Source organism: Sphingomonas sp., assembly GCF_039594485.1.
Classification (GTDB): Bacteria; Pseudomonadota; Alphaproteobacteria; order Sphingomonadales; family Sphingomonadaceae; genus Sphingomonas.
In genome coordinates this window covers 1-54,536 of sequence record NZ_JBCNNI010000028.1, presented here as the reverse complement: position 1 = coordinate 54,536, position 54,536 = coordinate 1, and the positions used below count along the sequence as shown (strand labels likewise).

Here is a 54,536-nt window from a genome sequence, read left to right as displayed (position 1 = left end):
TCAAGGGGGCCAAGACCGAATCGCGGCGGTCGCGTTGAGCGTTCTCGTCGCGCGCCCCGCCGGAACGCAGCGCACCGCCGGCCAGCGCCATGCGCTGGTCGCGACGACGCATATGCGGCTGATGATGCTGATGATGCTGTTCGCCGCGGCGGTGGTCGTGGTGATCGGGCGTCTGATGCTGCTGGCGATCTTCGCCGGGCCTGCCGATGCGGCGGCGCGGACCGCGACGCTGGCCGCGCGAGGCGATATCGTCGACCGCAACGGGGCACCGCTGGCCCGCACGATCGACAGCTGGACGATCGCGGTCCATCCCAAGAAGCTGCTGGGCGATCCGATGGAGATCGCCGCGCGGCTGGCGGCGCTGATGCCCGATCGTGGCGATCAGGCATGGTTCTACAACCAGCTCACCCGCAAAGCCAATTTCGTCTATCTGCAACGCCGCGCCAGCCCCGCGCTGGTCGAGCAGGTGAACGCGATCGGCGAACCCGGCCTGGTCTTCGACCGCGAGACGCAGCGGCTTTATCCGCAATCCAACCTGGCCGCGCATGCCCTGGGTTTCCTGTCGACCGACGGCCACGGCATGAGCGGGATGGAGCGCGTGCTCGACGAGCGGCTGCTCAACCCCACCCAGGCGGGCAAGCCGGTCGCGCTGTCGCTCGATACGCGGGTTCAGGCGGCGCTGGAGAGCGAGCTGGGCCGCGCGATGAACACCTTCTCGGCGCGTGGCGGCGGCGGAATCGTGCTGGACGTGGCGACCGGTGAGGTGATCGCGATGGTCTCGTTGCCCACCTTCAACCCCAACCGGGTCGGCATGGCGGGTACCGACGAACTGCGCAACATCACGACGCAGAGCGTGTTCGAGCTGGGGTCGACCTTCAAGCCGATCACCATGGCGACGGCGATGGAGAATGGCGTCGTCACCTCCATGGCACGGCGTTTCGACGCGACCCATCCGCTGAAGGTCGGCGGCTATACGATCCATGACGAGGCGGGCGACCCGAAGCGTTGGCTGAACATGGCCGAGACGCTGATCTATTCCTCCAACATCGCGACCGCCCGCATCGCCGACGAGATCGGGCCGCAGCGGATGCAGGCGATGTTCCGCAAGCTGGGCTTCGATACCAAGCCCGATATCGAACTGCGCGAAAAGGGCCGCCCGCTTCTGCCCACCTATTGGGCGCGGACCACAACGATGACGACGGCTTATGGCCATGGCATCGCGGTTACGCCGCTGCACCTGGCATCGGCCTATGCCGCGCTGGTCAATGGCGGCATCTGGCGGCCCGCCACGCTGCTGAAGGTCGAACCCGGCCATGCCGCCGCCGGACGGCGGGTGCTGAGCGAGGCGACGAGCGCGCGGATGCGCCAGATGCTGCGCCTGGTCGTGATGCGCGGTACGGGCCGCAAGGGCGATGCGCCGGGCTATCGCGTCGGCGGCAAGACTGGTACGGCCGAAGCGGCGGTGGCGGGCGGCTATGATCGGTCGCGCAACGTGGCGACCTTTGCGGCGGCCTTTCCGATGGACGCGCCGCGCTATGTCGTGCTGGCGATGCTGGACTCGCCAAAGGGGACGAAGGAGACGTTCGGGTGGAAAACCGCAGCCTGGAACGCCGCGCCGGTCGTCGGGCGGACGATCACGCGGGTCGGGGCGATGCTGGGCGTGGTGCCGGATGCGAACCGCGACGTCGACGTTTCGGACATCCTGCCGACGCTGTGGCAGGATCCGACCGCGCCGCCGGTGGACGGGCGATGAGGGCGGCGGCATGAAGCTGAACCAGTTGACGGCGGAACAGATCGACGAGGGCGGTGACGTCCTCGTCTCCGGTTTTGCGATCGACCATCGCAAGGTCGCGCCCGGCACTGTTTTCGGCGCATTCCAGGGCGCGCGGGTGAATGGCGAGGATTTCATCGCCGATGCGGTGCGCAGCGGGGCGGTGGCGGTGGTCGCACGGCCCGACGTCACGGTGGAGGGCGCGGTTCATATCGCCTCCGACGAACCGCGCGCCGCCTTTGCCCGGCTGGCGGCGGCGTTCTTCGCGCCCTTCCCGGAAACGGCGGTCGCGGTGACCGGCACCAACGGCAAAACCTCGACGGTCGAGATGACGCGCCAGTTGTGGCGTATGGCAGGCCAACACGCCGCCTCGATCGGGACGCTGGGCGTCACCACCGCCGATGAGCGCACCTATACCGGGCTGACCACGCCCGATGTCGTCACCTTCCTGTCGAATGTGGCGGGCCTGGCGCGCGAGGGCGTGACCCATCTGGCGTTCGAGGCGTCGAGCCACGGCCTGACCCAGTATCGGACCGAGGGGCTGAAGGTGTCGGCGGCGGCCTTCACCAACCTGTCGCGCGATCATCTCGACTATCATGGCGACATGGGCGCCTATCTGGCCGCCAAGATGCGGCTGTTCTCCGAGGTGCTGTCGCCCGAGGGCACGGCGGTCGTCTGGGCCGACGATATCGAGAGCGGCCGAGTGATCGATCTGGCGCGCGCGCGCGGCAACCGGCTGGTCACGGTCGGCACGCGCGGATCGACCTTGAAGCTCGTCGAGCGGCATCCGACCCTGTTGGGGCAAGGGCTGGTGATCGAGGACGAGCATGGCGTGGCCCACAGGGTCCAGTTGCCGTTGATCGGCGCCTATCAGGCGGCCAATGCGCTGGTCTCGGCCGGGCTGGTCATCGCGACCGGCGGGGACGTGGCGACGACGATCGCCAATCTGGGCCGGTTGCAGCCGGTGCGCGGGCGGCTGGAGCGCGCCGCGATCGCGAAGAGCGGCGCGCCCGTCTATGTCGATTACGCGCATACGCCCGATGCGGTCGAAGCGGCCATCGCGGCGCTCAAGCCCCATGCGGGCGGACGCCTGATCGTGGTGATCGGCGCGGGCGGCGACCGCGACCCGGGCAAGCGCGAGGTGATGGGACAGGTCGCCTCGATGCATGCCGACCGGGTGATCGTGACCGACGACAATCCCCGCACCGAAGACCCCGCCGCGATCCGCGCGCAGGTGATGCGCGGCGCGACCGGCGCGATCGAGATCGGCGACCGCCGCGCGGCCATCGCCGCCGCGATTGCCGAGGCGGGCGAGCAGGACATCGTGCTGATCGCGGGCAAGGGGCATGAACAGGGCCAGATTGTCGGCGACCTCGTCCTGCCCTTTGACGACGTGACGGTCGCGCGGGAGTGCGCGGCATGAGCTCACAGGCCCCCACCAAGACGCCACCGGTCGACAAGGCCGACACCGTGCCGCCGGCCGCCCCCGTTCGGACGCGGCCCAAGCTGTCGCTGCATTACGGTGCCAAGTCCCCCGAGGAACGCAAATGACCCTGTGGACCGCGCAGGAGATTGCGGCCGCGACCGGGGGCATTGCGTCCGCCGACTTCACGGTCTCGGGCGTCGCCTTTGACAGCCGCGAGGTAGGGCGGGGCGACCTGTTCGTCGCGATGGCGGGCGAGGCGACCGATGGGCACCGCTACCTCGACCAGGCTTTTGGGCAAGGGGCGACCGGCGCGCTGGTCAGCGCGGATACCGATCATCCCCATGTTCGCGTCGTCGACAGCTTCCGCGCGCTGGAGGACCTGGGCCGTGCGTCGCGGGCGCGCACCGATGCGACGATCATCGGTGTCACCGGCTCGGTCGGCAAGACCAGCGCCAAGGAGGCGCTTTACGCCGCGCTCGAACGTGGCTGGCGTGGGCGCGTGCATCGCTCGGTCAAGAGCTACAACAACCATACTGGCGTTCCGCTCAGTCTGGCGCGGATGCCGCGCGATGTCCGGGCCGGCGTGTTCGAGATGGGGATGAATCACGCGGGCGAGCTGTCGGCGCTGACCGCGATGGTGCGCCCGCATATCGCGATCGTGACGGCGATCGCCCCGGCGCATACCGAATTCTTCCCCGACGAATCCGCGATCGCCGACGCCAAGGGCGAGATCTTCCGGGGGCTGCAGCCCGGCGGCACCGCGATCATCCCCTATGACAGTCCGCACCGCGACCGCCTGATCGCGGCGGCCCGGCCCCATGCCGATCGGATCGTGACCTTCGGCTTCGATCCCGCGGCGGATGTCCGGGCGATCGAAGCGATGCGCGGGGCCCATGGCGGCAGCTTCGTCACCGCCCGGATCGGAGCGCGCGAACTGAACTTCACCCTGTCCCAGCCGGGGCAGCATTGGGTGTCCAATGCGCTGGCCGTGCTGGCGGCGGTCGATGCGGCGGGGGGCGATCTGGGGCTGGCGGGGCTGGCGCTCGCCGAACTGGGCGGGCTGGCCGGGCGGGGCGCGCGGTTCCGGGCCGGAAACGGCGCGCTCGTGATCGACGAAAGCTACAATGCCAATCCCGCCTCGATGCGCGCGACGCTGGCCGTGCTGGCCGAGGAGCCGGGGCGGCATGTCGCGGTGCTGGGCGAGATGCGCGAACTGGGCGAGGATTCGGCGGATTATCATGCCGGGCTGGCCGAACCGATCCTGGCCGCGCGCGTCGAAAAGGCGCTGCTCGTCGGTGAATCGATGGCGTCGCTGGCGGCCGCGCTTGAGGGGCGGGTGGATTTCGTCCATGTGGCCGATGCGAAGGCCGCGCGCGAGGCGCTGGCCACGATTGTCGCACCCGATGACGTGGTGCTGATCAAGGGATCGAACGGGGTGGGGTTGGCGCGTGTCGTCGCCGCACTGCGTGATGAAACCCGAACGGGCGGGGCGTGAGTTAGATGCTGTACTGGATCGCGGAGCATCTCGGATTTCCGGGACTCCTCAACCTCATCCGCTATCAGTCGTTCCGCACCGGCGCGACGGTGGCGACCGCCTTGTTCATCGGCCTGATCATCGGACCGCGCTTCATCGGCTGGCTGCGCGTCCGTCAGGGCAAGGGACAACCGATCCGCGCCGACGGGCCGCAGACCCATCTGGCCAAGCGCGGTACGCCGACCATGGGCGGGTTGATGATCCTGACCAGCATGGCGCTGTCCATCCTGATCTGGATGAACGTCTTCAATCCCTATGTCTGGGCATGCCTGTTCGTGACGCTGGGTTTTGGCGCGATCGGATTTCTCGACGATTATGACAAGGTGCGGAAGGCCTCGACGGCGGGCGTGTCAGGGCGGACCCGGTTGCTGCTGGAATTCGCGATCGCGGGGATCGCGGCGTGGATCATCATGGGGCAGAATGGCCCGCATCTGTATCTGCCCTTCACCTCGCGCATGTATATCGATCTGGGCTATTTCTACCCGCTGTTCGCCGCCTTCACGATCGTCGCATTCGGCAATGCGGTGAACCTGACCGATGGGCTCGACGGCCTGGCGACCATGCCGGTCATCATCGCCAGCGTCGCGTTCATGGTCATCGTCTATCTCGCTGGTAACGCCAAGTTCGCGGACTATCTGGGCATTCCGCATGTGCCGGGCGCGGGGGAACTGGCGATCTTCTGCGGCGCGGTGGTCGGCGCGGGGCTGGCCTTCCTGTGGTTCAACGCGCCCCCGGCGGCGGTGTTCATGGGCGACACGGGCAGCCTGGCGCTGGGCGGTGCGCTGGGCACCATCGCGGTGGTCGCGCATCATGAAATCGTGCTGGGGATCATCGGCGGCCTGTTCGTGGTCGAGGCGATGTCGGTCATCATCCAGGTCTTCTTCTACAAGCGCACCGGTCGCCGGGTGTTCCGCATGGCCCCGATTCACCATCATTTCGAACAGCTCGGCTGGTCGGAGCCGACGGTGGTGATCCGCTTCTGGATCATCGCCTTCGTGCTGGCGTTGGCGGGCCTTTCGACGTTGAAGCTGCGATGATCGTCGCAAGCAACTGGGTAGGCAAGACTTTCGCGGTGCTGGGGCTGGCGCGCTCCGGCGCCGCGACCGTTTCGGCGCTGCTGGAAGGCGGGGCGAGCGTGATGGCGTGGGACAGCGATCCCGCCAAGTGCGAGGCCTTTGCCGCCCATGACCGGCTGCGGATTTCGCCGCTCGACGACCTGTCGGGCATGGACGCGCTGATCGTGTCGCCGGGCGTGCCGCTCAACACCCATCCGCTGGCCGCCGCCGCGCGCGCGCTGGGGGTGCCGGTGATCGGCGACATCGAACTCTTCGCACAGGCGCGGCACGACCTGCCGCCGCACAAGGTCGTCGGCATCACCGGCACCAACGGCAAGTCGACCACCACCGCACTGGTCCATCACATCCTGAAGACGGCGGGCGTGCCGACGCTGATGGGCGGCAATATCGGCCTGCCGATCCTGGGGCAGGCGCCTTTGCCCGAGGGCGGGGTCTATGTGCTGGAGCTGTCCAGCTATCAGATCGACCTGACGGAAAGCCTGGATTGCGACGTCGCGGTGCTGCTCAACCTCACGCCGGATCATCTCGACCGCTATGACGGTTTCGCGGGCTATGCCGCCTCGAAGGCGCGGCTGTTCGCGATGCAGTCTGCGGGGCATGTCGCGGTTGTCGGCATGGGCGATGAGGCGTCCGCCAATATTGCGCAAGGACTGGCGGGGCGGGCCGACGATCTGGCCACGATCATGCCCGATGCGACGCTCGACCAGAGCCGCTGGCCGGCGCTGCAAGGTCCGCACAATGCACAGAACGCCCAGGCCGCGATCGCCGTCGCGCGCGCGCTGGGTATCGGTGAGGACGCGATCTCGGCGGGCCTCGCCAGCTATGCCAGCCTGCCGCACCGGATGCAGCATGTCGCCACCCGGAACGGCGTGGCGTTCGTCAACGATAGCAAGGCAACCAATCCCGAATCCACCGCGCCCGCGCTGGCGGCGTTCCCGCGCGTCCACTGGATCGTCGGCGGCAAGCGCAAGGGCGACGATCTCGACGCCTGCGCCGCGCATCTGGATCATGTCGTCGCGGCCTATACGATCGGAGAGGCGGCACCGCTCTTCTTCAACTTGTTGAAGGACAAGGTGCCGGTGGTCGAGCAGTCGGGCACGCTGGCGGCGGCGGTCGCCCATGCGGCGGCGGCGGCTTTGCCGGGGGATACCGTGCTGCTGTCCCCGGCATGTGCCAGCTTCGACCAGTTTCGCGATTACGAAGCGCGGGGCGACGCCTTTCGCGCGGCGGTGGAGGCTCTGGCGTGAAGGACCGCACTCCCAAGGCCGCCCCACGCCCCGGCCTGATCGGATCGATCAAGGGACGCGGCGGGCGCGGCGACCGATCGCCGCTCGGAACCTGGTTCTGGGATATCGACCGTGTTCTCCTGCTGCTCACGCTGTTCCTGATCGCGATCGGGCTGGTCGCGGTCGCGGCGGCGAGTCCGGCCACCGCAATGCGCTATTCGGGCGAGCACCGGAAATTCGCCCCGCTCTATTATTTCTGGCGGCAGGTGATGTGGGTCGGCGTTTCGCTGCCCGTGCTGTTCGGCGTCTCGATGCTGCCGGTCGTCACGGCGCGGCGGATGGCGGTGCTTGGGACGGCTATCCTGATCGTCATCCTGGCCGTCACCCCCTTTATCGGGGTCGAGATCAACGGCGCACGACGCTGGATCGGCTTCGGCATCGCCCAGTTCCAGCCATCGGAATTCCTGAAGCCGATGTTCATCGTGACGACGGCCTGGCTGTTGTCGCTGAAGGCCAAGGAGCGCGATCTGCCCGCTACGCTGATCACCATGGGCATGACCGGGCTCGTCGCGGGGCTGCTGATGATGCAGCCCGATTTCGGCCAGACCATCGTCTTCTGTCTGGTCTGGGCGGCGCTCCTGATGATCTCGGGCACGCCGATGCGGGTGCTGCTGGGGCTGGCGGCGATGGTCCCGGTGGGGCTGACCGCCGCCTATATGTTCTACGGCGTCGCGCGCAGCCGTATCAATGCCTTCCTGTTTCCCGATGTCGATGGCGAGGGGGCGGCCGACCATTTCCAGGTCAACGCGGCGCACAACACGCTGACCGCGGGCGGCTGGACCGGGACCGGGCCGGGCGGCGGCACCGCCAAGTTCGGCCTGCCAGAGGCGCATACCGACTATATCTTCTCGGTGATCGGCGAGGAGTTCGGACTGATCGCCTGCTCGATCATCGCACTGGTCTTTCTGGCGATCGTCGTGCGGGTGTTCGTGAAGCTGCTTGACGAGCAGGACGAGTTCAAGCTCTACGCGGCCTCCGGGCTGGCGGTGCAGTTCGGTGCGCAGGCGCTGATCTCGATGGCGGTAAATACGGGGCTGGCCCCGTCCAAGGGCATGACCCTGCCGTTCATCAGCTATGGCGGCTCGTCGATGATCGCGCTGTCGATCGGGATGGGGTTGTTGCTGGCGTTCACGCGGCGCAACCCGTTCCTGACGCGCAGCCCCTATGTAGTCAGGTGGAGCGGGCAATGAGCCGTCACTTCGTCCTCGCCGCCGGGGGTACCGGCGGCCATATGGTCCCCGCCGCGGCGCTCGCGGCCGAACTGACCCGGCGCGGGCACCGCGTCGCGCTGGTGTCGGATGCGCGTGGGGTGCGCTTTCCGGGGCTGTTCGACGATATCCAGACGCATGTCCTGCCCGCCGGGCGTTTTGCCGGCGGGCCCGTCGGCTGGGCCAAGGCGATGCGCGAGATGTGGCGCGGCCGGCAGATGGCGCGCGACCTCTACTCGACCTTCCGTCCCGCCGCCGTGATCGGTTTCGGCGGCTATCCGGCGATGCCCGCGCTGCTGGCGGCGTTCGCGGAGCGGATTCCCACCGCCATCCACGAACAGAATGCGGTGCTGGGTCGGGTCAATCGACTGGTCGCGGGGAAAGTCGATGCGATCGCGCTATCCTATCAGGATACCCAGCGGTTGAACGCCAAATATGCGGGCAAGACCCGGCTGATCGGCAATCCGGTGCGCGATCAGGTGCTGGCGCTGCGGTCGCGTCCCTATCCGCTGCTGGAGGAAGACGGTATCTTCCGCGTCCTCGTGACGGGGGGCAGCCAGGGGGCGAGCATCCTGTCCAAGGTGGTGCCCGATGGCCTCGCCATGCTGCCCGTCACCTTCCGGCGGCGGTTGCAGGTGACGCATCAGGCGCGGATCGAGGATATCGACGAAGTCCGCGCCAAATATGCCGAGCATGAGATTCCGGCCGAACTCGCCACCTATCTGCCCGACCTGCCCGAGCAGCTCGCCTGGGCGCATCTGGTCATTGCACGGGCCGGGGCGTCGACGCTGGCCGAGCTGACGGTGGCGGGGCGGCCCGCGATCCTGGTGCCGCTTCCCTCCGCGACCGACGATCACCAGACGGTGAACGCGCGCGAGATGACCAGGGCGGGCGGCGCGCGGACGATCGCGCAGAAGGATTTCACGCCGGTCGAACTGGCCAAGCAGATGCAGAAGCTGGGCCTCGACCCGGCGGCGCTGGAGAATGCGGCGGGTCGGGCACGCGGTTGCGGACGGCCCGAGGCGGCGAGCGATCTCGCCGATCTGGTCGAGAGCCTGGATGCACCGCGCATGGTCTTGCCGGTGGGCAAGGCGCAAGGAACAAGGAATTTGGCGGGGATGGGCGCATGAAGGGCGTCGCGACGGATATCGGCACGATCCATTTCGTCGGGATTGGCGGCATCGGCATGTCGGGCATTGCCGAGGTGATGAAGAATCTCGGCTACCGGGTGCAAGGCTCCGACGTGGCCGAGGGTTATGTCGTGCAGGGGCTGCGGGACAAGGGCATTCCGGTCGCGATCGGCCATGCCGCCGACAATCTGGGCGATGCGGCAGTGGTGGTCACCTCGACCGCGATCACCCGTTCCAACCCCGAGGTCGAAGCCGCGCTGGAACGCCGCATCCCCGTGGTGCGCCGCGCCGAGATGCTGGCCGAGCTGATGCGCCTGAAGTCCACCGTCGCGGTGGCGGGCACGCACGGCAAGACCACGACCACCTCGATGGTCGCGGCGCTGCTCGATGCCGGGGGCGTGGACCCGACCGTGATCAATGGCGGCATCATCAACAGCTATGGCTCGAATGCGCGTCTCGGTGCGAGCGACTGGATGGTCGTCGAGGCGGACGAGAGCGACGGCAGCTTCCTGCGGCTCGACGGGACGATCGCGGTCGTCACCAATATCGATCCTGAGCATCTCGACCATTATGGCTCGTTCGAGCGGGTCAAGGATGCGTTCGTCGAGTTTGTCGAGAATGTGCCCTTCTATGGCGCCGCGCTGCTCTGCCTCGACCATCCCGAGGTGCAGAACATCCTGCCGCGCGTCCGCGACCGCCGCGTCGTGACCTATGGCTTTTCCGCCCAGGCGGACGTGCGCGGCGTCAATGTCACGCCCATCCCCGGCGGAAACAGGTTCGAGGCGATCATCCGCAATCGCGACGGTTCCAGCCGTTCGATCGAGGGGATCGAACTGCCCATGCCCGGCCGCCACAATGTCCAGAACGCGCTGGCCGCGATCGGCGTGGCGCTGGAACTGGGCATCGACGACGCGACGATCCAGCAGGGCTTCGGCCAGTTTGGCGGCGTCAAGCGGCGCTTCACCAAGGTCGGCGAGATCGCGGTCGATGGCGGCGTGGCGACCGTGATCGACGATTATGGCCACCATCCGGTCGAGATCCGCGCGGTGCTGGCCGCCGCTCGCGAAGGCGCGCGCGGCCGGGTGATCGCGGTGGTGCAGCCGCACCGCTTCTCGCGCCTCGGTAATCTGATGGAGGAGTTCCAGACCGCCTTCAATGATGCCGACCGCGTGCTGGTGACGCCGGTCTTCGCGGCGGGCGAGCAACCGATCGAGGGCGTCGATGCCGATGCGCTGGTCGAGGGGCTGAAACGGCGCGGACATCGCTCGACCGCGACCGTGGCGGATGCGGATGCGCTGGCCCAGGACCTGGCGGGGTCGATCCGGGCGGACGACATGATCGTGTGCCTGGGTGCGGGCGACATCACCAAATGGGCGGCCGGATTGGCGGCGGCGGTCGAGGCGCGCCGATGACCCTGCCCGACACCGCCGGTCGATTGACCCAAGGCGCGCCACTGGCGCCGCTCGTGTGGTTCAAGGCGGGCGGGCCGGCCGAATATCTGCTGGAGCCCAGGGACGTCGATGACCTGTCGGCCTTCCTGAAAGCGCTCGGGGCCGAGGTGCCGGTCATGGCGCTGGGACTTGGTTCAAACCTGATCGTGCGCGACGGCGGCGTACCGGGCGTCGTCATAAGGCTGGGCAAGCCCTTTTCCTACGCTCGGGCGGGGGAGGGGCATCTCGTCACCTGCGGCGGCGGGACGTCGGGCATATTGGTTTCGTCCAATGCGCGTGATGCCGGGATCGGCGGACTGGAGTTCCTGCGCTCGATCCCCGGCACGGTCGGCGGATTCGTGCGGATGAATGGTGGGGCCTATGGCCGCGAGGTGGCCGACGTCCTGGTGTCCGCTACGGTCGTTCGGCGGGACGGCAGGGTTGAGACGCTGGACCCGGCCGATCTCGACTATAGCTATCGTCACTCGAACCTGACCGACGGGACCGTGGTGGTCGAGGCGACCTTCCGCGGTCACGCCGCCGAACCCGCCGATATTCAGGCGGAGATGGACCGCATCGCCGCCGCGCGCGAGGCGTCGCAGCCGCTACGCTCCAAGACGGGCGGCTCCACCTTCAAGAATCCCGAGGGGCACAAGGCCTGGGCGCTGGTCGATGCGGCGGGGTGTCGCGGGCTGACGCTGGGCGATGCGCAGGTGTCGGAGAAGCATTGCAACTTCCTCCTCAACCTCGGCAGCGCGACCGCCGCGGAGATCGAGGCGCTGGGCGAGGACGTGCGGGCGAGGGTGAAGTCACAATCGGGCGTCACGCTCGAATGGGAAATACAACGAGTGGGAATCGCGAAGTGACCAATATTCTGCATATCGCGGTTCTGATGGGCGGCTGGTCGGCGGAGCGGCCGATCTCGCTGATGTCGGGCGCGGGCGTCGCCGATGCGCTGGAACGGAACGGCCACCGCGTCACCCGGATCGACATGGACCGTGACGTGGCGGCGAAGCTGGTCGCGGCCAGGCCCGACCTCGTCTTCAACGCACTGCACGGTTCACCCGGAGAGGACGGGACGGTGCAGGGCATGCTCGACCTGATGGGTTTGCCCTATACCCATTCGGGGCTCGCCACCTCGGTCATCGCGATCGACAAGGTGCTGACCAAGCAGGCGCTGGTCCCGCACGGCATCCCCATGCCCGGCGGCCGGATCGTCAAGTCGGAGGAGCTGTTTGCCGGTGATCCGCTGCCGCGCCCCTATGTGGTGAAGCCGGTCAACGAGGGCTCGTCGGTCGGGGTCGCGATCGTCACCGATACCAGCAACCATGGCAGCCCGATCGCGCGCGACGTGGCAGGGCCCTGGGGCGAGTTCGAGGAACTGCTGGCCGAGCCCTATATCCGTGGTCGCGAACTGACGACCGCCGTGCTGGGTGGCCGTGCGCTCGGTGTGACCGAACTCAAGCCCAAGAACGGCTGGTACGACTTCGACGCCAAATATACCGACGGCCTGACCGAGCATGTCTGCCCCGCCCATATCCCCGACGAGATCGCCGAGGCGTGCAAGTCGCTCGCGCTCGAAGCGCACCGGATCCTCGGGTGCCGGGGCGCGTCGCGCTCCGACTTCCGCTGGGACGACGAGCGTGGCGTCGACGGCCTGTTCCTGCTGGAGGTCAACACCCAGCCGGGCATGACCCCGCTCAGCCTGGTGCCCGAACAGGGCCGCCATGTCGGCCTGGATTACGACATGCTGGTCCAGGCGATCGTCGACGAGGCGATGGCCTGGTATGGGGCCAACCCGATCGAACGGGAACGCGCGGGATGAGCCGCACGATCAAGCGCGGGCCGTCACCCCGCCGCCCCGTGCCGCGTCGCCGCCAGCCGGTGCGTCGCGAGACGCTGGCGCAGCGATTGCTCGCCCGCCTGCCGGTCAGCGAAGAGACGGTTCGGAAGGCGGTCACCTGGACGATCCTGGGTGGTGCTGGGGCGGCGGCGCTGGCGGTCGCCACCTATGTCGGCGTGCCCGGCATGATCGGCACCGCCATCGCGGAACAGGCGGGCCATGCCGGTTTCCGCGTCCAGCAGATCGAGGTGACCGGCCTGAAGCGGATGGACCGGATGACCGTCTATGCCGTTGCGCTCGACCAGCAGAGCCGCGCGATGCCGCTCGTCAATCTGGAGGATGTGCGCGCCAAGCTGCTCCGCTATGGCTGGATCAAGGACGCGCATGTTTCGCGTCGCCTGCCCGACACGTTGCTCGTCGATATCGAGGAGCGGACCCCGGCGGCAGTCTGGCAGGACAATGGCCAATTGACCCTGATCGACGCGGGCGGCGTCTTGCTGGAGCCGGTGCGGCCGGAGGCGATGCCCGACCTGCCGTTGATCATCGGGCCGGGCGCGAATTTGCAGGAGCCCGCCTATCAGGCGCTGCTGTCCGCGGCCCCCGCCCTGAAGCCGCGCGTGAAGGCGGCGACCTGGATCGGCAATCGCCGCTGGGACATCACCTTCGACAGCGGCGAGACGCTGGCCCTGCCCGAGGAGGGGGCGGGGGCGGCGCTGATGCGCTTTGCCGCCATGGATGGATCCAGGCCGCTGCTCGGCCGCGGCTGGTTGCGCTTCGACATGCGGGACCCGACAAAGCTGGTTGCGCGAAAGCCCGGTTTGAATCAGAATCATGCCCTGGCCGAACCCGCCAGTGCGGGGGGCGCGACGGGCAAGGGTGCCGCCGGTGACGGGGCGGACGCGGCGCCCGTCGACAAGACATCACAGGGGTAGCAAGACCATGGCGAAAATGGCACCCGAGGGGCTGATCACCGCGCTGGACATCGGATCGTCCAAGGTTTCCGCGCTGATCGCGCGCAAAGGCGACGGGGGCGAGTTGATCGTGCTGGGCACGGGCCAGCGCGAGAGCCGGGGGGTCAAGCGTGGCTATATCGCCGACATGGGCGCGACCGAGGCGGCGGTGCGCGAAGCGGTCGAACAGGCCGAGCGGATCGCGGGCCTGAACATCGAGAATGTCTGGGTCGGCTTCTCCGCCGGCGGGCTGGTGTCCGACGTGGCCGAGGTCGAGTTCGAACTGGGCGGCCATCAGGTCGAACAGGGCGATATCGACGCGCTGCTTGCCGCCGGGCGCAACTCGATCGACCCGCAAGGGCGGATGGTGCTGCACGCGCAGCCCGCCCTCTATACGCTCGACGGGCTGACCGGGGTGAAGAAGCCGCTGGGCCTCCATGCCGATCGGCTGGGCGTCCACATCCATGTCGTCGCCGCCGACGGGTCGCCGGTGCGCAACCTCGACCTGTGCGTCCGCTCGGCGCATCTGGAGGTGAAGTCGATCATCGCGGCCCCCGTGGCGACCGGCCTGGCCTGTCTGTCGGATGAGGAACGCGAACTGGGCGTCGCGCTGGTCGAAATGGGGGCGGGGATCACCAATGTCTCGCTGTTCGCGGGCGGGATGCTGGTCGGGCTGTGCTCGCTTCCCATGGGGGCGGCGGACATCACCGACGACGTGGCGTCCGCCTTCGGTACCCGGCGGCAGATGGCCGAGCGGATGAAGTGCTTCCACGGTTCGGCCAATGCCTCGCCGCGCGACAATCACGACATGATCCAGGTGACGCCGATCTCCGCCGAGGATGGCGGCGACACGATGCAGATCACCAAGGCGCAACTGATCGGCGTGATCCGCCAGCGGCTGGAGCATCAGATGGGCGAAATCCGCAAGGCGCTCCAGCATCTGAAGTTCGAGGGGCCGGTCGGGCGACAGGTCGTGCTGACCGGCGGCGGTGCGGAGTTGAAGGGCATTGCCGACTATGCCCAGCAGGCCTTGGGCCGCTCGGTTCGGATCGGTCGGCCGCGCGGGCTGTCCGGGCTGCCCGATGCGCATGGCGGACCGGCTTTCGCGACGCTGGCGGGACTGGCATTCTACGCCGCAACCGATCCCATCGACCTGCGAAGCATCGCACCGACGAACCAGACGGTGCACCGACCCAGCGGAATGGGGCTGTTTCGAAGGCTGATTCAGGCGGCGAAGGCGAATTATTAAGACAAAGCATCCGAAAATCGACGCTTTTGGGTTGGCACCAGGCCTTTGACTGGTGCACTACAGTTAATTCAGGGGCCCGATCTCAGCGTATCGATCGGGAACGGCGGAGTAGAATTGGGATGAGCATCGAATTCATCGCACCCGAGGTCGACGAACTGACGCCGCGTATCGCGGTGATCGGTGTTGGCGGTGCCGGCGGCAACGCGATCGCGAACATGATGCGCGCCGAGGTGCAGGGCGTGGATTTCCTTGTCGCCAACACCGACGCGCAGGCGCTGAAACAGTCGATCGCACCGCAGCGTATCCAGCTTGGCGCCAAGATCACGCAGGGTCTGGGTGCGGGCAGCCGTCCTGAAATCGGTCGCGCCGCGGCCGAGGAGACGATCGACGATCTGTCGAAGCTGCTCGAGGGAAGCCATATGTGCTTCATCGCGGCGGGCATGGGCGGCGGCACCGGCACCGGTGCGGCCCCGGTCATCGCCAAGGCGGCGCGTGACATGGGCATCCTGACCGTCGGCGTCGTGACCAAGCCCTTCGCGTTCGAGGGCAATCGTCGCGCCAAGTCGGCGGACGGCGGTATCGAGGAACTGCAGAAGTACGTCGATACGCTGATCGTCATCCCCAACCAGAATCTGTTCCTGATCGCCAACGCCAACACGACCTTCAAGGAAGCGTTCGCGATGGCGGACGAGGTGCTGCAACAGGGCGTGCGCGGCATCACCGACCTGATGGTCATGCCGGGCCTCATCAACCTCGACTTCGCCGACGTCCGCTCGGTGATGCAGGAGATGGGCAAGGCGATGATGGGCACCGGAGAGGCCACCGGCGACAATCGCGCGATCGAGGCGGCGCAGAAGGCGATCGCCAACCCGCTGCTCGACGGCGTGTCGATGCAGGGGGCGAAGGGCGTCATCATCTCGATCACCGGCGGCGACGACATGCGCCTGCTGGAGGTCGACGAGGCGGCGAACCATATTCGCGAACTGGTCGACCCGGAAGCGAACATCATCTGGGGCTCGGCGTTCAATCCCGAACTGGAAGGCCGTATCCGCGTATCGGTGGTCGCCACCGGGATCGACGCCGACGTCAAGGCCGCGCCGTCGCCTTCCGAGGCACAGCGCAGCAGCTTCAGCACCGGCGGCATGGCCCGCAGCAAGACCGAGGACACGCCCAGCTATCGCCCGAGCGAGCCTGCCGCCGCGACGCCGGTTCCGGCGGCTCCGGTCGAGCAGCCTGCGGCTACTGCGCCGCGCGTGACTCCGGGCGCGGCGGTGGCCGCTCCCGCGCCTGCGGTGACCACGACCTTCAACACCACTCCGGCCCCCGCTCCGGCGGCGAAACCCGCCGATGAGGACGAACTGGTCCTAGGCGCGGATACGATCGTCCCGGCACCTGCGCCGACCGCTCCGACCCAGGCGGCGGTCGAGCCCGCCCCCGGCAGCGAGGAAGCCCGCCGTCGCTGGCTGGCTCCCGGCAGCGAGGCGGGCGACGTGCCCGCACAGCCGGCTCCTCGGGTCAAGCTGGGCGGCACGCTGTTCGAGCGGATGTCGAATGCGGCCCGTGGCGCGCAGCGTGACGAAAACGCGCAGGGGGGAGGCGACTCGTCGCTGGACATCCCGCGTTTCCTGCATCGCCAGAACAACCAGTAATCGACGCCATCGGCCCGCAGCGGCGGGCCATGGTCGGGAAGGCCCGTGCGACCTGTCGCGCGGGCCTTTTTCGTGTCCGCTGCAAGAGAGGGAGGGTGGGGTCGCTGGTCCCTTCCCCACAAGCCGCGACGCCCCTCCGTCTGCCACCTTCCCTTCCAGTGGGACGGACGTGGCGCGCCGACAGCGTGTGGGAATGGGGGCGCGCACAGGATGCGGACGGGTGCAACGTCGCCATGGTCCGCCACCCGATTTGCGCGTCCCTTTGCCTCATCCCTGTTGGTCGACGGCAGGGAGCGATCGGCCGCGTGAGGGGTGCAATGCCCATTGCTGTTCGGGTCGAAACACGCTTTATGGGATAAAGTCCCATGACGTTCCCATTCCTTTCCCGCGCCAGGCTGGCGCTCGCACTGGCGCTGTCGACCGCGCCTGTTCCTCTCCTCGCACAGGAGGTCGTGCAGCCGCTGCCCGGCACGACCGACGCCGATCGGCTGGGCGACGTGATGCGTCGCGTCGCGCAGAATCCGCGCGATGTCGGTGCGCTGGTCGAAGCCGCCGAATTGTCGATCCGGCTCGATGACCTGTCGGGCGCGGCGTCGCTGCTGGCGCGCGCGGAAAAGGTCGACCCGCGCGATCCCCGGATCAAGGCGGGGATGGGGTCGATCCTGGTGCGTTCCGAACGGCCGGGTGAGGCGCTGCGCTATTTCGCGCAGGCCGAGAGCGCGGGGCTGTCGCCTGCGACATTCGCCGCCGACCGGGGGTTGGCCTATGACCTGACCGGGGACCAGCCGCGTGCGCAGCGCGACTATCGCCTGGCATTGTCGACCGCGCCTGACGACGAGGTCCTGCGGCGCTACGCGCTGTCGCTTGGTATTTCGGGACAGCGCGAGCGTGCGCTGGAACAGCTCGATCCGTTGTTGCGCAAGACCGATCGGGCGGCATGGCGCGCGCGCGCCTTCATCCTGGCGATGGGCGGTGACCTGGGCGAGGCCACGCGAATCGCCAATACGATGATGCCCGCGCAACTGGCGCAGGGGCTTCAGCCATTCTTGCAGCGCCTGCCGACCTTGCCCGCCGTCGACCGCGCCTTCGCGGTGCATTTCGGCGAGACGCGTGCGACGCCGGAGCGCCTGGCCGATGCACGGCTGGCCCCGACGCTCGCGCCGCTGGCCCCGGAAGCGCCGGTGGCGCTCGCCGCCGCATCGACCACGCCGGTGGCAGCAACCCCGGTCCGGGCGGGCGAGTCCCGTCGCGGCGGTCGCCGATCGGGGCGTGAGGCACGCGGTAGCACCTTGGCCGACGCGCGCACCGTCGCTCCGGTCGTGGCGGCGACGCCTGCATCGACGCAACTCGCCTCGACCGTGCCGCCACGCGCCGTCCAGCCGCAGCCGGGCTTCGCCACTGCGCTGCCCGCACCCACCACCGGGTCGAGCGCTCCGGTTGCGGTCGCCGCGACGACGGGCCCGATGATCCAGCCGCTGCCGGCTGCGCCGGTCGCCGCACCGCCGAGCCGGTTGGCGCAGACGACCGCGACGGTGCAGCCTTTGCCCGCCACCGCCACCGCCACCGCCACCGCCACCGCCATGCCGTCCCAGTCGCCGCCCGCTGCGGTCGCGCCGATGCAGATGGTGCAGGCGATTCCCGTCGAGCCCAAGCCTGCCCCCGTGGCCACCACCCCGGCCGAGCCGGTCAAGCCCGCACCTGTCGCCGTCGCGGCGGCACTTCCTGAGCCGCCCAAGCCCGAGCCGGTGACGCGTGCGAGCCGTGGCGGCGGGCGTCGGCCGTCGCTTGCGGCGGCGCGGGCCGTGCGGGAGGATTCGGTGCTGGCGCGGATCGTGGCGAACCTGTCCATCCCGGCGTCCGAACTCGGCGTCGAAGAGCCTGAGCGTCGGGCCGCGCTCGCCGCCAACGCCTCGATGGGCAGCGGATCGCAGCGTGTGCTGGCGGAGGCGCGCGCCAAGGTCGAGCGCGATCATGAGGCGCGCGAAAAGGCGGCCGAGGCGATCGAGCCCGCAGCGCGTCCATCGACCCGCGACGCCAAGACCGCCGCCGCCGACCGCAAGGCCCAACAGGCCAAGGCGCTCGCCGACAAGAAGGCCGCCGCCGCCAAGAAGGCGGAGGCCGAGAAAAAGGCCTTGGCCGACAAGGCCGAGCAGGAGGAAAAGCGGCGCGCCCGCGCCAATCCCGAACGCATCTGGGTCCAGGTGGCGGGCGGCGCGAACGAGGATGATCTGTCCAAGGCCTGGGCGGCGACCAAGGCCAAGGCACCCGCCGTTTTCGCCGGCAAACAGGGCTATAAGACCCCGTTGCGCGCGACCCACCGGGTGCTGACCGGCCCTTTCAAGACCGATGCGGAAGCCCGCGCCTTCGTCAACAAGCTCGCCAAACAGGGTGTCTCGGCCTTCCCGGTGACGAGCGAGGCGGGGCAGGCGGTGACGCGGCTCGACGCCAAGTGATCGGACGGCGGAGCGCCGCGTCATGACGGCTTTCGCGCCCTGGGCATCCTATCCCGACCGGAGCCGTGGCCGTCGCCATGACGAACCCGGTGGCCTGGAGCGGGGGCCGCGCGATGCGTTCCAGCGCGACCGCGATCGGATCATCCATTCGATCAGCTTCCGCCGGCTGCGCCACAAGACCCAGGTCTTCATGGCGCCCGATGGCGACCATTTCCGCGTCCGCCTGACCCATAGCCTGGAGGTGGCGCAGATCGGGCGCACCATCGCACGGACGCTGGGGCTGAACGAGGATCTGACCGAGGCCCTCTGCCTGGCGCATGATATCGGCCATCCGCCCTTTGGTCATGCGGGGGAGGATGCGCTCAAGGCCGCGCTCGCCGATCAGGGCGGGTTCGATCATAACGGCCATACGCTGCGCACCCTGACCAGGATCGAGCGACCCTATCCGCGCTGGGACGGCCTGAACCTCAGTTGGGAGACGCTGGAGGGACTGGCCAAGCATAACGGGCCGGTCCGTCATCCGGGTTGGGCGCTCGTTGAGGCGGATGAAGGCTTTCCGCTCGATCTTGGCAGCCACGCCTCGCTGGAGGCACAGGTCGCGGCGCTGGCGGACGATATCGCCTATGACAATCACGATATCGATGACGGCCTGCGCGCCGGGCTGCTGACGCTGGACCAGATGCTGGCGGTGCCGCTGGTCGCGCGGGGGTGGGAGGCGACCTGTGCGCGATTCCCCGATGTCGCCCCGAAGCGTCTGGCGAGCGAACTCATCCGTTCACAGATCGGCGTGATGGTGAACGATCTCGTCGCCGAAACGCGGGCGCGCATAGCCGAGAGTGGGGTGGGGGACGTCACCGATGTTCGCGCGGCGGGGCGTGCCCTGGTCGGTTTCTCCGAGTCGATGCGGACCGAGGAGCGCGACCTGAAGCGGTTCATGTACGCCAACCTCTATCATCACCCCCGGCAATTGGCGGCGGCCGATGCGGCGCACGGGATCGTCAAGGGGCTGTTCGCCGCGTATCGCGACGACCCGACGCAATTGCCCGCGGAGTGGCGCGAGCGCCTGCCAGAGGCCGAACCCGCGCGCAGTCGGCATATCGCGGATTTCATCGCGGGGATGACGGACCGTTATGCGGTGCGGCGCTACTGCGAGATCGTGGGCGAGATCGACCTGCCCGAAGGCTTTTGAGGCGGGTCGGTTCCATCGTTCGCCGGGCGGGATCGCGTCCGATGACCGATGCAGAACGGCCCGCCCTTCCGGTCGGAAGAGCGGGCCGCCAGCCCCGTCAGGGGAAAAGGGATTAGCGTGCGGTCGTGTCGACGCCCGCGCCCAGCGCGCCCTTGGCTTCATAGGTGCTGAACGACACCGGGGTCTGGCCGGTGAAGCCGGTCACCTGATGACCGCGCACGATGAAGCGGAACGTCTCGCCACCTGGATAGCGACGGCCCTGGATCACCGGATTGCCGTTCTCGACCGTCCGGGTGTAGACATAGGTGCTGCCCTCGTGGACGAAACGCTGTTCGCCCTCGGCGGCGACTGCGCCGATGGTGGGAATGGCGGCGATGGCGGCGGCCAGAATCAGAATGGTCTTGCGCATGATCGAAACTCCCGCGTTGTGCGTTGAGCCGGATCAGGTCCCCTCGTGTGCTTTCGTATACGGATTTATTGCGGTGCAGCAGGGGTCGCAACTGCAAAGGCATCCCTCAAAGATGCAGTCTGTGCAATCGTGCGGCGTGACCGGACAAGCAAGATTTGAAGCGGTCGCCCGATTTCGCTAGAGCGCAACGCTTTCTCACCCGATCGGACGATGTGATGACCCTCTACACCCGCTTTGCCGCGCATATCGATGCGGCGCTGGACACGCTGGTCGCCGCCGGCACGCTGCCCGGCGGGCTGGATCGCCGCAACGTGACGGTCGAGCCGCCGCGCGATGCCAGCCATGGCGACCTCGCCACCAACGCCGCGATGGTGCTGGCCAAGCCCGCCGCGACCAACCCGCGCGCGCTGGCGGAGGCGCTGGCGGCCGAGCTGGGCAAGCTGGACGAGGTGGAGAGCGTTTCGGTCGCCGGGCCGGGCTTCCTCAACATGCGGCTGACCGATGCGGCGTGGCGCGACGAACTGGCGGCGATCCCGGCGGCGGGGGGCGATTATGGTCGCTCGACGCGTGGGAATGGCGTGACGGTCAACATCGAATATGTCTCGGCCAATCCGACCGGGCCGATGCATATGGGCCATTGCCGGGGGGCGGTGGTCGGCGACGCGCTCGCCACCCTGTTGGAGTTTGCGGGTCATAAGGTCATCCGCGAATATTATGTCAACGATGCGGGCGGACAGGTCGATGTCCTCGCCCGTTCGGCGCATCTGCGTTATCGCGAGGCGCTGGGCGAGACGATCGAAATCCCCGAGGGCCTCTATCCGGGCGAGTATCTGAAGCCGGTGGGCGAGGCGCTCGCCGCCGAGTTCGGCGACCGCTATGTCGACGCGCCCGAAGGCGACTGGCTGATCCTGTTCCGCACCCGCGCGGTGGCGGCGATGATGGCGATGATCCGCGAGGATCTGGCGCTGCTCGGCATCCATCACGACCTCTTCTCCTCGGAGGCCGAGTTGCAGGCGGCTGGCAAGCCCGAAGCGGCCGAGGCCGAACTGCGCGCGCGCGGCCTGGTCTATGACGGCGTTCTCGAAGCGCCCAAGGGCGAGACGCCCGAAGACTGGGAGCCGGTCGAGCTGCCGCTGTTCCGTTCCAGCCAGTTCGGCGACGACCAGGATCGCCCGATCAAGAAGTCGAACGGCGCCTGGACCTATTTCGGCGCCGACCTCGCCTATCACTATCAGAAGGCGCAGACCGCCGACCAGTTGATCGACATCTGGGGCGCGGACCATGCGGGCACCGTCAAGCGCATCGTCGCGGCGGTCGAGGCGCTGACCGGCGGCAAGACCAAGTTCGACGTGAAGCTGGTCCAGATGGTCCGCCTGCTGCGTGGCGGCGAGCCGGTGAAGATGTCCAAGCGCGCGGGCAATTTCGTGACGCTGGCCGATGTCGTGCGCGAGGTCGGCAAGGATGTGGTGCGCTTCACCATGCTGACCCGTCGGGCCGATGCGCAGATGGATTTCGACTTCGCCAAGGTGGTCGAGGCGTCGAAGGACAATCCCGTCTTCTACGTGCAATACGCCCATGCCCGCATCGCCTCGCTGAAGCGTCGCGCGGCGGAGGCGGGAATTGAAGGCGGCACCGCCGACCTGTCGCTGCTCGACGCCGAGGATCTGGCACTGGTGAAGCTGGCCGCGCAGTTCCCCCGCATCGTCGAGACCGCCGCCGCCGCCCGCGAGCCGCACCGGATCGCCTTCTATCTCTATGACCTGGCGGCGGCGTTCCACGCGGCCTGGAATGTCGGCAACGACCGCGTCGATCGTCGCTTCCTGATCGCGGAGAACGCCGATGTCACGCGCGCGCGTCTTTTCCTCAGCGAGGGGATCGGGCAAATCATTCGTAACGGTTTGGCGCTCATGGGTGTCGAAGCGGTGTCGGAGATGAAGTGATGGCGAACGAGATGGACCTGCGGGGATACGACCAACAGGAAGAGGATCGTCTTCCCTGGTTGGAAACCGTCGAGGCCGATGAGCCGGAAGGCGTGAGCATCGGCAAGGTGGTGGCGCTGGTTATCCTGGGCCTCGCCATCCTCGCTGCGGTCGGCTTCGGTCTCTACAAGTGGCAGGCGCGAACCGCTGCGGCGGACGGTGACGGTGCGCTGATCGCCGCGCCCGAGGGGGATTACAAGGTCCGCCCGGCCGATCCGGGCGGCCTGAAGGTGAAGGGTGAGGGCAATACGGCCATCGCGACCAGCGCGGGCAAGCCGGGTGGCAGCGGCGCGATCGATCTGCGCGCGGTGCCCGAGGCGCCGATGAACGGCACCCGCGTCGTCCAGAAGCCTGCCGAGCCCAATGGCGGCCGCAATGCCGTGGCGCAGGTGCCCGAATCGGGCGGCAAGCTGGTCGCGCCCGCCCCCGTCACCGCGCAACGTCCCGCCAATGCCGGGTCGATCGGCAGCGGATCGATGGTCCAGCTTGGCGCCTATCCCAGCGAGTCCTCGGCCAATACCGCCTGGGATCGCTTCTCCAAGCGCTTCTCCTATGTCGCGGCGCTGGGCAAGGTGGTTCAGCCGGTCGCGTCGAATGGCAAGACCCTGTATCGCCTGCGCGTGAATGCCGGGTCCGCCAACCAGGCCGCCGATATCTGCGGCCGCCTGCGTGTGGCGGGCGAGAGCTGCTTCGTCGCAAGCTGATCGATCACGCCCCCTGGCCATGCGTGTCACCGCGCATGGCGGCACGGGGCCGGAGCGCATGTCATGATCCCCGTCATTTTTGGCCTGTCCGGCCCGGTTCTGACCCCCGACGAACGAGCCTTCTTCGCCTCGGTCGAGCCGGCCGGCTATATCCTTTTCAGGCGCAATATCGTCGATCGGGTACAGCTTCGCGCGCTGACCGATGACTTGCGCGCACTGGCGGGGCGGGACGATCTGGCGATCCTGATCGATCAGGAAGGGGGGCGGGTCGCCCGCATGGGGCCGCCCGAATGGCCCGCTTTCCCCGCCGGGCCGGTGTTCGCCGCGCTGTATGACAAGGCGCCGATGTCGGCGATCCAGGCGATGCACGCCAATGGACAGGCGCTGGGTGTGATGCTGCGCGAGGTGGGAATCACCGTCGACTGCGCGCCGCTGCTCGACGTGGCGCAACCCGATACCACCGAGGCGGTCGCCTGCCGCGCCTATGGCTCGGCGCCGATGCAGGTCGCCGCCCTGGGCCGTGCGATGCTCGACGGGCTGGCGGCGGCCGGGGTGGTCGGGGTGGTCAAGCATATGCCGGGCCATGGCCGGGCGCTGGTCGATTCGCACCACCTGCTGCCCACCGTCACCGCCGACGAAGCAGCGCTGGAGGTCGATCTCGAACCCTTCCGCACCCTCGCCGCCGCGCCGATGGGCATGACCAGCCATATCGTGTTCGAGGCCTGGGACGCCGAACGCCCGGCAACCCTGTCGCCCGTTGTGATCGAACGGATCATCCGGGGGCGGATCGGGTTCGATGGTCTGTTGATGACCGACGATATCGACATGAAGGCCCTGAGCGGCACGGCGGGCGAAAAGGCGGTCGGCGCGCTGTCGGCGGGATGCGATCTTGTTCTCGATTGCTGGGCGCGCATGGACGAGATGGTCGAGATTGCGGGCCGCGTTCCCCCCATCACGGATGCTGCCCGCGCGCGGCTGGACCGGGCGATGGCCAGTGTCGGGCCGGGGCAGGGCGACTTCGCCGAACTGATCGCACGCCGCGACGCGCTGCTGGCATTGGCCTGACCCGCCCATCATCCTCCCCATCCCGGATGGGGGATCGTGCGCGCGTCAAGGGCATCTCGCCATCGTTCGGCATCGCCGCTAGGGTCTTTCCCGATGACGGGGGAGCAGCTTACACTGGATCTGGACGGGTGGGAGGGACCGCTCGACCTGTTGCTGTCGCTGGCCCGGTCGCAGAAGGTCGATCTGCGCCAGATTTCGATCCTCGCGCTCGTCGAGCAATATCTGCGCTTCGTCGACCGGGCGGGGCGGATGCAGTTGGAGCTGGCGGCCGATTATCTCGTGATGGCGGCGTGGCTAGCCTATCTCAAATCCGCGCTGTTGCTGCCCCGCCAGCCCGAGGAGGAGCCCGATCCCGAGGACATGGCGCTGCGCCTGCAACTCCGGCTGGAACGACTGGCCGCGATGCGCGAGGCGGGAGCGCGGTTGATGGCGCGCGACCGGCTGGGTCGCGACGTCTTCGCCCGGGGCGCGCCGGAGGGGCTGGCCGTCCAGCGCAAGGCGTTGTGGCAGGCCGAGTTGTACGACCTGATCGCCGCCTATGGCCGGATCAGCGCGCGGACACGGCCGGTCATGCACGTCGTCGCCGATCGGCAGGTCATGACGCTGGAGGCGGCGCTGGAGCGTGTGTCCATGCTGGTCGGCAGCCGCATCGACTGGTCGGCGATCGAGACCTTCCTGCCCGATGGCAGCGAGCGGCTGCGGCGTTCGGCGCTGGCGTCCAGCTTCCTCGCGGTGCTCGAACTCGCGCGGCAGGGGAAAGTGGAACTGCGTCAGGCGGCGCCCTTCGCTCCCTTGCTGATCCGGCGGCCGGCATGAGTACGCTCGACCCCACGGTGCGCGCGGTGGAGGCCGTGCTGTTCGCCTCGCCCGAACCGATGAGCGTGGATTCGATCCGCGCCCATGTCGGTGTGGGAAAGGGCGGAACGGACATCCGCGCCGCGCTGGAGCAACTGGAGGCGCAGTATCGCGGGCGCGGCATCGCGTTGGTCCGGCGCGGCGACCGCTGGCATTTCCAGACGGCGCCGGACCTCGCGCATCTCTTGCGCCGCGATCGCGAGGAAACCCGCCGCCTGTCGCGCGCCGCGATCGAGACGCTGGCGATCATCGCCTATCACGAACCCGTCAGCCGCGCCGAGATCGAGGCGATACGCGGGGTCGCCATCTCCAAGGGCACGCTCGACGTGCTGATGGAGGCGGGCTGGGTGCGTCCAGCCGGGCGGCGCGAGGTGCCTGGGCGACCGCTTCTCTATGCCACCACCCCCGCCTTTCTCCAGCATTTCGGGCTGACCAGCCGGCGCGACCTGCCTGGCCTGGAGGATCTGCGCGCCGCCGGACTGCTCGATCCCGTCGATCTTGCGCTGGAACGGCTGGAGGATGAGCGCGAGGCGGCGGAGGAGCATGAGGCCCGAAATCGGGACGATGGCGCGTGAACGCTTTCCTTCGCGTCGCCGTCGCGTCACAATGGCACGGCAAGGTCGGGCTCGACCTTTGTAATCCCATTGCAATCGGGACCGCTGTGCACCGCTGAACCATTGCCGCTGGCGACGCCAGGGCCTAGATAGACTATAAATTCCAGGAGACGTGCCATGGGCAGCTTTAGCCCGATTCACCTGCTTGTCCTCGCGATTGTCGCGATCCTTCTGCTCGGCGGCGGCCGTTTCTCCAACCTGATGGGCGACGTCGCCAAGGGCGTGAAGAACTTCAAGAAGGGCATGGCCGAGGAAGACGAGAAGCCCGCCAAGCCGTCGGCGCGGATCGAGGCCCAGAAGTCGGCCGAGCCCGCCTTCGACCGTGACGGCGAGCGCGTGCGCGACGATCGTTGATCCGCTCCGCGAGCTGATACCGGAGTTCCATGTTCAACATCGACTCGAGTGAGTTCCTGCTGGTCGCCATCGTGGCGCTGGTGGTGATCGGACCCAAGGACTTGCCCAAGGCGATGCGCGTCGTCGGCTATTGGGTCGGCAAGGCGCGTGGCGTCTCACGCCAGTTCCGCCAGGGCTTCGACAATATGGTCCGCGAAGCCGAACTGGAAGAAATGGAAAAGCGCTGGGCGGCGGAGAATGAGCGGATCATGCGTGAGCATGCCGCCGATGCGCCCCCCAGCATCGACCTGGCCGCCACGCCTGCGACGACCGAGCCCGTGCCGCATGACGGATCGCAGGCACCCGCACTGCCCGCGCCTCATGGAGACGCTACCCCGCCTCACGATCACAGCGACCAGCCGGTGATGGTGGAAAAGCCCGTGGTCGCGCCCGCGCCCGCCGATGCCACGCCGTCCGCGCCGCGTCCCAATGAAGGGGCCGCCTCGTGAGCGAGCAGGACGAAATCGACGCCAGCCGCGCGCCGCTGCTCGATCATCTGATCGAACTCCGCCGCCGGCTGCTCTATTGCATCGTCGCCATCGCGATCGGCTTTGGCGTGTCGATGTATTTTTCGGAAGCGATCTTCGGCTTCCTGGCCAGGCCGCTGCTGGCGGCGGGACAGGGCACGCTGGTCTATACCCAGATCTTCGAGGCGTTCTTCGTCCAGGTGAAGGTCGCCTTCTTCGCGGCGATGATGATCTCCTTCCCCGTCATCGCCAACCAATTGTGGCAGTTCGTCGCGCCGGGGCTGTACCGCCAGGAGAAGCGGGCGCTGCTGCCCTTCCTGCTCGCGACGCCGGTGCTGTTCCTGATGGGCGCGGCGATGGCCTATTATGTTGCCATCCCGATGGCGCTGCACTTCCTGCTGGGCTTTGACGGCATGGTCGGCGGCGTGCGGCGCGAGGCGCTCCCCGCCATTGGCAATTATCTGTCCTTCATCATGCAGTTCCTGTTCGCGTTCGGCCTGGCGTTCCTGCTGCCGGTGCTGCTGATGCTGTTGGAGCGGGCGGGGATTGTGACCCGCAAGCAACTGATCGCGTCGCGGCGCTATGCAATCGTCGCGGCGACGGCGATCGCGGCCGTGCTGACCCCGCCGGACCTGATGTCGCAGGTCCTGCTCGCGGTGCCGCTCATCATCCTCTACGAGCTCGCCATTATCGGCATCTGGTTCACCGAACGCAGCCGTGCCAGGCATGCGGCCGATGAGGCGGACGAGGGGGAAGCAGACGCTACGGTTTAGCGCCGGCGGCTGCATCGCTTGTTCGGCAAGGCCTCGGCGGTAGCCGGGGCCTTTTTTCGTTGCCGGGAGGTGCGATCTTCGACGTCGTTCAGGCCCGGCGGCAATCCAAAGAAAAAGGGCCCAGGCGCAACCGCCAGAGCCCTTTTCCATCAGCCGGGTGAATGGCTTACTTTGCGCTGTCCGCCGTCTTGGCGACGGTGTTGCCTGCCGAGCTCACATCGCGGCCTACGCCCTCGACGGTATTGCACGCGCTGACCAGAAGCGCCCCGGCGACGATTGCCAGACCCATGAGCTTGCGCATTCCTTATCTCCTTGTTGAAATCCGTAGACGCCCAATGCGCCAAGGAGTTTTTCGTTCCGGGCCTGTCACGGCCCGAAAAAGGAGAAAATGGGGTGGAAAAAATTTAAGGCCTGGAAGCGTCACCGGGGGGGGAGGGTGGACGCTTCCAGGCCTATGGATTGGACAGCGAGAGCGGGGGGGCATAAGTTCGCTATCCGAAGAGCAGAACCCGCTGATCGGGCAAGGGTTCCCGGCTTTTTTGGTCCTCGAATCTTTTTTCGACGAATTTTCAGTCGCGTCCCACAATGGCGACGGAAATCTCATAGGCGCCGGTCAGCGGGTCATGGTGCAGCGGCGCGCGGAGCTGGCGTGCCAGCCCTTCCATGACCCGGCCATAGCGTTTGCCGATCAACGCGCGAAGCTGGTCGGTCTCGACCAGTGCGCGGGATACGACGCGCACCACGGCGCGGCCTTCCTGTTCGGCGGGTTTTACCGCCACCCGGATCTGGGCGGCGGGGTCGCAGTTCATCGCGAGTTCGATCGTCTCGGTGACGAGGAAGGCGACGGCGACGGCAACGTCCTGATTAACCAGCAGCGGCGCGACATCCAGCGAGATGCCGATCCCGGCGGCATTGTCCGGTGCGGTGGCGCGGATATTGGCCGCCAGTTCGCCGATCATGGTCCGCAGGTTCAGCCCGCGATTTTCCTCCAGCTCGGCGAAATGATGGCGGTGCACCACCGCCAGCGCGTCGACACGCCGCTGGATCGAGGAATAGGCCGCCATCGCCTCCGGCCCTGTCGCGCCGCGGGCGTGGAAGTTGATCAGGCTGGAGATCACCTGAAGATTGTTCTTCACCCGGTGATGGACCTCGCGGGTCAGCTTGGTCTGGCGCACCAGCCCCTCGGCCAGCCCCGCTTCATGGGTGGCGACGGTCTGGGTGATCGCCTTGAAGGTATCGGCCAGGTCGCGAATCTCCTGCGCGGGCGCGGCCTCCACCAGCGAGATATCGAGCGTTTCGCCGGGCTGATAGGCGGCGACGATCGCCCGGAGCTGGCGCAAGGGGCGGATCAGCAGCCGGTCGACGATGAACCATCCGATCACCACCGCCGCCAGCCACATCAGCAGCGGCAGCGCGAGCGCGACGATCAGCGAGGACGTGATCGGCGCGCTGGGCGCAGACGTGCGCAAGACCAGCCCGGCGATGCCCAGATCGGTCCGCAGGGTCTTCATCCGCTCCAGCGAACCCTGACGCGGAATCTGGGTTATCGGCAGCGATTCGCCGTCCAGTTCCAGCACCGTCTCGATCGGGCTGACATGGTTGTTCTGTTCGACCAGCAGCCGCAGAAAGGGGAGCGGGAAGAAGGCGCGGGCCTGGGTGCGGCCGTCCTGATTCGCGACCGCCAGCACCAGGCCCTGGCCGGCCAGGATGTCGGCGCCGATGGGCGAGCCATCGACCGGCGTGGGCAGGGCGGCGGGCAGGGGGTCGCCGCACAATGTCCTGCCCGAGCGATCGGTAATCAGAAAGCGGGCGCCGGTCAGCGACTGCTGTGCGAAGACGCCCTGGGCGCGGGCGCAGCTCGGCATGTCGAGCGGATCCTGGCCCAGCGCGCGCACCGCGACGCGCAGCGCCGTCATGTCGCCCATCAACTCGGTCGTGACCGCGCGGGCATCTTCATTCGCGGCGATCCGCAACCGCCCGCGCGCCTCACTGTCGGCAAGGCGTGTGGTCTGGAGCGTGGCGAAGATCGCGATCGCGGCGAGGACGAACAGAGTGCTGCCGAGCACCAGGACGAGCTTGGCGCCGGTGGTCAGGCGTGACAGAGCCGACGCGCGCACGCGCGCTACGTGGGAATCGGCGGCGTCGACGTCGGCGGGTGTGGTGGGAGCGTTGGCCATGCGGCCGAATCGTCAGCCCAGCTTGCTGAGCAGGTCAAGCATCTCGTCGGGAATCTTTTCGTCGACGGTCTTCTGATAGGCTTGGCGCAGTGCCGAGCCCGTATCCTTGTCGCCGCCCACCTGGGGCGTCGGGGAAGGCGTCTTCTTCGTCTTGTTGCCCAAACTCAAAATATCCCCCTGCACGACCCACTAGCGGGGCAACCGACGTGGTGGCAAATCTCCGGTGCCCCCGTTCGGCAGACGCCAGAGCCATAGTTGATGTGGCGATGAAACCAAATTCGATCTTGTTGGTTCCCGAAGCGATACGAAAAATCCGACGGGTGTGCCGCTATGGTATCACCGGCCGGGCTTTTCGGGAAACGGCATTGAAAACAGGCGCGGTGGCCAGCACATGAGTCACTGCGAATACCTCAGGGAGTGATCATTACCCATGTCGCTTGGACAGCAGCTTGCGCCCCATCTTCCCTTTCTGCGGCGCTATGGCCGGGCCCTGACCGGCAGCCAGATGCACGGCGACAAATATGTTCGTGCCACGCTGGAGGCGATCGTCGCCGCCCCCGACCAGTTTCCGCGCGATGTCGATCCGCGGCTGGGTCTCTATCGCATGTTCCAGGGCATCTGGTCGTCGGCCAATTACGACGAACTCGATACGGAAGGCGCCGATGCCGACGGTAACGAGGGTGTGGCCCGGGCGCGCCTTGCCCGGATGACGCCGTTGTCGCGTCAGGCGCTGCTGCTGACCGCGATGGAAGGCTTCACGCCCGAGGATGCCGCCTATCTGATCGATGTCGAGCCGAGCGAGGTCGAGGCCCTGGTGTCCGAGGCGCTGGCCGAGATCGAGAAGCAGACCCGCGCCCGCGTCCTGATCATCGAGGATGAACCGATCATCGCGATGGATATCGAGACGATCGTGCGCGACCTGGGTCATGAAGTGACCGGCGTCGCCGTCACCCGCGATGAAGCCGTCGCTCTGGCGATGGAGGACCGTCCGGGCCTGGTGCTGGCCGACATCCAACTGGCCGACGACAGCTCGGGCATCGATGCGGTCAAGGACATCCTGGCCGAGTTTGAGGTGCCGGTGATCTTCATCACCGCCTTCCCCGAGCGGTTGCTGACCGGAGAGCGGCCGGAGCCGACCTTCCTGATCACCAAGCCCTTCCAGCGTTCGACCGTGAAGGCCGCGATCAGCCAGGCGCTGTTCTTCGACCAGAGCACCGTCCCGGCGGAATAAGGCCGGGGCCGGGGGTGCCGCCAGCACGAAAGATCATCGGTTACGGACCCAAAACGGTTGACAGGCGTTGAGGCAGGCATGGTTGATCCCGAGCACCCCATTCATGTCTCCAGAGAGGACGCCCGGGCAGGATCGACGCCGCATGTAACGCGGTACATCCTGCCCATATCGCTGGTCCTGGTGATCGCGATCTTCGCCTTTCTGGTGTTGCGCTGATCCGCGTGCGACCGCCGGGGGGCTCCATTACGACCTTGGTATGGCTGGCATTCACCGGCCGACAACCCTATATTCCGAAGCGGTCGTACCGTCGGCCGTTTCCGACGATCGGATTTTCATGACGCAGCCACAGACGCGGGACGATATCGAAGCCGACGCACCCGTCGAGCACGTCGCCCTGCCCGATTCCGAGTTCAAGACCGAACTGGCGCGCGTGATCCCGCATCTTCGCGCTTTCGGGCGTTCGCTGTCCGGCAGCCGCGATCTGGCGGACGATCTGGTGCAGGAAACGCTGCTTAAGGCCTGGGCGGCGCGGAAACGCTTCCAGGCGGGCACCAATATGCGGGCCTGGACCTTCATCATCCTGCGTAACCTGTATCTGTCGCAGATGCGCCGCGCGCGTTTCAAGGGCGAGTGGGACGATCTGGTCGCTGATCGCATCCTGGCGGCCCCTGCCAGCCAGGATCGCCATGTCGAACTGGGCGATATGCAGCGCGCGCTCATGCACCTGCCGCAGCCGCAGCGTGAAGCGTTGATCCTCGTCGGCGCGGGCGGTTTCGCCTATGAGGAAGCGGCCGAGATCTGCAACGTCGCGGTCGGCACGATCAAGAGCCGCGTGGCACGCGGCCGCGTCGCGCTGGAGGCGATCCTGACCGAAGGCGCCTTGCCCTCGCGCCGACTGCACGAAACCGACAGCAGCAAGACCGCACTCGACAGCATCATGGGTGATGTCGACCAGTTGAGCGGCGGGCGGTAAAAACGCTCCCTCGACAAGAAGCGGCCGTCTCGACCCTGTCGAGGCGGTCTTTTTTTACGGGTGGGATTCCTGGAAGAAGGGGGGAGACGTGAGGGATGATCCGTCGGCGGGGTGGGAGGCGGCGGCTGCATCATTCGCTGCCCTTCGGTCCCCCGTCGGTGTAGACGCCGTTCTTCGCTGGTCCAGCCATGTCCGGCCCGGTGGTGCCATTCTCGACATCGGTTGCGGGACGGGTGTTCCAATAGGGACCGCGCTGTCCGCCCGGGGATTTGCGATTCACGGTATCGATGCGTCCCCGACGCTTCTCGATACGTTCCGCCGTCATCTCCCGGACGCCAAGGCGGCATGCGAAACGGCCGAAACCGGTCACTTTTTCGATCGTAAGTTCGACGGAATCATCGCGATCGGACTGATGTTCCTTCTAGATGAAGGGCGTCAGCGCGCCCTGATCGCACGGGTCGCCCAGTGCCTGGAGCCGGGCGGGCATTTGTTGTTCACCGCACCACGACACTCATGCCACTGGAATGACAGCCTGACCGGACGGCATTCCCATTCGCTAGGATGGGAAACCTATCGCCGATTGCTGTGGCAGGCGGGGCTGGAGCCGATCGGGCACGACAGCGACGAGGGCGGCAACGACTACCTTCATGCCAGTTCCGTCCCATAAGGGGCGGACCCTGTGGGTCAGCGGCTCTCCGATCGTCGATCGATCCGCGAGAGCAGCCGGACCCAGGCGTCCGGCAGTCGCGGCGACTCCGAAAAGGCCGAACGCAGCGCATGGCCAACATCGTCCACACGCCGAGGCGCCGGAACGATGCGCAGATCGCTGGTCCAGATATCGTTGCTCATCATGATCCTCTAACGGATCAAGGCTTGACAAGTTTCAAAAATTATGAAGGGGCGAAATTAACCTAAGCGAAAGTCTTTTGTCCGCGGCCCCAGGCACGGGTAGAAGCGGGCCATGACCGCGTATCTTTCCGACAATTTGCCCGATGCCGTTGCCCGAGCACGGCGCTACTCGCCCTTCCTCGCGATGCTGCTCGACCGGGAGCCTGCGATCGAGCAAGCCGCGCTGGCCGGACATCTGGTCGATCCGGTGGTTCCTGATCCCGATCTGCCCGTCGGTGTCGCCCTGCGGCGTGAGCGGCGGGCGCTGGCACTGACGGTCGCGCTGGGCGACCTGTCGGGGGCCTATGACCTGACCGAGGTGACGCACCGGCTGACGGACTTCGCCGATCATGCGCTCGACCGGGCGATCCGGGCCGCGATTCGGGAGCGGACGCCGGATGCCGAGCCGCTGGGCTTCGCCGCGATCGCGCTGGGCAAACAGGGCAGCCGCGAGCTGAACTATTCCTCCGACATCGACCCCATCCTGATCTTCGATCCCGCGATCCTGCCGCGCCGCCCGCGCGAGGAGCCGGAAGAAGCGGCCGTGCGGATCGGCAGGCGAGTGGTCGAACTGCTCCAGGCGCGTGACGGGGAGGGCTATGTGCTGCGCGTGGACCTTCGCCTGCGCCCCTCGCCGGAAGCGACGCCGATCGCGATTCCGGTGGAAGGGGCGATCGCCTATTATGAGAGCCAGGCGCTGACCTGGGAGCGGGCGGCGTTCATCCGCGCGCGGGCGGCGGCAGGCGACATGGCCCTGGGGCAGCGATTCCTGGACGCGATCCGCCCGTTCGTCTGGCGGCGCGCGCTCGATTTCGGGGCGGTGGGCGAGATACGCGACCTGACCCGCCGCATTCGCGATCATCATGCGCAGGGGCAGGCGCTCGGCCCCGGTTACGACCTGAAGCGGGGGCGCGGCGGGATTCGCGAGATCGAGTTCTTCGCGCAGATCCACCAACTGATCCATGGCGGCCGCGACCCCGCCCTGCGGGCCCCCGCCACCCGCGATGCGCTGGCGCGGTTGGCCGAGGTGGGGCGGATCGGCGCGGACGAAGCGGCGGCCTTGTCCGACGCCTATGTCCTGCTGCGGACGATCGAGCACCGGGTGCAGATGATCGACGACCGGCAGACGCACCAACTGCCCCGCGGCGAGGGGCTGGACCGGGTCGCGCACCTCCATGGCCTGCCGGACGGCGCGGCGCTCGTGGACCGGCTGGCCCCGGTGACGGCGAAGGTCGGGCAGCTTTACGACGCCCTCGACGCCGATGAGCGGTCGCGCCTGCCGCATGATCCGGTGTTGCTGACCGAGCGGCTGGTCGCGGCGGGCCTGCGCGATACCGAGGCGGCGACGCGGCGGATCGCGGCATGGCGGGGCGGCGACTATCCCGCGCTGCGCAGCCCGGCGGCCCGCGAGGCGCTGGACGCGGTGCTGCCCACCCTGGTCGAGGCCTTGGGCGAGGCGCCCGATCCCGATGCTGCGCTGCTCAAGCTCGATTCGCTGTTCGAACGGATGACGAGCGCGATCAACATCTTCCGCCTGCTGGAGGCGCGGCCGGGGCTGGCCAGCCTGACCGTCGCGATCCTCAGCCATGCCGCACCCCTGGCGGGGGAGCTGGCGCGTCGGCCTGCCTTGCTCGACGGGCTGATCGATGCCTCCGCCTTCGAGGCTCTGCCCGCCGTGCCATTCCTCGAACGCGCGATGCGGGGCGGCGAGTCGGGGCAGGATTATCAGGATCGGCTTGACCATGTGCGCCGCGTGGTCGGCGAGTTGCGGTTCGCGCTGGGTGCGCAGATCGTGGCGGGGCGGGCCGATCCGCTGGAGGTGGCGGGCGGCTATGCCCGCGTGGCCGAGGCGGCGGTCGGCGTGCTGGCACAGGCGACGATCGACGAATTCACCACCGCCCATGGCCGGGTGCCGGGCAGCGAACTGCTGATCCTGGCGCTGGGCCGGATGGGCGGCGCGGCGCTCACCCATGCCTCCGACCTGGATCTGGTCTATCTGTTCACCGGCGATTTCTCCGCCGAGTCCGATGGCCCCAAGCCGCTGGGCGCGACACTCTATTACAACCGGCTGGCGCAGCGGGTGACGGCGGCGCTGTCGGTGCCGACCCAGGCCGGGCCGCTCTATCCGGTCGATACCCGGCTCCGTCCGTCGGGCACGCAGGGGCCGCTGGTCGTCTCGGTCGAGAGTTTCGCCCGCTATCAGCGTGAGGACGCCTGGACCTGGGAGCATATGGCGCTGACCCGTGCCCGACCGATCTTCGGCTCGGCAGAGGCGCGGGGCATGGTCGCGGGGATCATCGCCGATGTGCTGACCGGCTGCCGTCCCCCGCGCGATGTCGCCGCCGAGGCCGGCGAGATGCGGGCGGAGATGGCGCGGCACAAGCCGCCGCAGGGGTCGCTCGACGTCAAGCTGCTGCCCGGCGGGCTGGTCGATCTGGAGTTTGCGGTGCACCGCGTGCAACTGGTCGCGCGGACCGGCTTCGACCCCGATCTGGGGCGGGCGATCGCGGCGCTGGTGGGGCAGGAGCTGCTGCCTCCCAGCATGGCGCAGGCGCATGACGTGCTGACCCGCGCGCTCGTCGCCTTCCGCCTGCTGGCCCCCGATGGACAGGAGCCGCCGCCCGCGACCCGTCCGCTGATCGCGCGGGCGATGGGCCTGCCCGACTGGGATGCGGTGGTTGCCACGCTCGCGGCGACGCGGCAGGAGGTGGCCCGTGTCTGGCAGCAAGGATAGGGCGATGGAACAGGGTGACGGCATCCCGGCGGTGACGGTGACGATGGCGGCGGGGCAACCCCTGGCGCTGGGTGATGTGGCGGGGCCGCTGGTCGTCTATTTCTACCCCAAGGACGATACCAGTGGCTGCACGCGGGAGGCGCTGGACTTCACCGCGCTGGCGGGTGAATTCCAGGCGGCGGGCGTGCGCGTGATCGGCATCTCGAAGGACAGCCCGGCCAAGCATCAGAAATTCGCGGCCAAGCACGGCCTGACCGTCGAACTGGCGAGCGACGAGGACGGTGCGGCGTGCGAGGCGTTCGGCGTGTGGGGCGAGAAGAAGCTCTACGGCAAGACCTATATGGGGATCGAGCGCGCGACGTTCCTGTTCGGGGGCGACGGCCGACTGGCGGCGAGCTGGCGCAAGGTGAAGGTGCCGGGCCATGCGCAGGCGGTGCTGGAGGCGGCGCGCGCGCTTTGACGATGGCGATCGCGGCGACCACCCTGGCCCAGGCGTGCGCGGCGGTGCTGCGCGAGGGCGATCCGCTGGCCAAGATACGGCTCGCCCGCGCGGTGGCGCGGGGCTGGCGGCGGGGCGACTTGGCGCATCGGTTCGACGTCGCCATGCCCGACGCGCCGGGGCGGCCCGACCGTCCCGAACTGCTGCCGCCCAACCGCATGCCCAAGCGTGGGCGCGGCGGATCGGAAAAGGGGCGGATCGCGTTGCTCCATGCGCTGGCGCATATCGAGTTCGCCGCGATCGACCTGGCGTTCGACGCGGCAGGACGCTTTGGCGGCCAGTTTCCGCGAAGCTATGCCGATGACTGGATTTCGGTTGGCGCGGACGAGGCGATGCACTTCGCCGTGCTCCACCGGAGGCTGCGGACGCTGGGCTCGGGCTATGGCGAACTGCCCGCCCATGCAGGGCTGTGGGAAGCGGCGGCGGAAACCGCGCATGACGCGATGGCGCGGCTTGCCGTGGTGCCGATGGTGCTGGAGGCGCGCGGGCTGGACGTGACACCAGAAACGGTGGCGCGCTTTCGTGCCGGGGGCGACGAGGTGTCGGCCCGCATCCTGCACCGCATCTTCACCGACGAGATCCGTCATGTCGGATTCGGCGCGAAATGGTTCGGATATCTGGCCGATGGGCATGACATTGCCCCCGCCGAACAGTGGCAAATGCTCGTCCGCCGCCATTTTCGGGGCGCGGTTAAGCCACCGTTCAACGTTTCGGCGCGCGAGTCAGCCGGTTTGACGCGAGATTTCTACGAACCTCTTGCCGACGGGGAACCCGAAAAGGCACAAGCTGCCCGTCTGTAACGCGGTGGGGCTGCGAAACAGCATTGGATGGACGAAAGCCGGGCGATCCCCACTCTGGGTACGTTCGGCTGCAATATGCCGGGGTTCGATGAAGCAGCGTCATACGTTTGGTAAATCGATTGCGGCCTTTGTCGGAATCCTGACCGTCAGCCTGTCCAGCCAGGGCGCGATCGCCGCCTCCGGCCCGGCCGCTGCCCCGGCCAAGCCCGCCGCAAAGGCGATGGGCGGCGAATATATCCCGGCCGCCAGCGCGGAAGCCGCCGCCGATATCCGCGCCGATCATCAGTTCCGCACCCTCTTCCAGACCTGGAAGAAGATGGACTCGGTGCAGAAGGGCGTGATCGCCATCCCCTCGGTCCAGCCGGTCGAAAAGCTTCAGTTCACCAGCAATTTCGGTATCCGCACCGATCCGTTCCGCCACACCGCCGCAATGCATGCCGGTGTCGACATTCCCGGCCCTGTGGGCACCCCGATCTACGCCACCGCCGATGGCATCGTCGATCATGCCGGTTGGCAGGGCGGCTATGGCAATCTGGTCGAGGTCAATCATGGCAAGGGTATCGCCACCCGCTATGGCCATTTGTCGAAGATCCTGGTCGCCGACGGTGCGCGGGTGACGCGCGGGCAGTTGATCGCGCTGATGGGTTCGACCGGCCGTTCGACCGGCTCGCATCTCCATTACGAGGTTCGGATGGACGGTCATGCGGTCAATCCCGTGCCCTTCCTGACCACCGGCGACTATCTGATGGCGTCGCAGGACCAGGCGATCCACCAGATCCCTGTGTCCACCGACGGCCCGGCCGCGCAGGACTGATTCCCCAAACCTCCCCGACACTCTGGATGGGCGGTCTCCTGGGCCGTTATGCACAGGCTCCTGGCCTGCAGGGAAGGACAGGGGGGATTGCTCCGGCCACCTGCCACGCCTATCTGACCGTCATGGCCACCAGCATTTCCGATATCGCGCTGACCCCGGCCGCCGCGGCCCGCGTCGCGACGATCGCCGAGCGACAGAATAAGCCCGCCATCCTGCGTCTGTCGGTCGAAGGCGGTGGGTGTTCGGGTTTCCAATATCGGTTTGGTCTGGCCGATGGTCCTGCCGAAGACGATGTGATCGCCGAAACCGATGGCGTTCGGCTGGTCGTCGACAGTATCAGCCTGGATCTCGTGCGCGGCGCGGAGGTCGATTATGTCGAGTCACTGGGCGGCGCGGCGTTCCGGGTGACCAATCCCAATGCGGCCTCGGGCTGCGGCTGCGGCACCAGCTTCGCCATCTGACGTGAAGATCACCACCTACAACGTCAACGGGATCAAGGCCCGTTTGCCCCGCCTGCTGGAGTATCTGGCGGAAGCCGATGCCGATATCGTGTGTCTTCAGGAGTTGAAGGCCAGCGACGAGACCTTTCCTATCGCCGAGATCGAGGCGGCCGGATATGGCGCGGTCTGGCATGGGCAGAAGAGCTGGAACGGCGTCGCGGTCCTTGCGCGGGGTACCCAGCCGGTCGAGCGGCAACGCGGGCTGGCGGGCGAGGTCGAGGACGAGCATAGCCGTTATCTGGAATGCGAAATCGACGGGCTGGTCGTCGCCTCGCTCTATCTGCCCAACGGCAATCCCCAGCCGGGACCGAAATTCGATTACAAGCTGCGCTGGATGGAACGGCTGGCGGCGCGGGCGCGCGCCTTGCTGGCGGAGGAGGTTCCGGCGGTCCTGGCGGGCGACTATAACGTCATTCCGAACGATGACGACACCTTCTCCGTCCCGGCCATGGCGAGCGACGCTTTGATGCAGCCGGAAAGCCGTGCCGCCTATCGCCGTCTGCTGGCACAGGGGTGGACCGATTCGCTTCGGACTCGCGCGCCCAAGGGTGGCGTCTGGACCTTCTGGGACTATCAGGCCGGGTCGTGGCAGCGCGATGCGGGGTTCCGAATCGACCATCTGCTGCTCAGTCCGCAGGCGGCGGACCGATTGATCGATGCAGGCGTCGACAAGAGCTATCGCGGTCGTGAAAAGGCCAGCGACCATGCGCCGACCTGGGTGACGCTGCGCCGCGACTGAGCGGGGTGAAGGCCGACCCCCATTTTGCAAGGGGCCCGTTGCGGTCGAGGCAGGCGGCATATTTGCCTCAGACCTTTGTGTGCCACACTCCATTCTCTACTGTTGGATGAGGATGCTCCAGACGTGCAAATGGCCTTTCCGGCGGCTGGGGGCATGGCGGAATTTTCGCGGCTGATGGCGTAGAACGCCGGAATGTAGTGAAGCGCGCCAAGTTGTATCGCGCTAAGTCATTGAATTTGCGGAAATTCAGTGTATGGCATGACTAATGCAGTAACTCACCCGTCGGCGTCGATCCGACGCAAAAGGGAGTTACCGTCATGCTGCTTTCATTGTTGCTCGCTTCCGCTCTTTCCGTCGCCGCAAAGGACACTGTCGCTCCTGCCGCGCCTGTGACGCAGGTCGGCGCGCCCGTCGCTGCCGCCGCCGTGCCGGGCCGCGCGCCGGTCCGCTATTGCGTCATCACCGAGCTCACCGGGTCGCGCCTGTCGCGGAAGATCTGCCACACCGCAGACGAGTGGATCGCGTTGGAAGGCGCGGTCCCGACCCCGCGCGGCACCGCTCGCTGAACCCCGGGAGAGAGACGATGCTGTTCAGCCTGATCGCCGCCGCCCTGGTCGCCACCGTTCCGCCGCACGAAGGGGCGGCCAAGCCCATCGTCAACCCGACACCGGCCAGCACCTCCGTCGCGGTCGTCGCGGCCATGCCGGTCAAGCCGACCCGCTACTGCTTCCTGCACGTCCAGGAGGACAGTATCTATCGCGGCAAGGTCTGCAAGACCCGCAAACAATGGCTCTGGCAGGGCGTCGATCCGTTCGACTATCCCGCCCGCAAGAAGTGAGCCCCGGGGGAGGGACCGCCCGACAGGACGGTCCGGTCCCGCCGTGCCTCAGCCCAGGTCGCGGGCGTAGATATTATAGGTCTTGTTGACGTTGCTCTTGATGGTCTCGGCGATCGAGCGCATCCCCTGATTGTCATCGAGGATCCAGCCGATCTCGCCCCGCGACGCGCCATATTTTGTCACCGAGGCGCGGCGGATATATTCGATCATCATGAAGGCCAACTGGCTGGCCATGCGCGACGACTGAAGCTCCTTGACCACGCCCATCAAGGGCACGCGCATCGTCCGCACCCGGGGCGCGCGCAGCCATAGCAGCAGCTTGGCCCAGCCGAAGGGCAACAGGCTGCCCTTCAGCGGCTTGATCGCCTCGTTCAGGTCGGGAAGCGTGATCATGAAGGCGACCGGCTTGCCGTCCAGTTCGGCGATGCGGATCAGGTCGTTGAACACGATCGGCTTCAGCTTGACACCGACATCCTTGATCTCGGGCGGCGTCAGCGGAATGAAACCCCAATTGTCCGACCACGCATCGTTCAGGATGCCCAGGATGATCGCGGCCTCTTCATCGAACTTGGCCTTGTTCACCTCGCGCACGCGGATACGCTCGTTCTTCTCGCCCGATTTGATGATCCGCTGGACGATCGGCGGAAATTCCTGCGTGATGTCCAGCTCATAGGTGAAGAGCTGCTTGATCGTCGCGTAACCGGCGGCTTCGATCCAACCCTGATATTCCGGTCGGGCATGGCCCATCATGATCGTCGGATCCTGGTCGAACCCCTGGACCAGCAGGCCGGGTTCCTCCCACACCGATTGCGACACCGGGCCGATCGCGCGGGTCATTCCCTGTTCGCGCAGCCACCCCTCGGCGGCGGCGAGCAGCGCGCGGAACACATCCTCGCGTGTCGCATCCATCAGGCCCCAGAAGCCGGTGCCGGGCCCGAACCCCTTGGACGGGTCCATCTCCAGCGCCAGCGTGTCGAGATGCGCGGAGATGCGCCCGACGACCTGGCCATTGTCCTCCGCCAGGAAAAGCTGGGCCTTGGCATGGCTGTACCAGCCATTCTTCTCCGGGGTGATCAGGCCCAGCGCCTCGCCCTTCAGCGGCGGCACCCAATGGGGATCGTTGGCGTAGAGCCCGAAGGGAAAGTCGACGAAGGTCTTGCGATCGCGCTTCGTGACGACGGGACGGATGGATGGGGCCATGGAGCGATGTGATCCGACTTTGGATGCCAAAGCCGCTACCTAACCGGCTTGGTCGATCATAGCGAGTGAGGATATCATCATCCCCCGCCGTGGGAATGCCACCGTGTCGCCACTATATGATGGCAAAGGATATGCCCATGGAATCGACCCTTTCTTTCGAGCGTGCTCCCGCCGCAGAGACGGCCGCCCGGTCTGCGCGTGCCCCGATCGCGGATGACAAGGCGATGCTGCGCGCCGCCGCCGAGCTGACCCGCGACCTGATCGCACCCCGCCCGGGCCTCTACTGGGCGGACATGGTGGGCAGCGCGCTGCTCGGCTATGCGGCGCTGGCCGTGGCGGTCACGGCGTCGTCGACCGGTGTGATCGTGGCGGCGGCCGTGGTGTCGACGCTGGCCCTCTACCGCGCGCTGCTCTTCATCCATGAGATCAGCCATATGAAGCATTCGGCCCTGCCGCGCTTTCGCGAGGGCTGGAACGCGCTGGTCGGCGTGCCGTTGCTGACGCCCGCCTTCATGTATGAGGGGGTGCACAATCTGCACCATGCCAAGACGCGCTATGGCACGGCCGACGATCCCGAATATCTGCCACTGGCGCTGATGAAGCCATGGACGCTGCCGGTGTTCATCCTGGTTTCCGCGCTTGCGCCCCTGGGGCTGCTGATCCGGTTCGGGATCCTCTCGCCGCTGTCCTGGGTGATCCCCGGTCTGCGCAAGATGGTGGTGGAGCGTTACTCGGCGCTCGCGATCAATCCGCAATTCCGCCGCCGCATGCCCGAGGGCGAGGCGCTGGTGCGGTTCAACCGGACCGATGCCGCCGCGTCGATCTGGGCCGTGGTGCTGATCGCGATGGTGATCACCGGGATCATCTCGCTGCACGGCTTCGCCATCGGTTTGGCGATCGGCTCGGCGGTCGCCGTCCTCAACCAGGTGCGCACGCTGGTCGCGCATCTGTGGGAGAATGAGGGCGAGCAGATGACCGTGACCGCGCAGTATCTGGATTCGGTCAACGTGCCGCCGCCTGCGCTGTTGCCGGGGCTGTGGGCGCCGGTTGGGCTGCGCTATCACGCGCTGCATCACCTGCTGCCCTCCTTGCCCTATCATTCGCTGGGCGAGGCGCATCGCCGGATCAGCGCGGCGCTGGAGCAGGACTCGCCCTATCACAAGGCCAGCTACAAGGGGCTGCCGGGGTTGGTCGTCAAGATCGGGCTGAGCAGCATCCGTCGGGGCAGGTGATCCCCGGCGCTGGGCGAGGGGTATGCGCCTCGCCCAGCGCGACCCCCAGCGTTTGAAATAAGACCCGGCCTTCCGTTCACTCGGGTCGGACCGAGCCCCTTATTCCTCCGTTCGGAACAGAACCGCTTCACCGATCAGGAAGAACAGCAGGATTGGCGCCCAGGCGGCAAGGAAGGGCGGGTAGGCACCCAGGTCGCCCATCGCCATCGAGAAATTGTCCGCCACGAAATAGGCGAAGCCCAACGCCACGCCGATCACCGCACGGATCAGCAGCTTGCCCGACCGCGCGACGCCGAACGCCGCGACCGCGCCGAGCAGCGGCATCAGCATCGCCGACATCGGTGAGGACAGCTTGTGCCAGAGGGAGCCCTCCAGCGACTTGGTCGGCCGCCCCGCCTCGCGAAGGTCGTCGATCGCGCTCGCCAGGGCGCCGAAGGACAGGTTGTCGGCGCTGACGCTGGCCAGGGTCAGTTGCTCAGGCGACACGCCATGCCCGATGATCAACGAGGAAAAGGAGGTCAGCTTGCCCGACCCGACCTCGAACCGGGTGCCCGGTCCGATCCGCCAGCCATCGCCCGCCCGCGCGCCCCGTGGAGCCTGGATGATCGCGCGAAGGCTGCCCCCGGTCCGGTCGTAGAGGGTCACGCCCCCCAACTGGGTCCTGGCCCCGCGCCCCTGGATCAGGTCGACCGAGATCAGGTCGTCACCGTCGCGCACCCAGACATTGGATCGGTCGCCGCTGTCGATGGGCAGGGGGCCATATTGCACCTTCTGCCAGGCGCTCAGCGTCGCGCTGGCACGCGGCACGATCCGGTCGTTGAACGCGAAGCTGAGCGCCGCCACGCCCGCGCTGGCGATCAGCAGCGGTGCGAGCACCTGATGCGCCGACATGCCCGCCGCCTTCAGCGCGATGACCTCCGAATTCTGGTTCATCGTGAAGAAGGTCAGGATGGTGCCGAGCAGCACCGAGAAGGGCAGCAGGAAGGAAATGATCTGCGGCGCCCGGAGCGAGACGTAGCGCCAGACCTGTTCCTGCCCATTGCCCGGGACCGCAAGCACCGCGCCGGATTCGCTGAGCACGTCGAGCGTCTGGAGCACCAGCGCCACCGCGAACAGGATCGCGAAGGTGCGGACCAGGAACATCCTGGCCATGTAGATGGCGATGGTCCGCGACGGGAAGATGTTGGACAGGCTCATGCCGTGACGGCCTTTTTGCGGCGGCGGCCGGGCAGCCAGCGGCCGATCGCCTTGGCGAGCTTCGCCACCCCGCGTTCCAGCGCGCCGATCGGCTGGCCGCCGGGGACATAGGCGGTGACGTAATACATCCAGAGGACAAGCCCCGCGAAGACGGTAAATGGCACCCAGAGCGCGATCAGCGGATCGACCCGGCCCAGCGCGCCGATATCGGCGGCATATTGGTTCACCTTGAAATAGGTCACGAGCATCACGATCGACAGGAAGACACCCAGTGCCGAGGTCGATCGCTTGGGCGGAATGCCCAGCGAAACGGCCAGCAGCGGCAACAGGAACATGGTCACCACCTCGACCACGCGGAAGTGGAATTCGGCCCGGCTCCCCGCGCGTGCCTCGGCGCTTTGCGCCTCCTGTCCGTGGCGGGCGAGTTCGGGCAGGGTGAACTCCAGATCGCGGCCACCGCGCTTTCGGAAATTGTCGAACTTGGGCAGGTCGATCGGCAGGTCATGGCTGGAGAAGGTCAGCACGCGCGGCGCGCGGAATTCCGGCCGGTTGTGGATCAGCGTGCCGTTGGTCAACCGGAAGATGATGACGTTGGGATCGTCGGTCGCCAGGAAGCGGCCGCGCTCGGCCGTGACGCCGATCCAGTCGCCCTTGGATGTGTTGGCATGGACGAAGATGCCCGACAGGTCGCGCCCATTCTCCCGGCTTTCCTCGATGCGCAGGGTCATGCGGTCGCCCAGATGGGTGAACTCGCCGACCTTGATCGATGCGCCCAGCGCGCCGGTGCGCAGTTCGTAGCGCAGCCCTTCGTAATAATAGCGGGCGACCGGCTGGATATAGCCGACGATCGCCAGGTTCAGCGCGGCCAGCACGATGGCGTACATGTACGGCACGCGTAGCAGCCGCGTATAGCTCATGCCCACGCCGCGCATCACGTCCAGTTCGGACGAGGTGGCAAGGCGACGAAAGGCGAGCAGGATGCCCAGCATCAGCCCGATCGGGATGCCCAGCCCCAGATATTCGGGCAACAGGTTGGCGAGCATCCGCCACACCACGCTGATCGGCCCGCCCTCGGTCGCGACGAATTCGAACAGGCGGCGGATGCGATCGAGCACCAGCAGCATCGCCGAGATGATCAGCGTCGCGAAAAGTGGCAACGCGATCAGCCGGGCCATGTAGCGATCGATGGACTTCATGCGGGGGACATCACTCGCGCGATAAAACGGCCATGGCTATACGAGGGCGGGCAGGGTCCGTCACCCCCCGATATGGCCTGCGCGAATGCCGCTGTCCCATGGCCTTTCTTCACGCTGCCGCGCAGACGGGCCCTTCCGTATGTCGCGCCAGTGCCGCAGCCATTGCCCGTTCCAGCCCGACCAGGGTGAAGGGCTTGCGCAGGACCTCATGCCCCTCGAACCCGGCCGCCTGCGCCTCGCCCGCAAAGCCGGTGACGAACAGCACCGCGATATCGGGGTAACGGGGGCGCAGCATGGCGACCATTTCCGGCCCGGTCTGGTGCGGCATCAACACATCCGACACGATCAGCCGCACGCCGGGATGACGCGCGAGCACGCTTTCCGCCTCGCGCGGGTCGTCGCAGGAGACGGGATCATGCCCCAGTTCCGACAGCGCGGCCATGGTCGCCGCGAGCACCCTGGGATCGTCTTCGACGACCAGGATGCGCAGTCGGTCCGCTTCCTCGCCCGCGGCTTCGGTGGCGGGCATGGCGTGTTCCGGCACCGGGGGCGGGGTGTCGACCGCCTGGTGCCGGGGGAAATAGAGATGAACCGTCGTGCCCGCGCCGGGCGCGGTGCGGATGGTGACGTCGCCGTTCATCTGCCCGACCAGACCGAAAATCTGGCTGAGCCCCAGGCCGGTGCCCTTGCCGGCGGGCTTGGTCGTGAAGAACGGCTCGAACACCCGCTCCGCGACCTCGGGGGACATGCCCGCGCCGGTATCGGTGACCGATAGAAGGACATACTCGCCCGCCGCGGCGCGGGGAAGCTCTTCGGCCGCCACCCGTATCTCGGCGGTGCGGATGGTCAGCTCGCCTCGGCCTTCCATCGCATCGCGCGCGTTGACCGCCAGGTTCAGGATGGCGTTCTCCATCTGGGTCCGGTCGCCGAACAGCGTCCAGCCGCTGCCCCGATCCTCGATCGTCACCTTGATGCCGTCGCCCAGCGTCCGGTCGAGCAGATCGCGCATTCCCGCGACCAGTTGGCGAGCATGGAGCGGTTCGGGGCTCAGCGCCTCCTCGCGGCTGAACATCAACAGGCGGCGGGTGAGGGCGGCGGCGCGGTGGGCACCCTCGGTCGCGCTGTCGAGATGGCGGTGCGTATCCTCGATCCTGTCGGCGCGCCGCGCGAGTTCCAGCCCGCCCAGAACGACCGCCAGCATATTGTTGAAGTCATGCGCGATGCCGCCGGTCAACTGGCCCAGCGCATCCATCTTCTGCGCCTGGCGCAGCTTGGCTTCCTGGACCTTCAACTCCTCGGTCGCTGCATCGACCGCGCCCGCCAGTTCCTCGGCACGGGCGCGTTCGGCATGGGCCTCGGCCCGCGCCTCGGCCCGCTCGCCCTGGGTGCGGACGGTCAGCCAGGCGAGCAGGACACCGCCCAGGGCCAGCGCGACGCCGAACAGCGCCAGGCCCCCGGCGATCCTGTTGGAATGCAGCACGGTCGCCTTCGCGTCCGCCGTGCGGTGGTCGAGCAATCGTCGCTCGCCTTCGATGAGCGCGTTCAGCGTCTGGTTGATGCGCAGCAGCGCGGCGGCCTCGCTCGCCTTGTAATAAAGGCCATAGGCCTGCTGGTTGCGATGATAGGTGGTCGACAGGGCGATGGCCGACAATTCCCGGCCCCGTTCGTCATAGGCGCGACGCAGGCGTTCGATCAGCCGCTGCTGGTGAGGCTCGTCGATAATCAGGTCCAGCCGTTCGAGCTGGGCATCGGCCAGCGTCCATTCGTCGGAATAGAGCTGGCCCAGGCGGTTGTCCCCGGAGATGACATAGCGGCCGAGCGACGCTTCGGACCGGGCGATGGTCCCGGCCAGGGTGCGGGCCAGGATCATCACATTGTAGCTATGCGCCTGAAGCGCCAGCGCGCGGTCGCGTTCGCGATTGGCATGGCCCAGCGTGACGATCAGCATGACGAGCGTCACCATGCCGGTCACCGCCAGCGCGATCAGCGCGAAGGTCCGCCAACGGCCGACCCTTCCCTGGTCCTCCTGCTCGATCACGGCGGCCACGCTATCCCCAAGTCCCGGATTTTGTAAAGACAAGGGCGCGGCGGGCGGGAAGGCGTCGGCGTCAGGCGATGACGCCGACCGCCTGTCCTGCCGCTTGGAACATGCCCAGCACGGTCTGGATCTGCTCCGGCGTATGCTCGGCGCAAATCGAGCAGCGCAGCAGGAAGGTCCCCGCCGGGGTCGCGGGCGGACGCGCCATATTGACGTAGAGGCCGCCGTCGAGCAGCGCCTGCCACATCATGGCCGCCTGTTCCTGATCGTCGAGGATCACGGCGACGATCGCGCTGTCGCAGGTATCGGTGCCCAGCTTGAACCCCATGGCCTTCAGCCCGCCGTGCAGCGCGCGCGCGTTCGACCACAGCCGTTCGCGCTTCGCGTGCGCGGTCATCAGCTTGCGGATCGAGGTGGTCGCGGTCGCCACCACCGATGGCGGCAGCGAGGCGGTGAAGATGTAAGGACGGCAGGCGAGGCGAACCGCCTCGAACTTCGGGTGGTTGGATACGACGAAGCCGCCCACCGTGCCGACCGACTTGGAGAAGGTGCCGACGACGAAGTCGATCTGACCTTCCAGTCCCTGCGCCTCGTACACGCCGCGCCCGTTGGGGCCGAAAAAGCCCATCGAATGCGCCTCGTCGACCAGCACCATGCACCCGTGCTTCTTGGCGACCGCGACCATCTCCTTCAGCGGGGCGATGTCGCCCAGCATCGAATAGACGCCCTCCAGCACGACCAGCTTGGCGGGCTCCTTGGGCAGGCGGCCGAGCCGCTTGTCGAGATCCTCGACCGAATTGTGGCGGAAGCGGACGATCTCGGCATTGCCCTGCTGGCAACCGTCATAGATCGACGCATGGCTGTCGGCGTCGAGGATGACATATTCCCCCTTGCCCGCCAGCGTCGAGATGATGCCCAGATTGGCCATATAGCCGGTCGAGAAGACGATCGCTCCGGTCGTGCCGTAGAAATCGCGCAGCGCCTGTTCGACCTCGACATGGTCATGGAAGGTGCCGTTGAGCATCCGGCTGCCGTTCGTGCCCGACCCGAAGCGTTCCAGCGCCGTCTTGCCCGCCGCGATCACGTCCGCGTCGAAGGTCATGCCCATATAGTTGTAGGTGCCGAGCAGGATCGTGTCCTTGCCCCGGATCACCGCCTCGGTCGGCGACTTCACCTGCTCCATCACGATCGCGAAGGGATCGGTGACGCCCGAGTCGAGCAGCTTCTGTCGCTCGGCGATCAGGCCATCGAACTTGGAGAGCAGGTCATGCTCGGGCGCGACGACGGGGGCATCGGCGGGCAGGGCGTGGGACTGGGCGGCGGCTTCGGTCATGGGAGTGTCCGTCTGGGGCGCTAGGAAGGTCAGGCTTGCTTCAGTTTTTCGACCGCGTCGACCAGCTGGCCGACATTCTCGATCTCGGCCTGCATGTTCATCGTGATGATGATGTCGAATTCGTCCTCGATCGCGGCGACGAAATCCATCACGGTCAGGCTGTCCCACTCCAGGTCGCCCTGGAAGGTCGTCGCCTCGGTCAGTTCCACACCCTTCTTGTTGAAGGGGGCGATCTGGGCCGCGACGGTGTCGAAAATGGCTTGGCGGTCGCTCATGATGATCCTTTCGAGGGGCCAGTGGCACCCAAATGCGGCGGCTTTTCGGCCGCGATATGTCTGCCGCTATAGCAAGCCGTTGGCGCGATACCACCGCGCCGTGTCGGCCAGCCCCTTGGCAAGCGGAATCGCGGGTTCCCAAAGTTCGGGGGACGGGCGCCTGGCCGGATCGGCGGTCCAGTCGGGGTGGCAGAGATAACCGACCCGGTCGGGGGTCAGTTTCGCCGCATTTCCCCGCAGCTTGCGGTCGATGCGCGCGCCGAGTTGCAGCAATCCCCGGGGCAGATGCAGGGTCATCACCCGCCGCCCGACCGCCGCGCCCATCGCGCTGGCGAGTTCGGCATGGGTCAGTATCTGGCCGTCATCGACCTCCAGCACCGCGCGCGGGCCATCGGCCGCGACCAGCGTGGTCAGCAGTCGCGCAAAATCCTCGACCGCGATCAGCGACAGCCTGCCCGGCGGCGGCATCAGCGCCAGGCCGAGTCTGGCGGTGCGGAACACGTCCAGCCATTCGGTATCGTGCGGGCCATAGATGCCGCTCGGCCGGACGATGGTCCAGTCGAGGCCGCTTTCCGTCACGATGTCCTCGGCCTGGCGCTTGGACCAGCCATAGACGGACAGGTCGGGCTCACGCGCGGAGAGCGAGGAGACATGGACGAAGCGCCGGATCCCCGCCGCCTTCGCCGCATCGACCATGGCACGGGTGCCGTCGATATTGCCCGCCACGAAGCCTGCGCGATCGGTTGCGTTGACGACGCCGGCGATGTGCAACACTGCGTCGGCGCCCTCGACCAGCGTGGCGAGGCTGTCCGGCTTGTCGAGCGCGCCGGCGATCCAGGTGATCCCCGCCCGCGACGGCTGGGCGCGGCGGGTGAGCGCACGCAACGACAGGCCCGACCCGGCGGCACGGTCCACCACCGCGCGACCGACGAAGCCAGTCGCCCCCGTCACGGCGACGATCATAGCAGGGCCAGGTGGTTGCGGTGAATCAGCGCGGCGCGCGGGGCATGCCCCAGGATCGCGGCCTGTTCGTCCGATCGCGTGCCGATCAGCGCGCGGGCCTCGGTCGAATCATATTCGCTGAGGCCCCGCGCGATGGTGCCGCCCGGTCCTTCGACCGTGACGAGATCGCCGCGCGCGAAATGGCCTTGTACGCCGGTCACGCCCGCCGCGAGCAGGCTGTTCCCATCGATCAGGGCTTTCACCGCGCCCGCATCGACGGTGATCGCGCCGCGCGCGGTCAGTCCCCCCGCCAGCCAGGCCTTGCGGGCCGGGGCGCTCTTCTCTGCGACGAACAGGCTGTGGCGTGCGGGTGTCGAGAGGGGGTGGTCGATCCGCCCCGACGCGATGGCGAGATGCGCACCCGCGCTGACCGCGATCCGCGCCGCGGCGATCTTTGACACCATCCCGCCCGAGCCCATGCCCGAAGCCGAGCCGCCATCGGCCATCCCGCTGACCGCATCGATCCGTTCGACCCGCGCGATATGGCGCGCGGACGGATTGGTGTGCGGGTTGCTGTCGTACAGCCCGTCGACATCGGAGAGGAGCAGCACGCCGTTCGCCCCCGCCGCCTGGCCGACTCGCGCGGCCAGCCGGTCATTGTCGCCGAAGCGGATCTCTTCGGTGGCGACGCTGTCATTCTCGTTGATGACCGGCACCACGCCGAGCCCCAGCAACCGGCCCAGCGTCGCGGCGGCGTTCAGGTAACGCCGGCGATCCTCCAGATCGTCGAGCGTCACCAGCATCTGCGCGGCGGTCAGCCCCTGCGCGTGCAGCAGTTCCGCCCAGGCCTGGCTCAGGGCGATCTGTCCCGTCGCGGCGGCGGCCTGTGCGTCCTCCAGGCTGGCGCGGCCGCCCTTGGCCAGCCCCAGCCGCCGCGCGCCCAGCGCGATCGCGCCAGAAGAGACGATCGCGATCTGCTGCCCGTCCCGCACCCGCGCGGCGATATCGGCGACGAGGCCGGTCAGCCAGTCGCGACGGACCTCGCCTTCGGGCGTGACGAGAAGGGCGGAGCCGACCTTGACGATCAGCCGCCGACAGATGGCGGGCGGAAAGATCATGCCGGGATCAGAGAGGCGACCATGTGATTTCGTCCTCACCCTCGTCATTCTCGGGAACCGCATCCGGCCCAGGCCCGATCGCCTCCAACAGCTTGTCGAGTACCCAGTCGACGCCGGTGCCCGCCGCACCCGACAAGGGGATCACGTCCGCGCCGCTCGCCTCGGCCAGTTCGGCGGACAGCGCCTCGATCAGTTCGTCGTCGAGCGTGTCGATCTTGTTCAGCGCGATGATATGCGGCTTTTCGACCAGCCCCGCGCCATAAGCCTCCAACTCGTCGCGGACGATGCGGTAGCTCTCCGCCACATCCGCGTCATTGGCATCGACCAGATGCAGGAGTACCCGGCACCGCTCGATATGGCCGAGGAAACGGTCGCCGATGCCCGCGCCGTCCGCCGCGCCCTCGATCAGGCCGGGAATGTCGGCGACGACGAATTCGCGCTGGTGATGGCGCACCACGCCCAACTGCGGGCGGGTGGTGGTGAAGGCATAGGCCCCGACCTTGGCCTGCGCATTGGTGACCGCATTGATGAAGGTCGACTTGCCCGCATTGGGCAGACCCACCAGACCGGCATCGGCCAGCAGCTTGAGGCGCAGCCAGACCCACGCTTCCTGATGCGGCCAGCCGGTGCCATGCTGGCGCGGGGTGCGATTGGTCGAGGTCTTGTAGCTGGCATTGCCGCGCCCGCCATCGCCGCCGCGCAGGAAGACCTCGCGCTGGCCGACCTTGGTGAAGTCCATCAGCACCTCTTCCTTGTCCTCGGACAAGACCTGGGTGCCGACAGGGACCTTGATGACCAGGTCGTCGCCGCCGCCGCCGGTGCGGTTCGACCCCGATCCGCCATGCCCGCGCGGCGCGCGGAAATGCTGGGTGTAGCGGAAGTCGATCAGGGTGTTCAGTCCGGCCACCGCCTCGAAGATGATGTCGCCGCCCTTGCCGCCGTTGCCGCCGTCGGGACCGCCATATTCGATGTATTTTTCACGACGAAACGAAACGGCGCCGGGGCCGCCCGCGCCGGAGCGGACGAAAATCTTGGCCTGATCTAGAAAATGCATGGGGTCGCCTTTAACCCTGACCGCGCCCGGAGACCAGCCCGCGCTTGCGACTCAGGCGACCAGCATCGCGCTGCCGCACCGCACGCCGTTCACCGTGACATCCGCCTGGCCGACATGCACGCCCAGCAGGTCCGTCACGTTGCCGATCAGCACGTCCAGCGCGGGCGCGACGGGCAACAGCGCCGCCCCCACGATTCCCGTCAGCCCCGACAGGCCCAGACCGAGCCCCAGCACCTCCAGCCGCAGGTCGACCTGATGGACCAGCGAATTGGCGATACCACGCACTGCCGAATTGGCGGTGATCGTCCTGGTCGTCGCATCGGCAATGTCGGTTTGGTTGAAGCTCAGCCGCTGCCACGCGCTGTCGGTGGCCAGGTTGAGCCGCGCCTGGCCCCAGACCTTGGCCACCGGCAGTTGCAGAAGCGGGGCCGATCCGGTGATCGGCGATTGGCTCATATCATCAAACCGGCTGCGATCGATCTGCGCGATGGCGATGGTGCCGGGGGAGGGAATGGCGTCGACTGTCACTGCCTGCCCTCCGCCGGAACAGGCCACGCCGTTCAGCCGTGCCTGGGAGGAGGCGGTCTCGACGAAGATGGGCAACTGGACATTGGCGAGCAACGGCACGCTGATCTGCGCATCGACGAGCAAGCGTTGTTGCGCGGTGCGGACGATCACCGAATTGTCCTGCGCGACCGCCAGCCAGGGGGAGGAGGCGGGCCGTTCGCCGATCTCAAGCAATATCTTGGTCGACAACAGCCCGGGAATCGAGGGCCCGAGGTCAAGCGAGACCTGCCGACGCCCATTGGCGATGGAGAGCGACTCGCGCAGCATCGAATAGGCGTCGAAGCCGACCAGTTCGCGAGACGGGGCCTTGGTCATGTCGCCCAGCGGACCCAGATCGATCAGCCGGGTCAGCGGCACCTTCGATCCCGGCACCCGCAGCGACAGGTTGCGCAGCAGCGACGCCGCGCCCGTATCGCCCGTAGCATCCGCCAGCGCGCTCAGCAGCATCGGCAGGGTCACGTCTGCGGCCAATATGTCGTTGAACGTCGCGCCCGTCAGTTGGAGCCGCGTGCCGAGCGCTTGCGACATGCGCAGAAGGTCGATCCGCGCCCCGATCAGCGCCTGATAGTCGACCAATGACAATTGCAGGTCGCTGCCCGCCAGGCCGTTGAGCAGCGCAGCGGGCAGTCCCCCCTGGACCTTGGCCAGTCGCGTACCGAGCGAGAAAGCCACCAGGTCGATCCGCCGCGCCACCGCGCTGGCCGCGACGGGGGAGGTGTTGCGTCCGGTCAGCACGCGGCCGAAGAACAGCGGGACCGGTTGGCGCAGGACGACGCGGATCGCGCCCGCATCCGCCCCGCTGACAAAGCGATTCTCCGGTGCGATGGTGGCGTCCGCGCGATAGCTGCCCGGTGTCAGCGTGCTGGTCACGTCGGTCAGGGCGTTGCTGGCGATGATCTTCTGCACCGCCTCGGTCCTGCGGTCCGGGCTGGAGGAGGCGGCGGCCAGGGCAGCCTCGTCGGCCACGCCCTGGAGCTTGCGCTGCGACAGGGTCAGCATGCCGATATCGATACCCATCGCGGCAAAGCCGATCATCGCCATGGCGACGATCGCGGTCAGGATGCTGACCGCGCCGCGACGATCCTTGCGGAGTCGATGAAGGGTTGCCCGGAGCGGCATCACAGACCGCCGATCATCGCCACCCCCTTCGCGGTCAGCAGACGACCTGGCGTAGGTATGAAGGGGAGTTGGAGCAGGGGATCGCCCGATGCGTCGTAACGAATCGACACGGTGATCAGATTGTCGTTTTCGACCGCGTCCACCTGGCCCAGTTCGCGTCGCAGCATCCCGCTGGCATCGAGGAGGCGTCCGGCCGTCTGTACCGCGATCGTCTGGCGTTCGTTCCTGTCGATTCCGGCGAGCGCCGCACGGGCGGCGTCATTGGCTGCTTGCTGCACCAGATGCGTGGTCAGGAAATAATCGCCGTAGCTGATGATGCCCATCAGTACCGCCAGCAGGATGGGCAGGACCAGTGCCAGTTCGACAGCCGCAACGCCGCGACGATCCCGTCGAAGCGAGCTGTGAATCTTTCGAACAGTTCGGCATGGTCGAACCGACATCGTGAAAGCCGTGTAGCGAACCACCGGATTTCTCCTGCGCATGGAGAGTGTGTCGGCCTAGGAAATGGGTCAAACCCTTATCAAATGACTAAAATTCCATTCGCGGAAGCAATAATGGCCAATGTTTCCGCTGGTGTGACCATTACGGATATACCATGTTGATATCCTATGCAAGTTGACGGCCATTTTGGTCAGGTCTTCTCCCGGATCCTGCAAGGGGATCGCGCAAGACCCAGCCGCTGGTGACTGATTCGCTGCCGCTTCCCGCAGCCATTTTTGCGAGTCGGGGCGTGGCACCAAGGTCGGGCGGGCGACATGAAGAGCATGATGGAGGGGTGTCCCCGGCGTGACAGGGAACACCTCTCCCGGCCTGATACCGCCCCTCCGGGGAGGAACGGAAACCAGGCTCAGGTCGAGTGGCGATCGGACCTAGGCGGCGAGCGGCATGTCCGAATGTCGTTCGTCTTCCAGGTCGAGGGCGTGGTGCAGGCTGGGCGACGGAGCATCGCGTCCGGCCGAGACGCGCGGCATGTGCTGCCCGGTCGGCTGGAAGCCGAGCTTGGCCAGCACCCGACCCGATGCGGGATTGTCGGCAAAATGCCACGCGCTCAGTCGGGAAATGGGCAGCGCGTGGCGGGCGATGCCGACGACCGCATGGCCCGCCTCCGTCGCATAGCCGCACCCCCAGGCCGATGGCGTAAGCCAATAGCCCAGTTCATGCCCCGTATCGCCCCGGGTGATCCCGATCCCGCCGATCAGTTCGGGCGGCCCGTTCCGGTCCAGCGCGGTGATCAGGAAGCGGGGCTCGGTCGGCCCGCAGGGCTGGGCCAGCCAGCTTTGGGCATCGTCATGGGTATAGGGATGCGGAATGCGCGCCGCCATGCGCGCAATCGGCTCATGTCCGATCGCTTGGACAAGGGCGGTGGCATCCTCCGGCCAGGCCGGCCTTAACAACAATCTTGGGGTCCGCGCGAACATCACTCGACAACTCCTCGTCACGCCCGGCGTCTGTGACACGTCCCGATGACGGGACGGAGACAGGCGCCCTGTGTGGTGGAGGGAGCACGAAAAAAGGGAGCCGGGGTGACCCGTCTCCCTTTTTTGCTGGTTCCTGCGCGGAACCCGGGTCACCCTGGTGGGCAACCCGGCGCGGTTGCCCGATTATTCGGCCGCTGCGGC

54 protein-coding genes are annotated in these 54,536 nt (G+C 67.4%); 37 read left to right on the top strand and 17 right to left on the bottom strand.

All coding sequences use genetic code 11. The features are described 5' to 3' along the window. Window positions 1-34 precede the first annotated feature (34 nt). The 16 genes from ABDV78_RS14015 (at window position 35) to ABDV78_RS13940 (ending at window position 20,194) form a co-directional block, all read left to right on the top strand. The gene (locus ABDV78_RS14015; protein ID WP_343528012.1) at window positions 35-1,753 is read left to right on the top strand and encodes a penicillin-binding protein 2; all 1,719 of its coding nucleotides are present in this window, start codon (window positions 35-37) and stop codon (window positions 1,751-1,753) included. A 10-nt stretch (window positions 1,754-1,763) separates the two neighbouring features. Continuing rightward, window positions 1,764-3,194 (top strand): UDP-N-acetylmuramoyl-L-alanyl-D-glutamate--2,6-diaminopimelate ligase, encoded by a 1,431-nt coding sequence (locus ABDV78_RS14010; protein ID WP_343528008.1) that lies wholly within the window; start codon window positions 1,764-1,766, stop codon window positions 3,192-3,194. Further along, a complete protein-coding gene (locus ABDV78_RS14005) occupies window positions 3,191-3,322 on the top strand; it encodes a hypothetical protein (protein WP_343528007.1) in 132 nt (43 codons plus the stop codon). The genes ABDV78_RS14010 and ABDV78_RS14005 overlap by 4 nt, the downstream gene beginning before the upstream one ends. Next, on the top strand, window positions 3,319-4,692 hold the full coding sequence (gene murF / locus ABDV78_RS14000) for a UDP-N-acetylmuramoyl-tripeptide--D-alanyl-D-alanine ligase (protein WP_343528006.1): 1,374 nt from the start codon (window positions 3,319-3,321) through the stop codon (window positions 4,690-4,692). Before ABDV78_RS14005 ends, murF begins: the two co-directional genes overlap by 4 nt. A 5-nt stretch (window positions 4,693-4,697) precedes the next feature. Next, the gene (mraY, locus tag ABDV78_RS13995) at window positions 4,698-5,768 is read left to right on the top strand and encodes a phospho-N-acetylmuramoyl-pentapeptide-transferase (RefSeq protein ID WP_343528005.1); all 1,071 of its coding nucleotides are present in this window, start codon (window positions 4,698-4,700) and stop codon (window positions 5,766-5,768) included. Beyond that, window positions 5,765-7,054 carry a UDP-N-acetylmuramoyl-L-alanine--D-glutamate ligase gene (gene murD, locus ABDV78_RS13990; RefSeq protein ID WP_343528004.1) on the top strand — a complete coding sequence of 430 codons (1,290 nt, stop codon included), beginning with the start codon at window positions 5,765-5,767 and terminating at the stop codon, window positions 7,052-7,054. The genes mraY and murD overlap by 4 nt, the downstream gene beginning before the upstream one ends. Before the next feature lie 47 nt (window positions 7,055-7,101). Next, entirely contained in the window at window positions 7,102-8,283 is a 1,182-nt protein-coding gene (locus ABDV78_RS13985; RefSeq protein ID WP_343528011.1) for a putative peptidoglycan glycosyltransferase FtsW, read from the top strand. Then, the gene (murG, locus tag ABDV78_RS13980; protein WP_343528003.1) at window positions 8,280-9,431 is read left to right on the top strand and encodes an undecaprenyldiphospho-muramoylpentapeptide beta-N-acetylglucosaminyltransferase; all 1,152 of its coding nucleotides are present in this window, start codon (window positions 8,280-8,282) and stop codon (window positions 9,429-9,431) included. The genes ABDV78_RS13985 and murG overlap by 4 nt, the downstream gene beginning before the upstream one ends. Continuing rightward, window positions 9,428-10,843, top strand: a complete 1,416-nt coding sequence (gene murC, locus ABDV78_RS13975; RefSeq protein WP_343528002.1) for a UDP-N-acetylmuramate--L-alanine ligase — start codon at window positions 9,428-9,430, stop codon at window positions 10,841-10,843. Before murG ends, murC begins: the two co-directional genes overlap by 4 nt. Beyond that, on the top strand, window positions 10,840-11,727 hold the full coding sequence (gene murB / locus ABDV78_RS13970) for a UDP-N-acetylmuramate dehydrogenase (RefSeq protein WP_343528001.1): 888 nt from the start codon (window positions 10,840-10,842) through the stop codon (window positions 11,725-11,727). The genes murC and murB overlap by 4 nt, the downstream gene beginning before the upstream one ends. Beyond that, the gene (locus ABDV78_RS13965; RefSeq protein WP_343528000.1) at window positions 11,724-12,686 is read left to right on the top strand and encodes a D-alanine--D-alanine ligase; all 963 of its coding nucleotides are present in this window, start codon (window positions 11,724-11,726) and stop codon (window positions 12,684-12,686) included. Before murB ends, ABDV78_RS13965 begins: the two co-directional genes overlap by 4 nt. Continuing rightward, a complete protein-coding gene (locus ABDV78_RS13960) occupies window positions 12,683-13,636 on the top strand; it encodes a cell division protein FtsQ/DivIB (RefSeq protein ID WP_343527999.1) in 954 nt (317 codons plus the stop codon). Before ABDV78_RS13965 ends, ABDV78_RS13960 begins: the two co-directional genes overlap by 4 nt. 7 nt (window positions 13,637-13,643) lie before the next feature. Further along, window positions 13,644-14,903, top strand: a complete 1,260-nt coding sequence (gene ftsA / locus ABDV78_RS13955; RefSeq protein ID WP_343527998.1) for a cell division protein FtsA — start codon at window positions 13,644-13,646, stop codon at window positions 14,901-14,903. A gap of 119 nt (window positions 14,904-15,022) precedes the next feature. Beyond that, the gene (gene ftsZ, locus ABDV78_RS13950; protein ID WP_343527997.1) at window positions 15,023-16,552 is read left to right on the top strand and encodes a cell division protein FtsZ; all 1,530 of its coding nucleotides are present in this window, start codon (window positions 15,023-15,025) and stop codon (window positions 16,550-16,552) included. A gap of 365 nt (window positions 16,553-16,917) precedes the next feature. Further along, window positions 16,918-19,005 (top strand): SPOR domain-containing protein, encoded by a 2,088-nt coding sequence (locus ABDV78_RS13945; protein ID WP_343527996.1) that lies wholly within the window; start codon window positions 16,918-16,920, stop codon window positions 19,003-19,005. A gap of 22 nt (window positions 19,006-19,027) precedes the next feature. Then, window positions 19,028-20,194, top strand: a complete 1,167-nt coding sequence (locus ABDV78_RS13940; protein WP_343527995.1) for a deoxyguanosinetriphosphate triphosphohydrolase — start codon at window positions 19,028-19,030, stop codon at window positions 20,192-20,194. 112 nt (window positions 20,195-20,306) lie between these two features. Here the strand turns inward: ABDV78_RS13940 and ABDV78_RS13935 are convergent, their stop codons facing one another. Further along, window positions 20,307-20,603, bottom strand: a complete 297-nt coding sequence (locus ABDV78_RS13935; RefSeq protein ID WP_343527994.1) for a hypothetical protein — start codon at window positions 20,601-20,603, stop codon at window positions 20,307-20,309. 215 nt (window positions 20,604-20,818) lie between these two features. Between ABDV78_RS13935 and argS the strand changes: the two genes are divergently transcribed. From argS to tatC, 8 genes are all read left to right on the top strand, one after another. Further along, the gene (gene argS / locus ABDV78_RS13930; protein WP_343527993.1) at window positions 20,819-22,543 is read left to right on the top strand and encodes an arginine--tRNA ligase; all 1,725 of its coding nucleotides are present in this window, start codon (window positions 20,819-20,821) and stop codon (window positions 22,541-22,543) included. After that, entirely contained in the window at window positions 22,543-23,286 is a 744-nt protein-coding gene (locus ABDV78_RS13925) for an SPOR domain-containing protein (RefSeq protein WP_343527992.1), read from the top strand. Before argS ends, ABDV78_RS13925 begins: the two co-directional genes overlap by 1 nt. Window positions 23,287-23,349: 63 nt before the next feature. Beyond that, the gene (locus ABDV78_RS13920; RefSeq protein WP_343527991.1) at window positions 23,350-24,351 is read left to right on the top strand and encodes a glycoside hydrolase family 3 N-terminal domain-containing protein; all 1,002 of its coding nucleotides are present in this window, start codon (window positions 23,350-23,352) and stop codon (window positions 24,349-24,351) included. A gap of 93 nt (window positions 24,352-24,444) precedes the next feature. Beyond that, window positions 24,445-25,167, top strand: coding sequence for a ScpA family protein (locus ABDV78_RS13915; protein WP_343527990.1), 723 nt, complete (start codon window positions 24,445-24,447; stop codon window positions 25,165-25,167). Further along, the gene (gene scpB / locus ABDV78_RS13910; RefSeq protein WP_343527989.1) at window positions 25,164-25,781 is read left to right on the top strand and encodes an SMC-Scp complex subunit ScpB; all 618 of its coding nucleotides are present in this window, start codon (window positions 25,164-25,166) and stop codon (window positions 25,779-25,781) included. The genes ABDV78_RS13915 and scpB overlap by 4 nt, the downstream gene beginning before the upstream one ends. 156 nt (window positions 25,782-25,937) lie before the next feature. After that, window positions 25,938-26,174 carry a Sec-independent protein translocase subunit TatA gene (locus ABDV78_RS13905; protein WP_007405493.1) on the top strand — a complete coding sequence of 79 codons (237 nt, stop codon included), beginning with the start codon at window positions 25,938-25,940 and terminating at the stop codon, window positions 26,172-26,174. A gap of 29 nt (window positions 26,175-26,203) precedes the next feature. Next, the gene (tatB, locus tag ABDV78_RS13900) at window positions 26,204-26,662 is read left to right on the top strand and encodes a Sec-independent protein translocase protein TatB (RefSeq protein WP_343527987.1); all 459 of its coding nucleotides are present in this window, start codon (window positions 26,204-26,206) and stop codon (window positions 26,660-26,662) included. After that, window positions 26,659-27,453: a twin-arginine translocase subunit TatC gene (gene tatC, locus ABDV78_RS13895; RefSeq protein WP_343527986.1), complete on the top strand. Its 795-nt coding sequence runs from the start codon at window positions 26,659-26,661 to the stop codon at window positions 27,451-27,453. Before tatB ends, tatC begins: the two co-directional genes overlap by 4 nt. A gap of 166 nt (window positions 27,454-27,619) precedes the next feature. Here tatC and ABDV78_RS13890 read toward each other — a convergent pair whose 3' ends face one another. The 3 genes from ABDV78_RS13890 to ABDV78_RS13880 form a co-directional block, all read right to left on the bottom strand. Further along, window positions 27,620-27,754 (bottom strand): entericidin A/B family lipoprotein, encoded by a 135-nt coding sequence (locus ABDV78_RS13890; protein ID WP_343527985.1) that lies wholly within the window; start codon window positions 27,752-27,754, stop codon window positions 27,620-27,622. Window positions 27,755-28,022: 268 nt separating this feature from the next. Beyond that, window positions 28,023-29,630, bottom strand: a complete 1,608-nt coding sequence (locus ABDV78_RS13885) for a histidine kinase dimerization/phosphoacceptor domain -containing protein (protein ID WP_343527984.1) — start codon at window positions 29,628-29,630, stop codon at window positions 28,023-28,025. A 12-nt stretch (window positions 29,631-29,642) separates the two neighbouring features. Then, entirely contained in the window at window positions 29,643-29,798 is a 156-nt protein-coding gene (locus ABDV78_RS13880; RefSeq protein WP_343527983.1) for a NepR family anti-sigma factor, read from the bottom strand. A gap of 262 nt (window positions 29,799-30,060) precedes the next feature. On the opposite strand from ABDV78_RS13880, the gene ABDV78_RS13875 reads away from it, so the two are divergent. From ABDV78_RS13875 to ABDV78_RS13860, 4 genes are all read left to right on the top strand, one after another. Beyond that, complete coding sequence (locus ABDV78_RS13875) at window positions 30,061-30,861, top strand: response regulator (RefSeq protein ID WP_343527982.1); 801 nt, start codon at window positions 30,061-30,063, stop codon at window positions 30,859-30,861. A gap of 78 nt (window positions 30,862-30,939) precedes the next feature. After that, on the top strand, window positions 30,940-31,077 hold the full coding sequence (locus ABDV78_RS13870) for a hypothetical protein (RefSeq protein ID WP_343527981.1): 138 nt from the start codon (window positions 30,940-30,942) through the stop codon (window positions 31,075-31,077). Window positions 31,078-31,195: 118 nt separating this feature from the next. Continuing rightward, window positions 31,196-31,834 carry a sigma-70 family RNA polymerase sigma factor gene (locus ABDV78_RS13865; protein WP_343527980.1) on the top strand — a complete coding sequence of 213 codons (639 nt, stop codon included), beginning with the start codon at window positions 31,196-31,198 and terminating at the stop codon, window positions 31,832-31,834. Between the two features lie 88 nt (window positions 31,835-31,922). Continuing rightward, the gene (locus ABDV78_RS13860; protein ID WP_343527979.1) at window positions 31,923-32,501 is read left to right on the top strand and encodes a class I SAM-dependent methyltransferase; all 579 of its coding nucleotides are present in this window, start codon (window positions 31,923-31,925) and stop codon (window positions 32,499-32,501) included. A gap of 17 nt (window positions 32,502-32,518) precedes the next feature. Here ABDV78_RS13860 and ABDV78_RS13855 read toward each other — a convergent pair whose 3' ends face one another. Further along, complete coding sequence (locus ABDV78_RS13855) at window positions 32,519-32,686, bottom strand: hypothetical protein (RefSeq protein WP_343527978.1); 168 nt, start codon at window positions 32,684-32,686, stop codon at window positions 32,519-32,521. A 109-nt stretch (window positions 32,687-32,795) separates the two neighbouring features. Between ABDV78_RS13855 and ABDV78_RS13850 the strand changes: the two genes are divergently transcribed. The 8 genes from ABDV78_RS13850 (at window position 32,796) to ABDV78_RS13815 (ending at window position 39,646) form a co-directional block, all read left to right on the top strand. Continuing rightward, the gene (locus ABDV78_RS13850; protein WP_343527977.1) at window positions 32,796-35,456 is read left to right on the top strand and encodes a bifunctional [glutamine synthetase] adenylyltransferase/[glutamine synthetase]-adenylyl-L-tyrosine phosphorylase; all 2,661 of its coding nucleotides are present in this window, start codon (window positions 32,796-32,798) and stop codon (window positions 35,454-35,456) included. Window positions 35,457-35,460: 4 nt separating this feature from the next. Then, on the top strand, window positions 35,461-35,916 hold the full coding sequence (locus tag ABDV78_RS13845; RefSeq protein WP_343528010.1) for a peroxiredoxin: 456 nt from the start codon (window positions 35,461-35,463) through the stop codon (window positions 35,914-35,916). 2 nt (window positions 35,917-35,918) lie between these two features. Next, window positions 35,919-36,755: a ferritin-like domain-containing protein gene (locus ABDV78_RS13840; protein ID WP_343528009.1), complete on the top strand. Its 837-nt coding sequence runs from the start codon at window positions 35,919-35,921 to the stop codon at window positions 36,753-36,755. Window positions 36,756-36,843: 88 nt separating this feature from the next. Further along, window positions 36,844-37,569: a M23 family metallopeptidase gene (locus ABDV78_RS13835; protein ID WP_343527976.1), complete on the top strand. Its 726-nt coding sequence runs from the start codon at window positions 36,844-36,846 to the stop codon at window positions 37,567-37,569. A 122-nt stretch (window positions 37,570-37,691) separates the two neighbouring features. Beyond that, entirely contained in the window at window positions 37,692-38,030 is a 339-nt protein-coding gene (erpA, locus tag ABDV78_RS13830; protein ID WP_343527975.1) for an iron-sulfur cluster insertion protein ErpA, read from the top strand. Between the two features lies 1 nt (window position 38,031). Continuing rightward, the gene (gene xth, locus ABDV78_RS13825) at window positions 38,032-38,808 is read left to right on the top strand and encodes an exodeoxyribonuclease III (protein WP_343527974.1); all 777 of its coding nucleotides are present in this window, start codon (window positions 38,032-38,034) and stop codon (window positions 38,806-38,808) included. A gap of 317 nt (window positions 38,809-39,125) precedes the next feature. Further along, window positions 39,126-39,374, top strand: coding sequence for a hypothetical protein (locus ABDV78_RS13820; RefSeq protein WP_343527973.1), 249 nt, complete (start codon window positions 39,126-39,128; stop codon window positions 39,372-39,374). Between the two features lie 17 nt (window positions 39,375-39,391). Next, window positions 39,392-39,646, top strand: a complete 255-nt coding sequence (locus ABDV78_RS13815; protein WP_343527972.1) for a hypothetical protein — start codon at window positions 39,392-39,394, stop codon at window positions 39,644-39,646. Window positions 39,647-39,694: 48 nt separating this feature from the next. Here the strand turns inward: ABDV78_RS13815 and ABDV78_RS13810 are convergent, their stop codons facing one another. Further along, entirely contained in the window at window positions 39,695-40,846 is a 1,152-nt protein-coding gene (locus ABDV78_RS13810) for an N-acetyltransferase (protein WP_343527971.1), read from the bottom strand. 137 nt (window positions 40,847-40,983) lie between these two features. Between ABDV78_RS13810 and ABDV78_RS13805 the strand changes: the two genes are divergently transcribed. Beyond that, window positions 40,984-42,078 carry a fatty acid desaturase gene (locus ABDV78_RS13805; RefSeq protein ID WP_343527970.1) on the top strand — a complete coding sequence of 365 codons (1,095 nt, stop codon included), beginning with the start codon at window positions 40,984-40,986 and terminating at the stop codon, window positions 42,076-42,078. 99 nt (window positions 42,079-42,177) lie between these two features. Here ABDV78_RS13805 and lptG read toward each other — a convergent pair whose 3' ends face one another. The 11 genes from lptG to ABDV78_RS13750 form a co-directional block, all read right to left on the bottom strand. Further along, on the bottom strand, window positions 42,178-43,275 hold the full coding sequence (lptG, locus tag ABDV78_RS13800; RefSeq protein WP_343527969.1) for an LPS export ABC transporter permease LptG: 1,098 nt from the start codon (window positions 43,273-43,275) through the stop codon (window positions 42,178-42,180). Next, on the bottom strand, window positions 43,272-44,471 hold the full coding sequence (gene lptF, locus ABDV78_RS13795) for an LPS export ABC transporter permease LptF (RefSeq protein ID WP_343527968.1): 1,200 nt from the start codon (window positions 44,469-44,471) through the stop codon (window positions 43,272-43,274). Before lptF ends, lptG begins: the two co-directional genes overlap by 4 nt. 109 nt (window positions 44,472-44,580) lie before the next feature. Further along, window positions 44,581-46,518: an ATP-binding protein gene (locus tag ABDV78_RS13790; protein ID WP_343527966.1), complete on the bottom strand. Its 1,938-nt coding sequence runs from the start codon at window positions 46,516-46,518 to the stop codon at window positions 44,581-44,583. Window positions 46,519-46,579: 61 nt separating this feature from the next. Next, window positions 46,580-47,842, bottom strand: a complete 1,263-nt coding sequence (locus ABDV78_RS13785) for an aminotransferase class I/II-fold pyridoxal phosphate-dependent enzyme (protein ID WP_343527965.1) — start codon at window positions 47,840-47,842, stop codon at window positions 46,580-46,582. A 29-nt stretch (window positions 47,843-47,871) separates the two neighbouring features. Beyond that, a complete protein-coding gene (locus ABDV78_RS13780; protein ID WP_294272475.1) occupies window positions 47,872-48,117 on the bottom strand; it encodes an acyl carrier protein in 246 nt (81 codons plus the stop codon). Between the two features lie 66 nt (window positions 48,118-48,183). Beyond that, window positions 48,184-49,080 carry an NAD(P)H-binding protein gene (locus ABDV78_RS13775; protein ID WP_343527964.1) on the bottom strand — a complete coding sequence of 299 codons (897 nt, stop codon included), beginning with the start codon at window positions 49,078-49,080 and terminating at the stop codon, window positions 48,184-48,186. Then, window positions 49,077-50,177, bottom strand: coding sequence for a glutamate 5-kinase (proB, locus tag ABDV78_RS13770; RefSeq protein ID WP_343527963.1), 1,101 nt, complete (start codon window positions 50,175-50,177; stop codon window positions 49,077-49,079). The genes ABDV78_RS13775 and proB overlap by 4 nt, the downstream gene beginning before the upstream one ends. Window positions 50,178-50,184: 7 nt before the next feature. After that, window positions 50,185-51,231, bottom strand: coding sequence for a GTPase ObgE (obgE, locus tag ABDV78_RS13765; protein ID WP_343527962.1), 1,047 nt, complete (start codon window positions 51,229-51,231; stop codon window positions 50,185-50,187). Window positions 51,232-51,282: 51 nt separating this feature from the next. Then, on the bottom strand, window positions 51,283-52,917 hold the full coding sequence (locus ABDV78_RS13760) for a pilus assembly protein TadG-related protein (protein WP_343527961.1): 1,635 nt from the start codon (window positions 52,915-52,917) through the stop codon (window positions 51,283-51,285). Further along, window positions 52,917-53,381: a TadE/TadG family type IV pilus assembly protein gene (locus tag ABDV78_RS13755; protein WP_343527960.1), complete on the bottom strand. Its 465-nt coding sequence runs from the start codon at window positions 53,379-53,381 to the stop codon at window positions 52,917-52,919. Before ABDV78_RS13755 ends, ABDV78_RS13760 begins: the two co-directional genes overlap by 1 nt. 405 nt (window positions 53,382-53,786) lie before the next feature. Next, the gene (locus ABDV78_RS13750; RefSeq protein WP_343527959.1) at window positions 53,787-54,335 is read right to left on the bottom strand and encodes a GNAT family N-acetyltransferase; all 549 of its coding nucleotides are present in this window, start codon (window positions 54,333-54,335) and stop codon (window positions 53,787-53,789) included. Window positions 54,336-54,536: the final 201 nt, after the last annotated feature.

What these genes read in the sequence shown, in the direction of transcription:
- ABDV78_RS13820 (WP_343527973.1), top strand. Translation starts at nt 39,126, where the DNA reads ATGCTGCTTTCATTGTTGCTCGCTTCCGCTCTTTCCGTCGCCGCAAAG.
- ABDV78_RS13935 (WP_343527994.1), bottom strand. Translation starts at nt 20,603, where the DNA reads ATGCGCAAGACCATTCTGATTCTGGCCGCCGCCATCGCCGCCATTCCC.
- ABDV78_RS13805 (WP_343527970.1), top strand. Translation starts at nt 40,984, where the DNA reads ATGGAATCGACCCTTTCTTTCGAGCGTGCTCCCGCCGCAGAGACGGCC.
- scpB (WP_343527989.1), top strand. Translation starts at nt 25,164, where the DNA reads ATGAGTACGCTCGACCCCACGGTGCGCGCGGTGGAGGCCGTGCTGTTC.
- ABDV78_RS13760 (WP_343527961.1), bottom strand. Translation starts at nt 52,917, where the DNA reads ATGCCGCTCCGGGCAACCCTTCATCGACTCCGCAAGGATCGTCGCGGC.
- murD (WP_343528004.1), top strand. Translation starts at nt 5,765, where the DNA reads ATGATCGTCGCAAGCAACTGGGTAGGCAAGACTTTCGCGGTGCTGGGG.
- ABDV78_RS13835 (WP_343527976.1), top strand. Translation starts at nt 36,844, where the DNA reads ATGAAGCAGCGTCATACGTTTGGTAAATCGATTGCGGCCTTTGTCGGA.
- erpA (WP_343527975.1), top strand. Translation starts at nt 37,692, where the DNA reads ATGGCCACCAGCATTTCCGATATCGCGCTGACCCCGGCCGCCGCGGCC.
- obgE (WP_343527962.1), bottom strand. Translation starts at nt 51,231, where the DNA reads ATGCATTTTCTAGATCAGGCCAAGATTTTCGTCCGCTCCGGCGCGGGC.
- ABDV78_RS13840 (WP_343528009.1), top strand. Translation starts at nt 35,919, where the DNA reads ATGGCGATCGCGGCGACCACCCTGGCCCAGGCGTGCGCGGCGGTGCTG.
- ABDV78_RS13920 (WP_343527991.1), top strand. Translation starts at nt 23,350, where the DNA reads ATGATCCCCGTCATTTTTGGCCTGTCCGGCCCGGTTCTGACCCCCGAC.
- ABDV78_RS13865 (WP_343527980.1), top strand. Translation starts at nt 31,196, where the DNA reads ATGACGCAGCCACAGACGCGGGACGATATCGAAGCCGACGCACCCGTC.
- ABDV78_RS14010 (WP_343528008.1), top strand. Translation starts at nt 1,764, where the DNA reads ATGAAGCTGAACCAGTTGACGGCGGAACAGATCGACGAGGGCGGTGAC.
- ABDV78_RS13855 (WP_343527978.1), bottom strand. Translation starts at nt 32,686, where the DNA reads ATGATGAGCAACGATATCTGGACCAGCGATCTGCGCATCGTTCCGGCG.
- ABDV78_RS13780 (WP_294272475.1), bottom strand. Translation starts at nt 48,117, where the DNA reads ATGAGCGACCGCCAAGCCATTTTCGACACCGTCGCGGCCCAGATCGCC.
- tatB (WP_343527987.1), top strand. Translation starts at nt 26,204, where the DNA reads ATGTTCAACATCGACTCGAGTGAGTTCCTGCTGGTCGCCATCGTGGCG.
- murF (WP_343528006.1), top strand. Translation starts at nt 3,319, where the DNA reads ATGACCCTGTGGACCGCGCAGGAGATTGCGGCCGCGACCGGGGGCATT.
- ABDV78_RS13850 (WP_343527977.1), top strand. Translation starts at nt 32,796, where the DNA reads ATGACCGCGTATCTTTCCGACAATTTGCCCGATGCCGTTGCCCGAGCA.
- murG (WP_343528003.1), top strand. Translation starts at nt 8,280, where the DNA reads ATGAGCCGTCACTTCGTCCTCGCCGCCGGGGGTACCGGCGGCCATATG.
- lptF (WP_343527968.1), bottom strand. Translation starts at nt 44,471, where the DNA reads ATGAAGTCCATCGATCGCTACATGGCCCGGCTGATCGCGTTGCCACTT.
- ABDV78_RS13960 (WP_343527999.1), top strand. Translation starts at nt 12,683, where the DNA reads ATGAGCCGCACGATCAAGCGCGGGCCGTCACCCCGCCGCCCCGTGCCG.
- proB (WP_343527963.1), bottom strand. Translation starts at nt 50,177, where the DNA reads ATGATCTTTCCGCCCGCCATCTGTCGGCGGCTGATCGTCAAGGTCGGC.
- lptG (WP_343527969.1), bottom strand. Translation starts at nt 43,275, where the DNA reads ATGAGCCTGTCCAACATCTTCCCGTCGCGGACCATCGCCATCTACATG.
- argS (WP_343527993.1), top strand. Translation starts at nt 20,819, where the DNA reads ATGACCCTCTACACCCGCTTTGCCGCGCATATCGATGCGGCGCTGGAC.
- ABDV78_RS13845 (WP_343528010.1), top strand. Translation starts at nt 35,461, where the DNA reads ATGGAACAGGGTGACGGCATCCCGGCGGTGACGGTGACGATGGCGGCG.
- ABDV78_RS13750 (WP_343527959.1), bottom strand. Translation starts at nt 54,335, where the DNA reads ATGTTCGCGCGGACCCCAAGATTGTTGTTAAGGCCGGCCTGGCCGGAG.
- ABDV78_RS13785 (WP_343527965.1), bottom strand. Translation starts at nt 47,842, where the DNA reads ATGACCGAAGCCGCCGCCCAGTCCCACGCCCTGCCCGCCGATGCCCCC.
- murC (WP_343528002.1), top strand. Translation starts at nt 9,428, where the DNA reads ATGAAGGGCGTCGCGACGGATATCGGCACGATCCATTTCGTCGGGATT.
- ABDV78_RS14005 (WP_343528007.1), top strand. Translation starts at nt 3,191, where the DNA reads ATGAGCTCACAGGCCCCCACCAAGACGCCACCGGTCGACAAGGCCGAC.
- ABDV78_RS13890 (WP_343527985.1), bottom strand. Translation starts at nt 27,754, where the DNA reads ATGCGCAAGCTCATGGGTCTGGCAATCGTCGCCGGGGCGCTTCTGGTC.
- ABDV78_RS13870 (WP_343527981.1), top strand. Translation starts at nt 30,940, where the DNA reads ATGGTTGATCCCGAGCACCCCATTCATGTCTCCAGAGAGGACGCCCGG.
- murB (WP_343528001.1), top strand. Translation starts at nt 10,840, where the DNA reads ATGACCCTGCCCGACACCGCCGGTCGATTGACCCAAGGCGCGCCACTG.
- ABDV78_RS13775 (WP_343527964.1), bottom strand. Translation starts at nt 49,080, where the DNA reads ATGATCGTCGCCGTGACGGGGGCGACTGGCTTCGTCGGTCGCGCGGTG.
- ftsA (WP_343527998.1), top strand. Translation starts at nt 13,644, where the DNA reads ATGGCGAAAATGGCACCCGAGGGGCTGATCACCGCGCTGGACATCGGA.
- ABDV78_RS13815 (WP_343527972.1), top strand. Translation starts at nt 39,392, where the DNA reads ATGCTGTTCAGCCTGATCGCCGCCGCCCTGGTCGCCACCGTTCCGCCG.
- ABDV78_RS13915 (WP_343527990.1), top strand. Translation starts at nt 24,445, where the DNA reads ATGACGGGGGAGCAGCTTACACTGGATCTGGACGGGTGGGAGGGACCG.
- ABDV78_RS13945 (WP_343527996.1), top strand. Translation starts at nt 16,918, where the DNA reads ATGACGTTCCCATTCCTTTCCCGCGCCAGGCTGGCGCTCGCACTGGCG.
- ABDV78_RS13905 (WP_007405493.1), top strand. Translation starts at nt 25,938, where the DNA reads ATGGGCAGCTTTAGCCCGATTCACCTGCTTGTCCTCGCGATTGTCGCG.
- ABDV78_RS13875 (WP_343527982.1), top strand. Translation starts at nt 30,061, where the DNA reads ATGTCGCTTGGACAGCAGCTTGCGCCCCATCTTCCCTTTCTGCGGCGC.
- ABDV78_RS13925 (WP_343527992.1), top strand. Translation starts at nt 22,543, where the DNA reads ATGGCGAACGAGATGGACCTGCGGGGATACGACCAACAGGAAGAGGAT.
- ABDV78_RS13885 (WP_343527984.1), bottom strand. Translation starts at nt 29,630, where the DNA reads ATGGCCAACGCTCCCACCACACCCGCCGACGTCGACGCCGCCGATTCC.
- ABDV78_RS13940 (WP_343527995.1), top strand. Translation starts at nt 19,028, where the DNA reads ATGACGGCTTTCGCGCCCTGGGCATCCTATCCCGACCGGAGCCGTGGC.
- ABDV78_RS13810 (WP_343527971.1), bottom strand. Translation starts at nt 40,846, where the DNA reads ATGGCCCCATCCATCCGTCCCGTCGTCACGAAGCGCGATCGCAAGACC.
- mraY (WP_343528005.1), top strand. Translation starts at nt 4,698, where the DNA reads ATGCTGTACTGGATCGCGGAGCATCTCGGATTTCCGGGACTCCTCAAC.
- ftsZ (WP_343527997.1), top strand. Translation starts at nt 15,023, where the DNA reads ATGAGCATCGAATTCATCGCACCCGAGGTCGACGAACTGACGCCGCGT.